Genomic DNA, 57,671 nt, shown 5'->3' with positions numbered 1-57,671 from the left:
CGCTGATCCTGGGTGGCACCGGCGCGCGCCTGGAAGACCTGGTTGGCGCCTTCGCCGCACTCAACCGCAACGGCATCGCCGGGCGCGTGCGCTACACCGATGACGAGCCGATGATCGAGCGGCGCCTGGCATCGCCGGGTGCCAGCTGGATCGTGCGCGAGATGCTGGAATCGAATCCACGCCCGGGGTACAGCATCGGCACCTTCGATGTCGGTGGCCGCCCGCGCGTGGCGTGGAAGACCGGCACCAGCTATGGCTACCGCGATGCGTGGGCGATCGGCAGTACCCGCCATTACACCGTGGGCGTGTGGGTGGGCCGGCCCGACGGTACGCCGCTGCCGGGGCAGTATGGTGCGGTCACCGCGTTGCCGTTGATGTTCGAGGTGGTGGACAGCCTGCCGCGCCAGCGCGGTGACTCGGCCGCTGCACCGATGCCGGCCAGTGTCAGCCAGGAAGACATCTGCTGGCCGACCGGTGAACGTGCCGAGGGCCTGCCGGCGGCACTGTGCCAGCGACGGATGCCGGCCTACCTGCTGGACGGTGCGGCACCGCCGACCTTCCCCGAGCGCGAGGCGCGGCGCTGGCAGCCGGGTCGGCAACGCTACCTTGCCGATGCGCGTACCGGGCTGCGCGTGTCAGCCGATTGCCGCGCGCCGCACGAGGAAGTCGCGCGCGAGATCGCGCGCTGGCCGGCGTTGCTGTCGCCGTGGCTGTCCAAGGCCACGCGCGAGGCCTCGCAGCTGCCGGCGCTGTCGCCGGACTGCCGTGATGATGGCCGTGAGGCCAGTGTCGCGCTCCACATCGATGGCCTCAATGACGGCGCTGCACTGGCGCGCGCGCCCAATGCGGAGCATGGCGTGCGCCTGCAGCTGCGCGCGCTGGGCAGCGAGCAGGCGGTGGACTGGCTGCTGGACGGTCGCTGGATCGCGCAGACCCACGGTGCGCAGCTGATGCAGCGTGAGTTCGCCGATCCCGGCACGCACACCCTGACGGCGTTGGCGGCCGACGGTGCCTGGACGCAGGTGCGGTTCAACGTGCTGCGGTAGGTGCCGACCTTGGTCGGCACTTCCCGTATGTTTGCCACGCTGTTGTAGAGCCGAGCCCATGCTCGGCTGCTCCTGCGACGTGCATTCAGCGGTAAGCCGAGCATGGGCTCGGCTCTACAACACCGTAGATGGCCGCGAGCCCGTGGCGCTACCGGTTTCACTATTCCCCGATCCACCCATCCAGCAGGTCGGCGAACTCGTCGGCGTGCTCTTCTTCCTGCGCCAGGATCTCTTCAAGGATGCGCTTGGTGGTGGTATCGCGGTCGCCGATGAAGTTGATCATCTCGCGATAGCTGTCGATGGCGATGCGTTCGGCCACCAGGTTTTCGCGGACCATGTCGCGCAGGTCGCTGCCTTCCTTGTACTCGGCGTGCGAGCGCGTGGTCAGCGTGTCCGGGTTGAAGTCGGGCTCTCCGCCGAGCTGGACGATGCGCTCGGCCAGCTTGCCGGCGTGCGCCTGTTCCTGCTGTGCATGCTCGAGGAACTCGGCTTTCACCGCATCGGCCAGCATGCCCTTGGCCATGAAGTAATGCCGGTAGTAGCGCAGCACGCAGACGTACTCGGTGGCCAGGGCGTCGTTGAGCAGCTTGATCACCACCTTGCGGTCGGCGCTGTAGCTGTCGGTGATCGCGCCGTCCTCGATGTTGCGCCGGGCGCGATCACGCAGGGTCTTGCGGTCGCTGATGCCGGGAATCTTCGTGGCGGGCTTGCTGGCTTTGGCTGGCTTGCTGGACATGGCTGGCCGTTTCCTCTTGCGGTTGGTAGTCAGGTGGGCAGGTGCTCCAGCACGTACTCGGCCGAAGACACTTCGAACTGGCCGGGCTGTTCGACCCACGCCGCGCGCACCACGCCATCGACCACGTACAGCGCGAAGCGGCGCGAACGGATGCCCATGCCCGAGGCGCTGGCATCGAGCTCCAGCCCGAGCGCGCGGGTCAGTTCGGCATTGCCGTCGGACAGCATCAGCAGGCCATCGGGCACATTCTGGTCGGCCGCCCACGCCTTCATCACGAACGGGTCGTTGACCGCCACGCAGTAGACGTCGATGCCGCGCTGGCGGAACGCCTGGAACTTCTCGACGTAGCCGGGCAGGTGACGGGCCGAACAGGTCGGGGTGAACGCCCCGGGCACGGCGAACAGGACCACCTTGCGCGCGTCGAACAGCGAATGCGTATCAAGCGTTTCGATGCCCTCGCGGATGCGCTTGAGGGTCACTTCCGGAATACGGTCGCCAACGTGGATGGTCATGGGGAACTCCTTGCAGGGGCAGGCTAGTGGGCCGGATGGGACAGGGGCGTCAAGACATTGGAAAACCCGTGTGCAGGCCCCATCTTCAGGCTTTGCGGCGGGGGCTTCCAGGCACAGCCTGGGGCATCGGGATGGCAGCCGCATTGCGCAGGATCAGTCGGCCTCACCGGGGCCGCACGAGGGGCGGCGTAGCATCGCCGGCGCGTAGAATGAACCTGGGGCGGCGCCACCGGCGCGGCCGAAGCGAATCGAGGTAGCTGGATGGAATTCAAGGATTACTACGCCACCCTGGGGGTGGAACCGAGCGCGGGCGAGGCGGAGATCAAGACCGCCTACCGCCGGCTGGCACGCAAGTACCACCCGGACGTCAGCAAGGAGGCCGGGGCCGAAGACAAGTTCAAGGCGGTCAACGAGGCCTACGAGGCGCTGCGCGACCCCGAAAAGCGCGCGGCCTACGACCAGCTGCGCGCGCAGGGCTATCGCCCGGGCGAGGAGTTCAACGTGCCGCCGAACTACGGCGGTGCCGGTGGTTTCAATTTCGAGGAAGTGTTCGGCGGCGGCGGCCCCAACGGCGGCTTCAGCGACTTCTTCGAAAGCCTGTTCGCGCGCCAGCGCGGTGGCGGAGCCGGTCCGGGACCGGGCTTCAGCAGCCAGGGCCATGCGCCCAACCGCGATACCCGCGCCAAGCTGTCGGTGCCTCTGGAAGCGGCCTACAGCGGCGACAGCCTGCGCATCACCGTCAACGGCAAGCAGCTGGACGTGCGCGTGCCCAAGGGCATCCGGCCGGGCCAGGTGATCCGCCTGGCCGGGCAGGGCAACCATGGCGGCAACCTGCTGCTGGAAGTGGAGTACGCCGCGCACCCGCAGTTCGAGGTCGATGGCCGCAACATTCTCTACACGCTGCCGGTCACGCCGTGGCAGGCGGCGCTGGGTACCAGCCTGAGTGTGCCGACGCTGGGAGGTACGGTGGAACTGAAGATCCCGGCCGATTCCGATGCCGGGCGCAAGCTGCGCCTGCGCGGGCGTGGCCTGCCGGGCAATCCGGACGGCGACCAGATCGTCGAAATCGAGATCGTGGCCCCGGCCGCGACCGACGAGGCGCAGAAGAAGGCSTACCGSAACCTGGCCAASGCSTTCGGCGAAASCATTTGAMGGTAGTGCCGGCCGCTGGCCGGCAACTTCATTACCCYGGACGGTGATGCGTGGTTGCCGGCCAGCGGCCGGCACTACCGGGCGCCGTTTCAGCCCTGGCCGGCGAACACCCGTTCCAGCACCTCGGACAGCTCGTCTTCCGAGAACGGCTTGGTGATGTAGGCCTTGGCGCCCTGGCGCATGCCCCACATGCGGTCGGTGTCCTGGTCCTTGGTGGTCACCAGGATCACCGGGATGTGCCGGGTGGCCTCGTCGCGGGCAAGGGTGCGGGTGGCCTGGAAACCGTTGAGGTTGGGCATCACCACGTCCATCAGGACCAGGTCGGGCAGCTCGGCCTTGGCGGTTTCGACCCCGGCGGCGCCATCGGTGGCGGTCAGGATCTGGTGCCCGAGCTTCTCGACGATGCGCTGTATCCCCAACAGCTGCGACGGTGAGTCGTCGACGATCAGAATGCGTGCCATGTTGTTCCCCATGTAATGCCCGCAGTGTAGTGCGGGCACATTACCGGCGGGAGGGCAGCGCCTGCCGTCCGTCGCCTGCCTGCGACGTTCAGTCGATCCGCACCACGGTGCGGCCCAGCGAGCCGCCGGCCAGCATCCGCTCGAACACGGCGGGCAGGCCATCCAGGCCGACTTCGGCAGTGCAGATGCGCTCCAGGTGCTGCGGCTTCCAGTCGCTTCCCAGTCGCGCCCATACTTCTTTCCGCAGCCCGCGCGGTGCATTGGCCGAAGACACGCCCAGCAGCGAGACGCCGCGCAGGATGAACGGCATCACCGTCATGTCCAGCGTCGGGCTGGCGGCCAGGCCGGCACTGACCACGCTGCCGTAGGGCACGGTCTGCGCCAGCAGGCTGGCCAGCATGTCGCCTCCGGCATTGTCGAGGCCACCGCCGAAGCGGGCTGACTGCAGTGGGCCGGTGTCGGAGAGCGCCTCGCGCGGCAGTACCTCGGTGGCGCCGATGCTGCGCAGGAAATCGGCCTGGTCCGGCTTGCCGCTGACCGCGTGCACGCTGTAGCCGGCACGGCTGAAGATCGACAGCGCCAACGCACCGACGCCGCCGCTCGCGCCTGTAACCGCCAGCGGGCCGAGTTCCGGGGTCTGCCGGTTGTCCTGCATGCGCAGCAGGGCCAGCGCCGCAGTGAAGCCGGCGGTGCCCAGCACCATTGCCTCGCGCGGGGTCAGCCCGGCCGGCTGGGCGATCACCGCGCGCGATTCCAGCCGCACGTACTGGCTGTAGCCGCCATCACGGGTCTCGCTGAGGCCGCAGCCGGTGGCCAGCACCGCGTCGCCTTCACGCCAGTCCGGGTCGGTGCTGGCGACCACGGTGCCGGCCACGTCGATGCCGCCCACCAGCGGGAAACGGCGCAGGATCTTCCCCTTGCCGGTACCGGCCAGCGCGTCCTTGTAGTTGACCGAGGACCAGTGGGCGCGGATCAGCACCTGGCCGGGGCTGAGGTCGTCCACGCCCAGCTGGGCCAGGCCGCTGCGGTAGCCGGCGTCGTCATTTTCGATGCGGAAGGCGGTGAACGGGGTGGTGGGGACCATCGGCGCTGCCTGACTTCGAGGAAAACGCCACCTTACCCCGTTGCCCCCCTTTCGATCCTGCCGATCCGCCCCATCTTGTATGATCGGTAATGGTTTCACGGCTGGCGCCGCGGGAAGGGCCCGCGCCGCAGCCCACATCTTGATGGAGCGTGCATGGCCTGGAATACACCCGGCGGCAACAAGGGCGGACAAGGCCCCGAGGACAATCGACGCGGGCCCTTCGGGTCGCGCGGCGGTGGCAATGGTGGTGGCTGGGGCGGATTGCCCGGGCCGCTGAAGGACCTGTTCGACGGCGGCATCGTGCGTTGGGTGGTGGCGGCCGTGGTGCTGCTGGTGCTGTTCTCCAGCTTCCAGCTGATCGGCGAACAGCAGCGCGGCGTGGTGCTGCGCTTCGGCCAGTTCTCGCGCATCCTGCAGCCCGGCCCGAACTTCAAGCTGCCGTGGCCGATTGAGTCTGTCACCAAGGTCAACGCCACCGAGATCAAGACCTTCTCGATCCAGGTGCCGGTGCTGACCCGTGACGAGAACATCGTCAACGTCTCGCTGAACGTCCAGTACCGCATCGACGACCCGCAGACCTACCTGTTCGGTACCTTCAACGCCGACCAGGTGCTGGAGCAGTCTGCGCAGAGCGCGGTGCGCGAGGAAGTCGGCCGCGCCGACCTCAATTCGGTCCTGAACAACCGTGGCCCGCTGGCCGTGGCGGCGGAAGAGCGCCTGCAGGCGCTGCTGAAGGCGTTCAAGACCGGCCTGACCGTGACCGGCCTGACCCTGCAGGACGCCCGTCCGCCGGAAGAAGTGAAGCCGGCCTTCGACGAGGTCAACGGCGCCCAGCAGGTCAAGGAGCGCCTGATCAACGAAGCCCAGGCCTACGCCGCCAAGGTCGTGCCGGAAGCCCGAGGCCAGGCCTCGCGCGCCCGTACCACCGCCGAAGGCTACAAGCAGGCCGTGGTGTCCAAGGCCGAGGGTGACGCGCAGCGCTTCAGCCTGTTGCAGGCCCAGTACAAGGACGCCCCGGAAGTGACCCGCAAGCGCCTGTGGCTGGAGACCGTGCAGCAGGTGCTGAGCGAGAACCGCAAGGTGATTGGTGGTGATGGCCGCCAGCTGATCTACGTGCCGATGACCGGCGATACCCGTCCCACCACCTCGGCCCCGGCCGCAGTGGCGAACCCGGACGTGGTGATGCCGTCGCTGCCGGGTGCAGCGGTGGAAGCTTCCCGTGATCCGGGCCGGCCGGTGGGCCGCCCGACCGGGCGACCGAGCGGCCGTGAGGAGGGCAGCCGATGAAGAGTCCTATCTGGATCGCCGTGATCGTGGCGGTGGTGCTGGGCCTGCTCGGCTCGGTGTACGTGGTCCGTGAGGACCAGACCGCCATGGTGCTGAACCTGGGCAAGGTGGTGCGTTCGGACATCAAGCCGGGCCTGCACTTCAAGGTGCCGGTGGTGGAAACGGTGAAGGTCTTCGACCGCCGCTTCCAGGTGCTCGACACCGCGCCGGCGCGCTACTTCACCGCCGAGCAGAAGGACGTCAGCGTCGACTTCTTCGCCATCGGCTACATCTCCAACGTGGGTGACTACTTCCGTGCCACCGGCGGCGATCCGCGCATCGCCAACGCCCGCCTGGCGCCGATCATCACCGACTCGCTGCGCAACCAGATCAACTCGCGCACCCTGCAGCAGCTGGTGTCCGGCGACCGCAGCGAGCTGATCGCCGAGCAGCTGAAGGGGATCAACGAAGCCGTGGCCGGCCTGGGCATGCAGATGATCGACCTGCGCATCAAGCAGGTGGACCTGCCCACCGACAGCCAGGTGATCAACGACGTGTACGAGCGCATGCGCGCCCAGCGCAAGCAGGAAGCCGCCAAGCTGCGCGCCGAAGGCGAGGAGCAGTCGCTGACCATCCGCGCCCAGGCCGACCGTGACAGCACCGTGCTGATCGCTGAGGCCGAGCGTGATGCACAGCGCCTGCGCGGTGAAGGCGATGCCGATGCCGCCCGCATCTACGGCAAGGCCGGCTCGGCCGATCCGTCGTTCTACGCGTTCTACCGCAGCCTGGAGGCCTACCGTGGCTCCATGACCGACGGCAACGGCGTGATCGTGCTGGACAAGAACGACCCGTTCCTGCAGTACCTGAAGAACGACCGCTGAGGTCGCAGGGCATTACCCCACGGGGCCCGGCTGAACGCCGGGCCCCGTGCTTTTTCCGGAGTCCCCCATGAAAGATCTGTTCGCCGCCGTCTGCCTGGTGGCGGTGCTGGAAGGCCTGTTCCTGTTCGTCGCGCCGTTTGCCTGGAAGCGCATGGCCGAGCGCCTGCTGGACCTGCCCAGCCCGGCCCTGCGCAGCTTCGGTGGGCTGGTGCTGCTGGCCGGCCTGAGCCTGCTGTGGTGGGCCCGGCATTGAAAGGGTAGTGCCGGCCGCTGGCCGGCAACCTGGGATTGCCCACCAGCGGCCGCCTGCGTTCACATGCGTGGCCCGGCTCTGGTAGATGCCAACCTTGGTTGGCATTGCCGGCCAGCGGCCGGCACGACAGAGCGGGGCGCCTGACCGGCCGGTGAAGCCGCCCGTCGGAAAGGTGGCACCGGACCCCGGAAACCCGGATAATGCACAAAAGCCGGACGGGCCTCCCCGTTCGGCTTTTTCCGTGTCTGGGCCTTCCATCGCCGGCGCTCCCCGTTTGGAGCCGCCATCCAGGTGCTGGCCAGCCCTGCCACGGTTTACCCGTCCGCGGCCCCGATGGCCGCAACATATGAGGAGCCCGTCATGGGTCAGTCTGTCGTAGTGCTTGGTGCCCAGTGGGGCGATGAAGGCAAGGGCAAGATCGTCGATCTGCTCACTGAGGAAATCGGCGCCGTCGTGCGCTTCCAGGGCGGCCACAATGCCGGCCACACCCTGGTCATCAACGGCAAGAAGACCGTCCTGCACCTGATCCCGTCGGGCATCCTGCGTGACGATGCGCTGTGCCTGATCGGCAACGGCGTGGTGATCTCGCCGGCTGCGCTGCAGAAGGAAATCGCCGAGCTGGAAGCCTCCGGCGTGGAAGTGCGTTCGCGCCTGAAGATCTCCCCGGCCGCGCCGCTGATCATGCCGTACCACATCGCCCTGGACCAGGCGCGCGAACGCGCTGCCGGCGGCAAGGCGATCGGCACCACCGGCCGTGGCATCGGTCCGGCCTACGAAGACAAGGTGGCGCGCCGCGGCATCCGCATCGCCGACCTGCATTACCCCAAGCAGCTGGAAGAGCTGCTGCGCACCGCGCTGGATTACCACAACTTCGTGCTGACCAAGTATCTGAACACCGATGCGGTCGATTTCCAGAAGACCTTCGACGAAGCGCTGGCCTTCGGCGAGTACGTGCAGCCGATGAAGTCCGACGTGGCCGGCATCCTGCACGACCTGCGCAAGCAGGGTAAGCGCGTGCTGTTCGAAGGCGCGCAGGGCGCGCTGCTGGACATCGACCACGGCACCTACCCGTACGTCACCAGCTCCAACACCACCGTCGGTGGTGCGCTGGCCGGTTCCGGCGTCGGCGCCGATTCGATCGACTACGTGCTGGGCATCGCCAAGGCCTACGCCACCCGCGTCGGCGGCGGCCCGTTCCCGACCGAGCTGGACGACGAAGTCGGCCAGGGCATCCGTGACCGTGGCGCCGAGTACGGTGCCTCGACCGGTCGCCCGCGTCGCTGCGGCTGGATGGACATCGTCGCGCTGAAGCGCGCCGTGGCCATCAACGGCATCAGCGGCCTGTGCATCACCAAGCTGGACGTGCTGGATGGCATGGAAAAGCTGAAGGTCTGCATCGCCTACGAATACAACGGCAAGCGCACCGAGTACGCGCCGCTGGACGCGCAGGGCTGGGAAGACTGCACCCCGGTGTACCTGGAGTTCCCGGGCTGGAGCGAGAACACCCACGGCATCACCAACTGGGACGAGCTGCCGCCGGCCGCCCGTGCCTACCTGCGTTCGCTGGAAGAGCTGGCCGGTTGCCCGATCAGCATCGTCTCCACCGGCCCGGACCGCGACCACACCATGGTCCTGCAGGATCCGTTCGCCTGAGGTAGCGCCGGGCGCTGCCCGGCGTAGGTGACAGGAAAAGCCCCGCGCAAGCGGGGCTTTTTCGTTACTGTGTCGCCAGGGCCAGCGGGGAAGCGACGCGATGACCAGGATGTCAGCGTGAAGGGCACGAAGGTGATACGGATCACCCTGTGGGTGTTGTGGAGCCTGTGGGGCATCGCCTGCGCGGTTCTGGCGCTCGGCGCCATCGCCAACCATCTGGCCTCGCGTACCCAGTCCCTGCCGTTGCTGCTGAGCCCAGGCGCGACAGCCGAGATGACGGTCTACCGCTTCATCGATGACCAGCTGCGGCTGCGACTGCGGTATGCCGCAGACGGTACTGAGGCTGACCCTGAAGTGCTGCTGCGCATCGACACTCCCACCGATCATGGAGACTTCCGCGCAGGAGAGCGTTCGGGAGTGGACGGGCAGGGCATCAACCGCAGGCTGGCATCGGTTGAATCCGGCGGCCTCATGGCGTCCTACTTTGGATATGGCCGCGGCGATGCATTGCCACGCGGACGCTCATGGCTGCGGGTCACCGTACTGGAGGTGGACCCGGCGCTGGTGGGGCACGCGGCAGACATCGAGCTGCAGCCACCGCTGGATCTGCTGAAGCTGACCGACCTGGACTACGTGTGGTTGTGGCCGTTCTTCTTCTGGAAGGTGGCGGCGATGTTCCTGCTGATTCCGGGGGGCGCGTTGGCTGTCTTTACTCTGGCGTTACGGCGCTGGCAGCGCCGGGCACCAGTACCTTCGACTTCAGCAGAGGGTAGGGATTGATCGATTCCCCCTTCCACCACTGCTTCTCCGGCCCCAGCACGTGCACTTCGAAATGCAGGTGCGGGGCCTCCGCACTGGCATTGCCGGTGCTGCCTACATAACCGATCACATCGCCGCGCCTTATCACCTGTTTCTCGGCCAGGCCATCGGCATAGCGCTGCAGGTGCGCGTAGTAGTAGCACCAGCGTCCGCTGGGCTCGAACTGGTAGATCGTCAGCCCACCGCGCTTGCTGTCGAACAGCTTTTCCACCGTGCCATCGGCGACGGCCAGCACCGGCGTCCCGGCATTGGCCATGATGTCGATCGCATCGTGCACGCGTCCTTCGCTGCGGGCATCGGTGAAGGTGTCGCGCAGCTGCGAGGGCAGTACGCCCTGCACCGGCAGCAGCAGACCGCCTGGTGCCAGGTCGACGCTGGCTGGCAGCGGCGCGCGCGCTGTGGCCGCTTCGGCCGCCGGCGTTGCCATCACGGCGAGCGGCATTGCAGGCGAAGACGCCGCCGTGGGTTCAGCGGCATCGCGGCGCAGCCACCAGCCTGCACCCAGTCCCAGCAGAACGCCCAGCACGATCAGCTGCGAAAGACGCATCGGCTTACTCCTGCATCACCACGGGGACGGAGGTATCCACGGCATCGGCCACGCGCAGCGCGTCCCAGTTGGTCATGCGCACGCAGCCATGCGATTCGGTCTTGCCGACATGGCCGGGTACAGGCGTGCCGTGCAGGCCGTAATGCGGCTTGGAGAGGTCGATCCAGACCCGGCCGACCGGATTGTTCGGGCCCGGCGGCAGCGTGGCCTTCTTCTCGCCCTTGCGCGCATCCCAGAACAGCTTGGGGTTGTAGTGGAACGGCGGGTCGCGATACACGCCGAAGATCTTCCATTCACCGATCGGCAGCGGATCATGCTGGCTGCCCGAGGACACCGGCACCTGCGCGATCACCTTGCCCTGCGCATCCAGCAACTGCAGGGTGGAGTCGGATTTGTCGACCACGATCTTTGCCGCCTTCGGCAATGCCGCCGGTGCGATGTTGGGTACCTGGATGCGATTGCCGGCCTTGGCCAGATCGACGCCTGGGTTGAGCGCCTTCAGCAATGCCGGCGAAGCATGGAAACGCTCGCCCAGTGATTCCTCGACGCTGCTGTAGCCCAGCGCTTTCAGCTTTGCCTGCGCGGCAGGCGCCTTCGGGACGGCGATGAACGGCCCGGCCACATCCTCGGCGGTCAGCGTGTAGCTGGCCAGTGGCACGACCGTATCGGCCTGCAGGGCCTTCCAGGTGCTGTCATCCAGCTCTCCGCCCACTGTCAGGCCGTGGGCCGCCTGGAAGCCTGCCACGGCCCGGCGCTGATTGCTGCCGATTTCACCGTCGATCTCGCCCGGGGAGAAATTGGCGCGATCCAGAAGCACCTGGGCGTGCAGCGGCGAGCGCGCCGCGGTATCGGGTCCGGCCTTCTCGGCAATGGGCTCCGGCAGCTGGGCCGGCGGCGGCACCTGCGCGAAGGCGGGGCACACCAGCAGGGACAGGACGAGCAGGGCGGGGCGGCGTATGGGCATGGAGGACTCCGGCAGATGGCAGCTCCACCCTGCCCGCAGGGGCTGCGCAGCTCCCGTGAAAGCAACCTGATGCCGGCATGAGCAGGGCGGCCCTGGCGTGGCCCGGGCCCTTGTCGCAGAAGAGCCGTACGTGACATCACCAAGGTGAACGGCCGCCGACGCCCGTGCGTGTTGCCGATCAAGAATGCAGGTGGCGCGGCCGATAGGGGCGCATCCCCCCCGTTTTGGATGTACCGATGAACTACTTGAGGAACGTCAGGGTTGCCTGGCGTCTTGGGCTGGGCTTTGGCCTGCTGTTGTTGCTGGTTGCCGCCGTGGTGGCCACCGGCGCCACCGCCAGTGTCGTGCAGAAGCGTGCGATGCAGCAGGTGGTCGATGTCAGCGTGGCCAAGGTGCGCCTGCTGTCGCAGATGCTCGATGCCAACAACCAGATGATGGTGGTGCGCCGCGAAATGCTGATCCGCCAGGGCGATGACCGCGGCCACGATGAGCAGCGCATCGCCGATCTGGTCAAGCGCTACGAGGCCAGCTGGAGCGCCTACCAGGCGCTGCCCAGCGACGCCGACGGCAAGGCCATCGCGGAAACCATCGCCGCCAAGCGTGCCGTCGCGCGCCCGCTCAACAAGCAGACCAGCGAACTGATGGAGCAGGGCGACTACCCGGGCGCCGTGGCGCTGACCCTGGGCCCGGTGCAGGAAGCGGCCAATGGCTGGAACAAGGCACTGTCCGATGGCGTGGACTTTGAAGAGAAGGAAAGCCGCACCGCTGCTGCCGAAGCGATCCGCCTCGGCGAGCGCAGCCTGCTGCAGCTGCTGGTGCTGGGCGGCGTGGCACTGCTGGTCGGCATCGGTGCCTCGGTGATGATCGGCCGCAGCCTGACCGGCCCGTTGGCCCGCGCGGTGAACCTGGCCGAGCGCCTGTCCAAGGGACAGCTGGACCAGGAGTTCCGCCTGGGTGGCCGCGATGAACTGACCCAGCTGGGTGAAGCCATGGCCAGCGTTCGCCAGAGCGTGCAAGCGGCGATCGGCGCGCAGCTGCAGATGGCAGAGCAGCATGAGGCGGGCGCGATCCGCTATCGCATGGACGTCACCGCGTTCCCCGGTGACTTCGGCCGCATGGTGCAGGCCACCAACAGCCTGGTCGAATCGCACGTGCAGGTGGAGCTGCTGATGGCCGAGGTGATGCAGCGCTACGCCATCGGTGACCTCAGCCGTGACCTGCCGGACTACCCGGGCGAGAAGGGCACGCTGACCCGCACCCTGGCGGCGGTGAAGCAGAGCTTGATGGCGATCAACGCGCAGATTGACGAACTGGCCCGCGCCGCTCGCGCCGGTGATTTCAGCATGCGTGGCGATGCCGCTGCGTTCCAGTACCAGTTCAAGGCGATGGTCGAGCACCTCAACGGCATGATGGCCAGTTCGCAGGCCAGCATCGCCGATGTCTCCGATGTGCTGCGTGCAATCTCGCACGGTGATCTGACCGCGCGCATGGACGGCGAGTACGACGGCGTGTTCGCGCGCATGCGTGACGACGCCAACACCACCACCGCGCAGCTGACCGGTATCGTTCGGGGCATCCAGGTGGCCGCCGACAGCATCAACAACGCGGCGCAGGAACTGGCCGCCGGCAACAACGACCTGTCGCGCCGCACCGAGCAGCAGGCCGCCAATCTGGAAGAAGCGGCCGCATCGATGGAGGAACTGACCTCCACCGTGCGCCAGAATGCCGAGCTGGCCCGCCAGGCCGACAGCGAAGCGCATGCGGCCGGTGCCGCCGTGCGCGAGACCGAGCAGGCGATGGCACAGATGGCATCGGTGATGGGCGAGATCGATCAGTCCTCGGCACGCATTTCGGAGATCTCCACGGTGATCGACGGCATCGCGTTCCAGACCAACATCCTGGCGCTGAACGCTGCGGTTGAAGCGGCGCGTGCCGGTGAGCAGGGGCGTGGCTTTGCCGTGGTCGCCAGCGAAGTGCGCACGCTCGCGCAGCGCGCCGGCGTGGCCGCCAAGGAGATCAAGGAGCTGATCGAAGACGCCGCGGCCAAGGTGAAGAGTGGCCTGGCGGTGACCGTTGAATCGGAAGCCGCGATCGCGCGCGTGGCCCAGGCAAGTTCGCGCACCACCCAGCTGATGAGCGACATCGCAGCGGCCAGCAAGGAACAGGCCGCCGGCATCGAGCAGGTCAACCAGGTGGTGGTGCAGATGGACCAGGTGACCCAGCAGAACGCCGCACTGGTGGAGGAGGCCACCGCTGCCAGCCGCGCGCTGGAAGAACAGGCGCATGCACTGACCACGTCGGTGGCGGTGTTCAAGGTGGAGCAGGGCGTGCATGCTCCGTACGCTGGAGCGCGAGCTGCTTGAGTAGATACACGCCAGCCCTGTCCGGGGCTGGCGTGTCCTTGCTTCGCTGTCTCAGCGAGGTGCGGCGCTGGCCTGCGGCGGGCAACGGCGCGGATTGCAGCGCTGTCTGCCATCCTCGTTGTTGCCCATTGCGCCGGTTCCCGAGGCGCCGCCTGCCGCACCGTAGCCGAGTCGCAGCCCGATGCTGGTGGCACGGCTGGAACCCCGGGTCTGTTCGTGGCCCAGCAGCAGTGACATGAACCAGCCTTGCTGCAGACGCACGTCCATGCCGGCCGCGATCGACAACGCGTGATCGTTGTAGCTCTGCATGCGCAGCTGGTAGTCCTGTGCGCGTGGGCCCACCACGTAGTTCAGATAGGCGTCGCCCTTGTCGTCGAGTGCCTGCCGATACTCGATGCTCCAGAACGGGCGCACGCGGGCCTCAGGGTCGGAAGACAAATACGCGCCTTCCAGGCCCAGCGCTACTGCGCTGTTGCGGACTGTCTGCTCGCGATAGACCAGGTCGTACAGGCCTGCGCCGTTCTCGCGATAGCTGTCCAGCGTGCTGCGGCTGGCCTCGATGCGGCCGTAGCCGGTCAGCGTCATGCCCGCATTGCGGTGCTCGTAGCCCATGGCCAGCGAACCGAACCACTGGTCGCCATCACGCTTGCCCTGCGCAAAGGCGCTGGCATCGCTGCTCCAGCGGCGGGTGTCGAAATCCAGCGAGCCGGTGGCGAGGACGCCATCAACGAACAGATGCTCACCCCCGCGCCACAGGCCGTAGGCGGCCAGCGAGCGTTGGTCGGACTTCACCCGCGCGTCGCTGCCGTCCATGTCGCTGTTGTTGCGGCCCAGGCTGCCGGCCACGCCAAACAGGAACTGCCTGCCGAACGCACGGTCCACACCGATGGTCAGGCCGTCGGTGCGGAAGTCGTAACTGCTGTGGCCGGCGCCGGTGCCGTAGCTGGCACTGCCCGAGGCCCACATGCCCCAACCGGCGGGCAGCGAGGGCAGTGCGGCGTCACCCAGTCTCGACATCGGCACGGACAGCGAGGGCAGGTCCTTGCTGCCGGCATAGCTCAGCGACAGCTGGTTGCTGGAGGCATTGCCGCCACCGCGGACCTGGCGCAGACGATCACGGATGTTGGCCTGCTGCGCACTGGCGAAGCGCACGCTGGCATCCACCTGTGCCTGCAGAGTGGCGACCACCCCCGGGTCGCGGGTGGGGTCCGGGCGCTGGCTGACCACCAGCCGCAGTTGCGCGCTGCCGGCAGCGAAGCCGCCGCTGGCCGCCTGGGTGACTGTGATGATCGCCACGCCTTCGCCGACCAGGGTGACGGTGCGTCCCTGCACGCTGGCGACGCTGGTATCGCTGCTGCTGAAGCTGAAGGCGCCACGGCTCGGGCTCTGCGGGTCTGCCAGTTCAAAGGCTGCTTCGCCGAACACCTTGCGCAGCTCCTGCGGCCACTGCAGGACAGGAACTGCGGCGCTGATCTCCACGTCCAGTGTCGCCTGCGCTGCTGCCAGGTACTGCGTATTGCCGGCCTGGTTGGCGGTCAGGCTGCAGCGTCCCGCACTGAGCATGACCACGCTGCTGCCTTCGACGCGGCATGCCGTCGGCGTGGTGGTGGCGAACACCAACGGGTTGCCCGAGGCGCCGCCGTTGGCGGAAACGCTGAAGCGTCCGTCAATGCTGTAGACCGGAGCGCTGGGATTGGCGAGGAACGCACTGATCTGCTGCGTCGCCTCCAGCACCTGCAGGGTATAGGCCTGATCGGCGCTGAAGTTGTTGGCGTCGGTGACCGTCACGGTGAAGGCGTAGCTTCCCGCGCCCTGTGGAGTGCCAGAGAACGTGCCATCGCTGCCCAGTGCCAGTCCGCTCGGCAATGCACCTGCACTGACGGCGAAGCGGTACGGTGCGGCACCGCCGGAGACCTGCAGGCGCTGGCTGTAGCCCGTTGCCGTGGAGGACTGCGGCAGGCTGGACAAGGCAAACGCCAACTGCGGCGCGTTGACCACCAGTGAGTAGGGCGTGTCCTTGCTCATCGGGCCATCGCCGCTGCTGCTGTCGGTCACGCGGATGCTGAAAGTGTAGGTGCCGGCCGTGGTGGGGGCGCCGCCGAACACGCCGGCCTGGCTCAGCGACAGGCCGGGCGGCAGGCTGCCGATCACCTGGTAGCCGTAAGGCGCGGCACCACCGCTGGTGGACAGCGTCGGCGTGTATGCGGTACCTGCGGTTGCCGCAGCCAGGCTGGTGGGGGTGGTCTGCAGTGCTGGCGGGGACACGGTGATGCTGACAGTCACTGTTGCCGACGTCGTGTTGCCATCACTGGCCTGGTAGCTGAAAGCATCCGCACCGTAGTAGCCGGTCGTCGGGGTGTAGCTGACCGAGGTTCCGCTGGCAACGGCCTGTCCATGCTGCGGCGTGCCGATGATGGAAACGGTGGTGGGGATGCCGCTGATCGTCAGCGGCACGACGCTCGCGGTGTTGTATGGGACCGTCGCATTGGACGGGGAGGCGACGATCGCATCGGCGACAACTGCCGCGTTCGATGCAGCCGATGCCGCGCCGGTACCGGCGCTGTTGGTGGCCGTCACCGTAAACGTGTACGACTGGCCGACGGTCAGGCCGCTGACCGTTATCGGCGAGTTTGCGCCGGTGCCGGTCAGGCCGCCAGGAATCGAGGTGGCGGTGTAGCCGGTGATCGCCGAACCTCCCGAGCCGGCGGGGGGAGTGAAGATGATCCTGATCTGACCGGTGCCGGACGGGGTCGCGGTGACGCTGGTCGGCGCGCCAGGTACCAGCGCGTTGACGATGAACGTCTGGCTGACCTGTGGTGCGGGCAGGAATGCACCGTTGCCGGCCTGGTTGGCATTGATCGCGCAGCTGCCCGCTGCAACGAAGGTCAGTTGCCCGCCGCTGGTGATGGTGCAGACCTGGGTTGTCGATGATGTGAACGTGACGGGCAGGCCCGAGCTGGATGTTGCGGTCAGCGTCGGGCTGGTGCCGTAGTTCTGCGCGCCCGGGTTGTTGAAGGTGATGGTCTGTACAGACGCCGGAGTGATGGCATTGGAGGCAGCCGACGCGGAGCCGGTTCCGGCGCTGTTGGTCGCGGTGGCGGTGAAGGTGTACGCGATGCCATTGGTCAGGCCGGTGACGATGATCGGCGAGCCGCTGCCCGAGCCGGTCAGTCCTCCGGGATTGGAGGTCACGGTGTAGCCGGTGATGCTGCCGCCGCCATTGCTGGCCGGCGCAGTGAAGGTCACCGACGCCTGACTGTTTCCAGCGGTCGCGCTGCCGATCGTCGGTGCGCCGGGCACGACCGCGACGACGGTGAACGTCTGGGAAACCGTCGTTGCGGACTCATGCATGCCGTCGCCGGCCTGGTCGGCAAGGACAGTGCAGCTGCCGCTGGAGAGAAAGGTCAACGTGCCGCCTGACGTAATCGTGCACACGCCGGTGGTGGACGACGAGAAGGTGACCGGCAACCCGGAGCTGCTGGTGGCGGTCAGCGTCGGGACGGTGCCGAAGTTCTGCGTGCCCGGGTTGGCAAAGGTGATGGTCTGTGCGGCCTTGGGTGTTACCGCGTTCGAAGCGGCCGACGCTGCGCTGGTGCCGATGGCGTTGGTTGCGGTGACGGTGAAGGTATAGGCCGTGCCGTTGCTCAGGCCGGTGACGAGGATTGGCGAGGAGGCGCCCGATGCGACCAGGTTGCCTGGCGAGGAGGTGACGGTGTAGCCGGTAATGGTAGAACCGCCGTTACTTGCGGGAGCACTGAACTGCACGCTGGCCGAGGCTTGTCCCGCCGTCACGCTGCCGATCGACGGGGCAGCAGGTGCAACAGCGTTGACTGCGAATGAGTGGCCTATGACAGGTGCTGCGTTCCAGCCGCTGTTTCCGGGTTGGCTTGCATCGATGGCGCAGGTGCCGGCGCTGATGAAGGTGAGGGTGCCGTTGCTGGTGATGGTGCAGACATTGGTTGTCGTGGAGGCAAAGACCACCGCAAGTCCCGAACTGGCCGAGGCGGTGAGTGTCGGCGATGTACCGAACATCTGTGGGCCTGGATCGGCGAACGTCAGGGTCTGGTCGCCCTTGGGGGTGACTGCGACGGACGCGGCCGAAGAAGGGCTCGTGCCTGCCGAATTTGTTGCCGTGATCGTGAAGGTGTATGCGGTACCGTTGGTCAACCCGGTGACCACCAGCGGCGACACGGTGCCACTGGCGGAGTGGCCCCCCGGAGCCGATGTGGCGGTGTAGCTGGTGACAGGCGCGCCGCCATTGTCTGCCGGTGGCGTGAAGTTGATCGACACCTGTGCATTTCCTGCGCTGGCGCTGTCTATCGTCGGTGCAGCAGGCCTGTCCGGCAGCGGGACAGGGTCCACGACGATATCGTTGATCGTATGCCAGCTGATCGCGCCGCTGGTGGTATAGAACCGCACCTCATCGACGTTGGTGAAGCTGGGTAGATTGACCGTCTGCGAAAGATATCCTGCCCGGTAGGCATCAAACGAGCTGGATGCCACCGGCTGGCCATTGCGCAGGCCTTGCACGGTGATGGACGTGCTCGATGTCTCGCCCCAGTTGTAATAGCGGAACGAGGTCAACTGGAATTCCTTGCCGTCCGCTGAGCGCATCGACATCCCACGATAGCCATCGGAGAGCGCCGCGTCGGTCAGCCCATTGAAACTGTCGTTGACGGAGAGTTCAAGCGACGACCTCCATCCGATCAACCCGGCAGGCGTGCCGTTGCTGTCGGAGATGTTGCCGATCTGGAGGGTGAGGCCGGGAACTGGACTGGACCCGCCCTGGCCGCTGAGGGCGACAGGTCCGCCCAACCCTGCGTTGCTGGTGAACTGCAGCGTGACTGGCGCAGCCAGGGCCGGCAGGCTCAAGACAAACAGCAGCAGGAACGCCGCCCGCAACAGCGGACGGACAAGATTTCGTGCGGACATGCGATCCCCCTGATCAATCCACGAATGTCAGCCACCGCACTGCGCCTGCGCGCCTCCGCGGGTGGACCGTTCCATCTCTTTCAGATTCCCGATGTCGGCCGGGTAGCCGGTCGACAGTCCATTGCCGTGATGCAATTACCGTGCCGCAGCACGTCCTTCCTCAAGCCCCTGGACCACCGTTGGCGGCCCGTATGGCGGCGATTCTATCCGTTTCCCGGCGGTTGCCAATGGGGAGGCGAAGCAGTCGGTTGGCATGGATGCATACCTCCACGTATGGCGTGCCGGTTCCGGTTCGGCCATGCTGGTTGCCGTACGCTTCTTCATCAAGGACGTCCCCGGTGAGGGATCCGATGCCGCTACAAGTGGTCATGCTGCCAGGCCTGGACGGCACCGGCCTGCTGTCGGCTCACTTCGTGGACGCCATGCATTCACGAGGCCTGTCGATAGATGTGTTGCCGCTACCAGCGCAGGGGCCGCAGGACTACGCCACGATGGCATCTGCATTGCGCCTGAAGTTGCCGGACTCCGGATTTGTCCTGCTGGCCGAATCGTTTGCCGGTCCGCTGGCCATTGAACTGGCGGCGACTTCGCCAACCGGCCTGCGCGGACTGATATTGAGTACGACCTTCGCACGGCGGCCGGTACCATTGCCCGCGGCGAGCGCACGGATGCTGGCCCCCGCTTGGCCGCTGCCGCCCATCGGATTGATGGCCCGGCTGCTGCTGGGCCGTTGGCGGACCCGCGCTAACCTGCGCGAGCTTCGCCAGGCAATCGCGACCGTACCTGCTTCGACCCTGCGCAAACGTGCTGCGGCGACACTGCAGGTGGATGTCCGCGCGCGTTTGCCACAGCTCGTACTGCCAACGCTATGCCTGCACGCACGACAGGACCGCCTGCTGTGGCCGCCCAGCGTGGCCGAGCTGCAGGCGCTGCTGCCGGACGCCCGTCATGTTTCGCTGCAGGGACCACATCTGTTGCTGCAGGTACGCGCCGATGCAGCTGCAGTTGAAATTTCCGCATGGATGAGGACGCTGCGGCTCTGATCGATCAGCTCAGCCGCGTGCGCGGGGGTGTGCCGCCTTCTTCTTCGCCACCTTGCGACCACTGCCACTGCGCTTGCCACCGCCATCCTGCTTGTTCACGGTGGCCCAGGCGATGCGTTCGGCGGTGCTTTCGCTGGCGCCGCGCTCGCGCTCGCTCTCTTCGATGTGCTCGGCCTGGCGCTTCTGCTTTTCGGTATAGGCGGACTTGTCACCGCGGGGCATGGCCGTGTCTCCGGTGGGGGCTGGCCCCCACGGTGGTCCTGGCGGCGTTAAGCGCAAGTCCCGCAAGGGTGATCGCACCGGCAAGGGCGCCTCGGCTATGCTTGCCCCATGCGAGTCGAGCCCGCCGACATCGAAGCCCTGTTCGACGCGATCCCGGATGTGCTGTTCTTCATCAAGGATCTTCAGGGGCGCTACACCCACGTCAACCAGACCATGCTGCGGCGGCTGGGCCTGCGCGCGCGCAAGGACGTGATCGGGCGCACGGCGGCCGAAATCTACCCGACCGGCCTCAGTGCGGACTACGTCGACCAGGACGCCCGCGTGCTGTCCGGTGAGGTGATCGAGAACCTGATGGAGCTGCACCTGTTCGCCAACCGCGAACCGGGCTGGTGCCTGACCTGCAAGCGCCCGCTGGTGGTCGATGGGGCCATCGAGGGGCTGATCGGCATTTCCCGCGACCTGGGCCAGAAGGACAGCCTGGGTACCCAGTACGAACAGCTGCGGCTGGCACTGGCCCACCTCAACGCGCACTACGCCGAGAACGTGCGCATGCAGACCCTGCTGGACATCACCGGCTTTTCGCTGTCCAAGCTGGAGCGCAGCTTCCGCAAGGTGTTCCAGATGACCCCGCAGCAGGTGCTGACCCGGCTGCGGATCCAGATGGCCATGCACCTGCTGCACGGTGACGAGAGCATCGCCAGCATCGGCCAGGCCTGCGGTTTCAGCGACCAGAGCGCCTTCACCCGCAAGTTCAAGGCTGAAACCGGTTTCTCGCCGCGCGCCTACCGCGCCCGTATCGGCGGCAACGTCGGCGAGCCCGCACTGGCCTGAGCCGCCTGCTGCGCTGTGCCTATCCCCGCGGGCATGGGACAGGGTAAGGTGTCGCCCCTGTAGCCCGCCGCCAGCCCCGCCGATGCCCAACTCGATTCCGACCGCTTCGCCGTCCCGCCTCGGACATTCGCTCAAGCCCCGCCAGCTGATCATGATGGGCCTGGGCAGCGCCATCGGCGCCGGCCTGTTCCTCGGCTCGGGCGTGGGCGTGCAGGCAGCCGGTCCGGCAGTGCTGGTGTCGTATCTGGTGGCCGGTGCGCTGGTGATCATCGTGATGAACGCACTGGGCGAGATGGCGGCGGCCAAACCGACCAGTGGCGCGTTCTCTGTCTACGCCGCCGATGCCATGGGGGCGACCGCCGGTGCCACCGTGGGCTGGCTGTGGTGGGTGCAGCTGGTGATCGTGATCGCCGCCGAAGCAGTGGGTGCAGCCGGGCTGCTGGCCACGGTCTGGCCGGCGATACCGGTACCGATGGCGGCGCTGGCCTTCATGCTGTTCTTCACCGCGATCAACCTGCTGGGGGTGAAGAACTTCGGCGAGTTCGAATTCTGGTTCGCCATCCTCAAGGTCGCGGCGATCCTGGCCTTCATCGCCATCGGCGTGGCGCTGCTGATGGGCTGGCTGCCGCAGGTGACCTCGCCGGGCCTGAGCAACTTCACCGAACACGGCGGCTTCGCACCGAAGGGCCTGGCCGGTATCGGTGCCGCGCTGCTGGTGGTGGTGTTCGCCTTCGGTGGTACCGAGATCGTGGCCGTCGCTGCCGCCGAGACCGAAGATCCGGAACGCAGCATTGCCCGTGCCATCCGCACGGTGGCCTGGCGCATCCTGGTGTTCTACATCGGCTCGCTGAGCGTGATCATCGCCGTAGTGCCGTGGACCAGCGAGGCGCTGAAGTCGCCGTTCGCTGCGGTGCTGGATATCGCCCGTATCCCGGGTGCGGGCACCGCCATCACCCTGATCGCGGTGATCGCGCTGCTGTCGGCGCTCAATGCCAACCTCTACGGTGCCTCGCGCATGATGTATTCGCTGGCGCAGCGTCGTGAAGCGCCAGCGGTGCTGGGCTGGACCGATCCGCGCCAGGTGCCGGTCATCGCCGTGCTGGCCAGCGTGCTGTTCGGTTTCGCCGCCACCGTGATGGAACTGCTGTTCCCGGACCGGGTGCTGCCGGTGCTGCTGAACATCGTCGGTTCCACCTGCTTGCTGGTGTGGACGCTGTCGCTGGTCTCGCAGCTGGTGCTGCGCCGCCGCGCGGATCGCCTGGGTACCCGGCTGCCATTCCGCATGGCCGGGTTCCCGTGGCTGACGGTGTGCGCGCTGGCCATCCTGGCGCTGATCTTCGGCCTGCTGCTGAGCGAGTCGCACACCCGCCTGCAGTTCCTGTCGATGGTGGCGCTGACCGCCACCATCGCCGCCGGCAGCGCCATCGCCCGGCGCATGCGCGAGGCGTGATTGGGTAGAGCCGACCCCATGGTCGGCTGCTGTCGCCGGGTTTTCTGTAGAGCCGACCCCACGGTCGGCTGCTGTCTGCGTGGTCGCCAGCCGAGCATGGGCTCGGCTCTACAACAGGCACACATTCCGCGTGGCACTGTGTGCAGGTAGGCCGTCATCGGCCCGTCGACCGGGAGTACCGCATGCTGCGCAGCCGTCCCTTCCTGATGTTCACCGGCCAGGCCGAGGCCGCCCTGGCCCTGTACGCCGAAGCCTTCGCCGATTTCCGCCTGCTGGCAATGCAGCGCCATCCGGACGGCGCCGGTGCCGGCGTGCCCGGGCAGGTCCGCCAGGCCATTTTCCTGCTGGGGGGCACCCACTACCTGTGCTTCGACAGCCTGGACGTGCACGACTTCACCTTCTCGCCGTCGATCTCGCTGTTCGTCGAGTGTTCCGGTGCCGAGCAGTTCGAGCGCGCGGCGCGCGTGCTGGGCGAGGGCGGGCATTGGTTGATGCCGGTGGGCGATTATGACTTCAGCAACCGCTACGGCTGGGTGCAGGACCGCTTCGGGGTGTCGTGGCAGTTGAGCCTGGGGCAGATGCCGGACCCGTGAGAACAGAGCATCCACGCATGGCGTGGATCTACTGGAGAATGCGCTCGCCGGGCATGGCCCGGTGCTACCGCAAAACGAAAACGGCCCGCTTGCGCGGGCCGTTTTCTTTACCGATGCAGCGAGGAATCAAGCCTCGACTTCATCGTCCTTGTAGGCATCGACCGGAATGCAGGCGCACATCACGTTCTTGTCGCCGTACACGTTGTCCACGCGTGCCACCGGCGGCCAGTACTTGCTCTGCTTCAGGCTGGCCAGCGGGAACGCAGCCAGCTCACGCGGGTAGGCGTGGGTCCACTCGCTGGCGGTCACCGCGGTTGCAGTGTGCGGCGCGTTCTTCAGCGGGTTGTCCTCGCGGTCCAGGCGGCCGTCTTCGATCGCGGTGATTTCCTCGCGGATCTGGATCATCGCGCTGATGAAGCGATCCAGCTCGTGCAGCGATTCGCTCTCGGTCGGCTCGACCATCAGCGTGCCGGCCACCGGGAAGCTCAGGGTCGGGGCATGGAAGCCGAAGTCGATCAGGCGCTTGGCCACGTCCTCGGCGCCAATGCCGCTGGTCTTCTCCAGCGGACGCACGTCGAGGATGCACTCATGCGCCACCAGGCCGTTGCGGCCGGTGTACAGGGTCTTGAAGTGCGGCGCCAGGCGCCTGGCGATGTAGTTGGCGTTGAGCTGCGCGACCTGGGTGGCCTTGCGCAGGCCTTCGCGGCCCATCATCGCGATGTACATCCAGCTGATCGGCAGGATCGAGGCGCTGCCGAAGCTGGCTGCGCTGACCATGCCGACCGGGCCGTTGTCACCCAGCTTGCCCGGCAGGAACGGTGCCAGGTGCTCCTTCACCGCGCACGGGCCGACGCCCGGGCCGCCGCCGCCGTGCGGGATGCAGAAGGTCTTGTGCAGGTTCAGGTGCGAAACGTCCGAACCCCACTTGCCCGGCTTGGCCACGCCCACCAGGGCGTTCATGTTGGCACCGTCGGTGTACACCTGGCCGCCGTGCTGGTGGATGATCTCGCAGATCTCCACCACCTCTTCCTCGAACACGCCGTGCGTGGACGGGTAGGTCATCATGATCGCGGCCAGGCGGTCGCTGTACTTCTCGGCGTTGAGGCGGATGTCCTCGACGTCGACGTTGCCGTTGGCATCGGTCTTGGTCACCACCACCTTCATGCCGCACATCTGTGCCGAAGCCGGGTTGGTGCCGTGTGCCGAATCCGGGATGAGGCAGATGTCGCGGTGGCCTTCGCCGCGCGAGCGGTGGTAGGCGCGGATCGCCAGCAAGCCGGCGTACTCGCCCTGTGCGCCGGAATTCGGCTGCAGGCTGACCGCGTCGTAGCCGGTGCATTCGACCAGCATCGCTTCCAGCGTGTCGATCAGTTCCTTGTAGCCCAGCGCCTGGTCGGCCGGCACCAGCGGGTGGATCTGCGAGAACTCCGGCCAGGTCACCGGGATCATTTCGGCGGTGGCGTTGAGCTTCATGGTGCACGAGCCCAGCGGGATCATCGTGCGGTCCATCGCCAGGTCCTTGTCGGCCAGCGAACGCAGGTAGCGCAGCAGCTCGTGCTCGCTGTGGTGGGTGTTGAACACCGGGTGGGTCAGGAATTCAGACTGGCGCAGCAGGCCGGCCGGCAGTGCGTCGGCGGTGCTGGCATCCAGCGCGTCGACGTCCAGCGTGGCACCGAACACGGCAGCCACGGCCACGATGTCGGCGCGGGTGGTGGTTTCGTCCAGGCTGATGCCGACCGAGTCGCTGTCGATCGCGCGCAGGTTGTAGCCGGCGGCGCGGGCCCCGGCGTGGATCTCATCGGCGTGCACGCCGGTGACATGCAGGGTGTCGAAGAAGTCACCACCGACCTGCACGCCGGCCTTGCGCAGCGCCGCAGCCAGGATCGAGGCCAGGCGATGGGTGCGGCGGGCAATGCGGGTCAGGCCTTCCGGGCCGTGGTAGACGGCGTACATCGACGCCATCACCGCCAGCAGCACCTGTGCAGTACAGATGTTGGAGGTGGCCTTCTCGCGGCGGATGTGCTGCTCGCGGGTCTGCAGGGTCAGGCGGTAGGCCGGGTTGCCCTGCGCGTCGATCGAGACGCCGATCAGGCGGCCCGGCATCGAGCGCTTGTAGGCGTCACGGCAGGCCATGAAGGCGGCGTGCGGGCCACCGAAGCCGAACGGCACGCCGAAACGCTGGCTGTTGCCGACCACGATGTCCGCGCCCCATTCGCCCGGGGCGGCCAGCAGGGTCAGGGCCAGCAGGTCGGTGGCCACGGCCACCAGGCCGCCGCGTGCGTGCACGGCATCGACCAGCGCCTTGTAGTCGCCGACCTGGCCGAAGGTATCCGGATACTGCAGCAGCAGGCCGAAGGCTTCCGCTTCCAGCGCTTCGGCCGGAGTGCCGACGCGCAGCACGATGCCCATGGGCTCGGCGCGGGTGCGCAGCAGTTCCAGCGTCTGCGGGTGCACGGCGTCGTGCACGAAGAAGGTGTCCGACTTCGACTTGGCCGAACGCTTGGCCAGGGTCATCGCTTCAGCGGCGGCAGTGGCTTCGTCCAGCAGCGAGGCGTTGGCGATTTCCATGCCGGTGAGGTCGGCGCACAGGGTCTGGAAGTTGATCAGCGCTTCCATGCGGCCCTGCGAGATTTCCGCCTGGTACGGGGTGTAGGCGGTGTACCAGGCCGGGTTTTCCAGGATGTTGCGCAGGATCACGTTCGGCGTGTGGGTGCCGTAGTAGCCCTGGCCGATGAAGCTGCGCAGCACGGTGTTCTTGTCGGCGATCGCACGGATCTTCGCCAGTGCCTGCACTTCGGTCATCGACTCCGGCAGCGCCAGTGGCGCCGGCGACTTGATCTTGGCCGGCACGATGGCATCGGTCATCGCATCCAGCGACGCGTGGCCGACGACATCGAGCATCTGCGCGATCTCGGCGTCGTTGGGGCCGATGTGGCGCTCGACGAACGCATTGTGGTGCTCGAGCTCACGCAGGGAAGGGGTGTTCTGGGACATGGCGAAGGATCCGTCAGGAAAGGGCACACGCACGGGCACAAGCCGCCGGTCGGCGGTCTGCGGGGCGCCCCTCTGTCCTTTTGCCTGAGAGTTTAAAAGCGCGGTTGGCCGCAGCTTCGTGCCCCTTCGGCGCCGGATCGAACCGGTCTCTCCAGAGTTGTGTTACGGGTGGTATCGGGCCTGAGCGATTACGGGCGTTGCGCCTTCGGCAGCGGTGTTCCGCTTCTCCCACCGTGTTGCCCGCCGATTATAGCCCGTTGCGGGCACGGCGGCCGCCTCCGCGCCAGGTCGTCGCGCCTGAATGGCCGATGGCCCGGGCGTGCGTTTTGTGCAGTTCTGCATGGCGCCGGGTGCAATCCCCGCCTATGATGGGCGGATACCCGAATTCATCTGGCGCCGTCCCTGCTGCAGGGGGACCGGCGCCCGCCGTGCGTGCCGCGCATGGCCCTGCCGGACGCTTCCTCCATGACCGCCGCCGTTGCTCCCTCCACCCGCCGCATGGCCCTGCTGCTTGCCGGCCTGGCCATGTTCGGCCCGTTCTCGATCGACACCATTTTCCCGGCGTTCCCGCAGCTGGCCCAGCGCCTGGCGGTGGACGAGGTGGCGGTGCAGCAGACCATCAGCGTGTACCTGCTGTTCTACGGCCTGATGAGCCTGGCGCACGGCCCGCTGTCCGATGCCTGGGGCCGCAAGCGGGTGATCCTGGGGGGGCTGGTGGTGTTCGTCGGCGCCTCGGTCGGCTGTGCGCTGTCCACGGATCTGTCCACGCTGCTGGCGTTCCGCGCGCTGCAGGGCCTGTCAGCGGGTGTCGGCATGATTGTCGGCCGCGCGGTGATCCGCGACCTGTATCACGGCCACGATGCGCAGCGCCTGATGAGCCAGGTGTCGATGCTGTTCGGCATCGCTCCGGCCATCGCCCCGATCATCGGTGGCTGGATCCTGCTCAGTGGCGCGGGCTGGCCGCTGATCTTCTGGTTCCTGGTGGTGTTCGCGCTGGTGCTGCTGGCGGCCACTGCGCGCTACCTGCCGGAGACCCATCCGGTCGAGGCACGGGTGCCGCTGTCGCCGCGCGTGCTGCTGCGCGACTACGTACGCATCGGCTTCAATCCGCGCTTCCTGCGCCTGGCGCTGGCCGGCAGCATCGGTTTCGGCGGCATCTTCCTGTACATCTCCTCGGCACCGGTGTTCGTGATGCAGCACCTGCACCTGGGCGAAGGCGGCTTCGCCTGGCTGTTCATTCCCACCATCGGCGGCATGACCACCGGCTCGTTCCTGTCCGGGCGCATGGCCGGGCACACCACGCCCACCCGCCAGGTCGCCATCGGTTTCAGCCTGTGCGCGCTGTCGGCGCTGCTGAATGTCGGCTACGTGGCGCTGTCGCCGCAGTTCGTGCTGCCGTGGGCGGTGCTGCCGATCTTCCTGGGCGGCATGGGCATGTCGCTGATCTTCCCGATCCTGGCCCTGGCGGTGCTGGACATGTACCCGCACCAGCGTGGCCTGGCATCGTCCCTGCAGGCCTTCGTGCAGCTGATGATCAGCACGGTGGTGGCTGGCGTGGTGTCGCCGCTGCTCAGTGCCAGCCCGCTGCACCTGGCACTGGGCCAGGCCGCGTTCTTCGGCGCCGGATTCGTGTTCTGGTACTGGGAACACCAGCGCGAGCGCGCGGCGCAGGCAGCCTGCACGGGCCATTGAGCAGCGCGCAGGGGTAGGGCGGGCCGCGATGCCCGCAACGCTTGCGGCGAGGAACGACCGGACTAGGCTGGGGACTCCAGCCAGCCGGTGCGTGGATGCACGACAGCCAGCCGATCCGATGTCGTTGCATGAGGTTCCCCCATGGCTGCGCAGCAGACCTATCGCCTGTTCGAGGTGGCGCTGAAGGAGCGCCGCGTTCTTTCCCCTTCCCTGGACCGCATGGTGTTCACCGGTGCCGACGTGGCACGGATGAAGACCGAAGGCCCGGACCAGCGCATCAAGGTGTTCTTCCCCTTGCCCGGCCAGGACGTGCCGCAGGTGCCCAGCGGCGAGGACTGGTATCCGCGCTACCGGGCGCTGCCGGACGACCAGCGCCCGCCCATGCGCACCTACACCATCCGCCAGCTGCGTGCCGAGCAGGGCGAGGTCGACGTTGATTTCGTGCTCCATGGCGAAACCGGGCCGGCCTCGCGCTGGGCCATCCACGCGCGGCCGGGCGACCGCGTAGTGCTGCTGGCCCCCGATGCCGACTGTGCCGACAGCAGCGAAGGCTGGGAATGGAAGCCGCCGGCGGGTGTCGGCCAGGTGCTGCTGGTGGCGGATGAAACCGCGCTGCCGGCGGTGGCCGGCATTCTCGAGGAACTGGCCGCGCTGGCCGATCCGCCACGCACGCTGGCGCTGCTGGAGGTCGCCCAGGCCGGGGATGCTGTGCCATTGAAGGCCCCGGACACGGCCGAGCTGGTCTGGCTGCCACGCGGGCAGGCGGCTTACGGGCAGCCGCTGTTGCAGGCGGTGCAGGCACGCCTGGCAGCGGCCTCGAGCGTGGCCGCCGGCGACGAACTGGAAGAGATCGACGTTGACGCGCAGATCCTCTGGGAACAGGCCGATGCCAGCGTGGCCGGGCCGCTGTATGCCTGGGTGGCAGGCGAGGCGGGGGCGGTGATGGCGATCCGTCGCCACCTGGTCCGCGACTGCGGGCTGGACCGCCGCGCGATTACCTTCATGGGCTACTGGCGGCACGGCAAAGTGCTGGACTGAGGGGTGTGAAGCGGTGCTGCGGGCGGGGTGCGCTATCCTTGCGCCCCCCTTTCGCAGCGGTACCGCACCATGTCCACCAGCTCCAAGACCCGCCGCGACCAGCGCCGTCGCCAGGAAAAGCAGGCTGCCAACAAGGCCGCTGCCCAGGCCTCGCCGGTGGAGCCGCATGCGGAACTGCGCGATGCACAGCGCACCCTGCTGGCCGGTGTCGTGCGCCGTGACGGCGAATGGGTGCTGGGCATGGATGGCCGCATTGCCGGCCACAGCGAGAGCGCCGCACAGGTGCTGGCGCTGATCATGCAGGCCGGTGAACTGCACGAGCGCAACGGCACGCCGGTGCGCCTGATGTACTCCGACGCGCTGCGTGATGCCGCACAGGCCGAAGCCAGGGAGAAGGGCCAGACCTTCGAGGAATTCAAGGCCGAGCTGGCTGCGGCGATGGCCGCGAAGAAGAACAGCTGACAGGCATTTCGGTAGAGCCGGCCGCTGGCCGGCTGCCAGATGGATTTCCACCGTGCAGTTGCCGGCCAGCGGCCGGCACTACCAGAAAGGGGCGGATCCTCGCGGACCCGCCCCTTTTCTCATTTCGCCGCCGGGGCCGCGTTGGCCTGCCAGCCGCACATCTGGCCTTCGTTCTGCTGCTTCAGCCACTCGTTGACCGGCGTGAAGTACTCGATCATCGGGCCGGCATCGAGTTTGTCGGTACCGGTCAGTTCCTTCAGCGTGGCCTGCCACGGCTGGCTGGCACCCTTGCTCAGCATCGCCCAGTACTTCTGGCCGGCTTCCTTGTTGCCGTAGAAGGTGCACTCATGCAGCGGGCCCTTGTAGCCCGACGCGTCGCACAGGCCCTTGTAGAACTGGAACTGCAGGATGCGCGCCAGGAAGTAGCGGGTGTAGGGGGTGTTGCCCGGCACGTGGTACTTCGCGCCCGGGTCGAAGAACTCTTCGCCACGGGTGCTGGCCGGGGCCACGCCCTGGTACTTGGCCTTCAGGTCCCACCACGCCTTGTTGTAGTTGTCGGCGGTGATCGAACCGTCGAACACGCCCCAGCGCCAGCGGTCGATCATCAGCCCGAACGGCAGGAACGACACACCGGACAGCGCCATGCGCATCTGGTTGTTGATGACCGCCTCGCGGCTCTCGGTCGGTGCGTCGACCAGGCCGATCGAGCTGAGGTACTTGGGCGTCATCGCCAGCACGATGGTGTCGCCGATCGCTTCATGGAAGCCATCGTTGGCACCGCCCTGGAACAGCGGCGGCAGCGGGTTGTAGGCCAGGTCGTAATAGATGTGGCCCAGCTCGTGGTAGATGGTGGTGAAGTTCTCTTCATTCGGCTTGATGCACATCTTGGTGCGCACGTCGCCTTCCATGTTCATGTCCCAGGCGCTGGCGTGGCAGACCACGTCGCGGTCATCGGGCTTGATGAACTGGGTCTTTTCCCAATACGACTGCGGCAGCGACGGCATGCCCAGCGACACGTAGAAGTCCTGGGCGCGCTCGGTCATCTGCTTGGCGGTACGCAGCTCGGCCTCGCGCTGCGCCTTGTACTGCGCGGCGACGTTGGCGTCCTTGCCGGCCTTGGCGAGCGCCGCGCTCAGGTTGGTCTGGTACTGCTTTTCCAGCGCCGCGGTGATGTCCAGGCTGCCGGCGCCCGGATAGGGTTCCAGCTGGTCCCACAGGTTGGACCAGTCCTGCTGCCACATGTTGCCCAGCAGGTGCGCAGCGATCAGGCCATTGCCCACTTCGGCCTTGTCCTTGCCATAGGTCTTGTCCAGCTTGCCGCGCGCGTAGCAGTGCAGCTGCTCGTACATCGGCTTGACCTGTTCCCACAGGCGATCGGTTTCAGGGCCGATCTGCTCCGGCGGCATGTCGTAGCCGCTGCGCCACATTTGCCCGGCATCGGTGAAGCCCATGCCCTTGGCACCTTCGTTCACCAGGCCGACGAACTTCTGGTAGTCGCCACGCATGCTCTTGGTGGTGCTGTGCCAGCCCTGCCACGCATCGAGCTGCTTGTCGTAGTCGCGGCTGCGTGCCAGCACCTGCTCCAGGTCGCCGAGCTGGCGGCAGGAGTTCGGATCATTGGCATCGGTGCAGTACTTGCCGGCACCGTAGCTGCCTTCCATGCGGGTGGCGATCTGGGTCAGCTCGGCCAGCTTGGCCGGATCGCGCGGCGCGGGCATCGAGGACATCAGCTTCAGCAGATGGATCGCGCGCTTGCTGTCCTCGCTCATCGGCTTGCCGTCGAACTTGGCGGCCTGTTCGATCCAGCTGTTGAGCTGGGTCAGCGAGCGCTCGTTGGCCTTGGCCGCGATGCGTTCGGAATCACTGTTGATGTAGGTGGAGGACAGCCACTGGGCCGAGGTCATCTCCGGGTAGGCGGCCTTGAATTCGGCATTGATGCGGGCCACGAACTGGTCGGCGGTTTCGCCGGCCGGGGCACTGCTGCTGGCGGTATCGGTGCCTTGGGTGGGTTCCTTCTTGCAGGCGACCAGGGCCAGCGTGGCGGCGGCGACAGCCGAGGCCAGCAGGAGATGACGGTGTTTCACGGGCGGTCCTTGGGTGGTGAACGACGGCCGAAGGCTAGTGGGCAGTGGCTGCCACCGCAAGTGGCGGAAGTCGGTTGGGTTCGGCAGGGCTGCGCCCTGCACCCGCCGAAGCAACGGCAAAGGCCGAAGCAACAGCAGAAGCGGGTGATCCGTGGTTTGGCGGGGCGGTGTGGGCTTGCAGGACACGCCGTAAACCCGTCCATGGGGGCTCGATGGCGCCATCCATGGCGCCAACGGTCCTGCAAGCCCACACCGCCCCACCTCTGACAGTTCCCCGCGATCTGGTAGATCCACGCCATGCGTGGATGGAATCTGTCAGATATTCGAAATTGATCGATTGAGATTCAACAGGTCGCAGGAAACTGTCAAAGGCGGGGTGGGTCCGGTGGCGGGGGTGTCAGCCGCATGGATGCGGCTGCCAAGCCTCCAGGGACGGATTCACGGCGTCCCCCGCCACCGGACCCACCCCGCCATCCCACGGAATGCGCGCTGTTGCTGTTGCTTCGGCGGTTGCGGTTGCCTCTGCAGGTGCAGGGCTGCAAGCCCTGCCGAACAACCCTCAACCCTCGCAGTTGGCGAACACGTCGCGGTCGCGCTCGTACAGCGAGGTCTTCACCTGCATCAGGCCCAACACCGACGGGAACAGGTTGTCGTGGTCGGTATACGCAGCCGAACGCTTGCGCACGCACTGCAGGTCCAACCCGCGGCTGCTGGCGAAGCCCGGCGAGAACCACATCGTCATCGGCACCCGGGTCTGCTCGGCCGGGGCGATGGCGTAGGGCACGCCGTGCAGGAACAGGCCCTTCTCGCCCAGCGATTCGCCATGGTCGGACAGGTAGATCATCGCCGTATCGTAATCCTGCATGCCCTGCAGGGTGCCGATGGTCTTGCTCAGGAAATGATCGGTATACAGCACGGCGTTGTCGTAGCTGTTGGTGATCTCTTCGCGCGAGCAACGGCCGATGTCACGGGTGTCGCAGGTTGGGTTGAAACGAGCAAAGGCGGCCGGGTAACGCTCGAAGTACGCCGGGCCGTGGTTGCCCAGCTGGTGCAGCACTACCACGCGGTCGCCTGGCTTGGCACGCACCTGGGTGGCCAGGTCCTGCAGCAGGATCTCGTCCATGCAGCGGCCATCTGCACACAGCCCCGGGGTGGTCGCATCGGACAGCGACTGGAACTCCAGGCCTTCGCACACGCCCTTGCAGCCGGACTGGTTGTCACGCCACAACGGTGCGATGCCGGCACGGTTCAGCACGTGCAGCAGCGACTGGTGCGCGCGGATCTTCTTTTCGTCGTAGTCGTGGCGACCCCACGGCGAGAACAGGCACGGCAGCGATACTTCGGTGCTGGTGCCGCAGGAGTGCATGTCGGGGAAGTTGATCACCGGTGCCTGGGCCAGTTCCGGCGTGGTGTTGCGGCCGCCGTTGAGGCCCCAGTTCTGCGCGCGCACGGTTTCGCCCATGACGATCACCAGCAGGCGCGGCTTGCTGGCAGGTGCACGCGGGGTGGCCTTGGTATCGGTACCGATCGGCAGCTTCGGCGCGCGCTGCACCGGGTTGTCGCCACGCAGCGCACGCGGCATGCCCAGCAGCACGTTGGCCGGGGTGGCGAGGTAGCGCACTTCACGCTGGTTGCGCATCAGTGCCGAGACATCCTGGAACGAGATCAGCGCACCGCCAACGGCAGTCACCGCTGCCACGACCAGGAAGCCGAGGCGCCACAGCAGGCTGCGGCCCCAGCTGCGGCGGCGCAGCTGCACGCGCCACAGCACGACCATCGGCAGGACGGCCAGCAGCAGCACCGGCCACAGCAGCGACACGGTCATCAGCTCGCGGCTTTCCTTGGGGTCGGTCGCCAGCACGTTGCGCAGCATGTCCGCATCCAGGTAAATGTGGTAGCGGCTCATGTAGTGCGCAGCGAATGCGGTCACCAGCAGCAACAGGCTGATCACCACCTTGGCATTCCAGCGCCAGACCAGGATGCCCAGCAGTACGCCGTGTGCACCCAGCAGCAACAGCAGCAGCGAAAGCCCGTAGCGCAGGCTGCCCGGATGGCTGGCCATCGCGCTGTGCCAGAACAGGCCATTGCCGGCCACCGCGAAGAACAGGCTGGTCAGCGCGATCAGTGCTTCGGTGGAAAGCTGCGGCCGCCAGTTGCGAAGACCCGCAAGGGCGGGAAGGCGGGCGGGGCGTTGGACCGATGCATTCATGCGTTTGCCTCCTGGCGGTGGGGACGGTCCAGCTGACGGCGTGTCAGTACGCCTTTGACGATCAGATACAGGCCCAGCGAAAGCAGCCAACATATCAACGCAGTGGCAACGTCATGCGAAAGGAAATGGGCGCCCCGCAGCTGCTGGCTGATGCCAAATACCAGGCCGGTGCCGAGGCCGATCCACAGCCCGGCCCAGCGCCATGAAGGGCGCCACAGCAAGGCAAAAAAGTACAAGGACAACCATGCGTAACCCGCGCTGGCATGCCCCGCAGGGAAGCAGGCCTGCGCGGCCATGCCGGCCGGGCGCGCGGTGAACAGCCCGATGAAAGGCTGGTTGCCACCGTAGCGGAGCAGGTCCCAGGGGCACTCCATCGGCACCAGCGACTTCAGCAGGGAGATCACGCCGGTGCCCAGTGCCATGGCAATCACGACATAAAGCAGCGCCCATTGCAGGGTGCGATCGCGACCCTTGCGCCAGTGGTGGAAACACAGCAGGATCGCGACCAGCGCCGCTGCCGTGCTCAGCCATTTGCCGGCCTTGTGCACCAGGGTGCGGGTGACCCAGGCGTCCTGCAACGCCCAATGCCCGCCCTCAAGACGGAACAGGTGGTCGGCCACCCATTGATCACCGCCGAATCCCATCAGCAGCGTAAACACGGGTAGACCGATTGCGACAGGCAGCCAGAGGTGAGTTACGGCGAATTTTGACGCCAGTGGCGATGTTGCAAGCGGCGCTACCGAATCAAGGGGACGGACAGGCATGCGGGGAAAGGGCGGGTCGGGAATCCGCGGCCATGCTCGTCACCTGGATGTCGGAGAAGGGTCGGACGCTCGTTCGTGCCGGGTTAATGCTTGCCCGGCACGTGTCAACGTTCAGTCTTCTTCGGCGGTCGCGCCGGCCCGTTCGGCGTGGCATTCCGCGTCCCACGCGGTACCGGGAAGCAGTTGCCAGCGGTTCCTGTTGGCAATACCGATATCGATCACCTTGCTTGGGTCCACGCACGGGCTCATTGCGTCGTCCAGCACCAGCAGCCAGCGCTTGCCAGGTGCCTCGGCCAGCCACGGGCCGGCGTCGTGCCATTGCTCGGCCCAGGGGCGCTTGAAGCCAAATTCGCGCACCGGCCGGTCGGCCTGCAGCAGGTTCTGTTCGCGCCAGGCCACCAGTGCCAGTTCGGCGTCCGGTCCGATCCGCGCGCCGACCCGGCGCATCAGCGCCGACGCCGAAGCGTAGGGATCCAGCGCCGGGATCAGCACCAGGCCGTAGAGCATCCACAGCATGCCGTGGGTCAGCAGCACCAGCGTTGCGGCGCGGCGCACCCGCAACCAGACAATCAACGTCGCCAGAGCGATGGCGAAGGTCAGCAGGCCGTCGCCCAGTACCGGAAGCAGGGTGTCGGGCATGGCCCGGCGCTCCAGCTGGGCCACGGCCCACGGGTGCTCGGTCATCAGCATCACGCCCAGCACGCCGGTGGCCAGCATCAGCACCACGCTGTAGCCGAACAGATAGCGGCGAACGCACAGGCGGCGCAGCAGGCCGGGCAGCAATGGCGCCGCGGCCAGGGCCATCGCCGGCAGCATCGGCAGCAGGTACACCTCGCGCTTGCCCGGGCTGGCGCTGAAGAACACCAGCACCAGCACGGCCCAGCCCAGCAGCAGCCACTGCCGGCGGTCGCCACGGCGGATACGGCGCCACCAGGGCTTGAACAGCATCGGCAGCAGCAGGCTGCCCGGCAGCCACAGGGTCAGGATCACCTGCAGGTAGTACCAGGCGGGCTGCCGGTGGTGCCAGGCATTGGCATAACGGGTACCGGTCTGCTTGAACAACAGCTCATGCGCGTAGGCCTGCAGTTCGGCAGTGGGCGTGTGCAGCAGGGCCCAGCCCAGTGGCGCCAGCCACACCCCGACACCCAGCAGGAAGGCCGGGATCAGCCACAGCAGGGTTGCCGGATGCGGGCCCTCCACCGTGTACCCCCGGCGACGCTGGTACAGCCACCAGCCGAACCAGGGCAGCACCATCAGCAGCGGCAGGAAGCCCACGCCCTTGGTCACGGTACCCACGCCGGCGGCGAAGCCGGCCAGCCACAGGGCGGGCAGATTGCGGCGTTCGCACAGGTGGCGCATCAGGCCCCACAGGGCCACGGTGGTCATGCCCACCAGCACCATGTCGATCTGCGCGCGCTTGGCCATCAGCCCGAACTGCAGAGTGCAGAACAGCGCCGCCAGGGCGTAGATGGAATGCCGTGGTGACCACAACCGCCGTGCCAGATCCGACACCAGCCACAGACTGAGCAGGGCGCCCAGCAACGACGGCAGCAGGAACGACCACTGCCAGCTGCCGACGATCTCGTAGGCGGCGGCCTGCAGCCACATGAAGACCGGCGGCTTCTCCGCATACAGCTCCACGCCGCGGTGCGGCAGCAGCCATTGCCCGCTCTCGACCATGGTCCTGGCCGCCAGCACGAAGCGCGGCTCGTCCGGCGGCTGCGGCTGCCGAAGGCCGATCCCTGCTGCCAGCGCAGCAATGATCAGCAGCCACAACAGGGGCAGGCGCCAACGGCGGGGCAGGGCTACGGGCACGGCAGGCTCCGGGAGCAAAACGGCCATTCTGAGGTGGCAGGGGTGGGAAAAGCGTCAGAGCGGCGCCGGGGCGACCGCATTCCGACATGTGCGGCGCTACCATGGTACGAACTTCCGTGGATGTTTCGTGCATGCGTCTGTTGGTGATCGAGGACAACCGCCAGCTGGTGGCCAACCTGTTCGACTATTTCGAGTCGCGCGGGCATGTGCTCGACGTGGCGCCGGATGGCATCACCGGACTGCACCTGGCCGGAAGCCATCCGTATGACGCGGTCATCCTGGACTGGATGCTGCCGCGCATGGAGGGTCCGGAGGTGCTGCGCCGGCTGCGCGCCGAGCATGCATCGGAAGTGCCGGTGATCATGCTGACCGCGCGTGACGAGCTGCCGGACAAGATTGCCGGCTTCCGCGCCGGCGCCGACGACTACCTGACCAAGCCGTTCGCGCTGCCTGAGCTGGAGGTGCGGCTGGAAGCGCTGTTGCTGCGTGCGCAGGGCCGCAACCCGCGCAAGCGCCTGCAGGTGGGCGACCTGGTGCTGGATCTGGCCACCCTGGAAGCCCAGCGCGGCAACCAGGTGCTGCATCTGTACCCGGCCTGCCGCAAGCTGCTGGAGGTACTGATGCGCGCCAGTCCGGGTGCGGTCACCCGCCAGCAGCTGGAATTCGCCCTGTGGGGCGACGAACCGCCGGATGGCGATCTGCTGCGTTCGCATGTCTACGAACTGCGCCGCAGCGTCGATGGTCCGTTCGCCGGGAAACTGATCCATACCCTGCCGCGGGTGGGCTACCGGCTGGCGGTGAGCACCGCCAGCGATGCCAGCAAGGATGGCGATGAAGGCGCGTAAGCCGGGGCCGCTGTACCGGCGGGTGGTGTGGTGGTTGCTGGGCTATCTGGCGCTGCTGTCGATCGCGGTGTTCAGCGTCGGCAACTACGTGCATGAACATGCCGAGCATGCCGCCTGGCGCGCGCTGCTCAATTCCGAACTGGACAGCATCGTCGAGCACGTCGAGCACGAGCCGCACTACCGCTGGCAGGATTCGGACACGCTCAGCCTGTACCGGTTCGATGCGGTCAACCTGCCCGAGGGACTGCGCTCATTGCATCCAGGGCTGCATGACGGCGTGATGGTCAAGGGGCGCGAGACGGCGGTGATGGTGCGCGAAACCGAGCCGATGGGCCGGGTCGCGCTGGTGCTGGACATCTCCGATTTCCATGACCTGGAACAGTTCGCCACGCGCTGGGTGATGCTGGCCGGGGTGATCATGATCTTCGTCACCGTGCTGATGGCGTCATTCGGCATGGAGCGCATGGTGCGCCCGTTGAGCCTGCTGGCGCAGCATATCGCCGCGTTGCGGCCGGGCGTTCAGGGCCAGCGCATCGAGGTCGACCCGCGCGGCAGTTCCGAGCTGCATACCATTGCCGATGCGCTGAACGACTACCTGGACCGCAACGAGCAGTTCGTCGAACGCGAACGGGTCTTCATCAGCACCGCCAGCCACGAACTGCGTACACCGATTGCGGTGATGACCGGTGCTGCAGAGCTGGCACTGGAACAGCCGGGCCTGCCCGAGCGCGCGCGCCAGCAGATGCAGCGCGTACTGCGCACCGCGCAGAGCGTGGAGCAGCTGATCGAACTGTTGCTGGTGCTGGCCCGTGATCCGGCGCGTCTGGCCGCGCGTGCCGAGCGCATCGCGCTGGACCAGCTGTTGCCGGAAATCGTCGACGACCATCGTCACCTGCTCGGCGACAAGGACCTGAGCATCGGCATCCAGGCTGCCCCGGTGGATATCGTTGCGCCGCTGGCCGTTGTGCAGGCCGCGATCGGCAACCTGCTGCGCAATGCCATCGAGAACAGTGGGCGTGGTCACATTGAGCTGCGCCTGAGCTCGTCGGCGGTGCTGACCCTGCAGGACCCAGGGCATGGCATGAGCCCGGAGGAGATTGCGGCGATCCACGCGCGGATGGCCCGTGGCGAGCGTGCCGACCGTGGCGGCGGCATCGGTCTGGATCTGATCGCGCGGCTGTGCGAACACCTGGGCTGGACCCTGCAGCTGCAACCCTGTGACCCGCGCGGAACGCGCGCCACGCTCGATTTCAGCGCCTCACGTCCGGCCTGAACCGGCCGTCCTGGTAGATGCCAACCCTGGTTGGCATGCCGTCCGTCGACCAGGGGGGACGCCTACCCACGCAATGGCTGTCCGCATCAACGCCCGTTCGGCCGCGCCACGTGCTGGTCGATCAGGATCACGTTGCCATCCGGATCGGCCAGCTGCAGATAGCCGGTGCCCTGCCCATCAGGGTCGGTGCGCACCGCCAGTTCGATGCCCTTCGCATCCAGCTCCGCCTGCAGCTCGCGCACGTCCTGGAAGTGGGGCAGTTCCTGCTTGTGCTGGTCCCAGCCCGGGTTGAAGGTCAGCAGGTTGCCCTCGAACATGCCCTGGAACAGGCCGATGACAATGCCGTTGTTGCGCATCACCAGCCAGTTCTGCGCCGGCTCGCCGCCGGTCACCGAGAAGCCCAGTGCTTCGTAGAAGCTGCGGGAGGCCCCAAGGTCCTTGACCGAGAGGCTGACGGAGAAGGCGCCGAGCTGCATGGGAGTGGCTCCGGGAAAGGGCAGCCGGCACTGCAGCATGACCCGGCGTGAAGACAGTGTTAATCTGCGGATGCGCCGCTTCATGCGGCGCTTTTTTTTCCCGCTCTTTCGATCGACAGAGGATCCCATGCCGACCGAACCCGCTACTGCCCTGATCAGCAACGACATCGTTGGACTGGGCCTGATTGCCGCCACCCTGGCCCTGATCTTCTGGGCTGCCAGTGGCCCGACCCCACTGCTGAAGAAGATCTTCGCCTGGGTGCCGGCGCTGCTGCTGTGCTACTTCATCCCCGCCATCTACAACACCGCCGGTGTCATCGACGGCCACAACACCTCGCTGTACAACCCGGTTGCACGCGACGTGCTGCTGCCGGCCGCGCTGGTGCTGCTGACCCTGTCGATCGACCTGAAAGGCATTGCCAAGCTCGGTCCCAAACTGCTGATCGTGTTCTGCGCCGGTACCGCCGGCATCATGCTCGGCGCCATCGTCTCGTTCCAGCTGATGAAGCTGATCCACCCTGAAACCGTGGCCGGTGATACCTGGGCCGGCATGGCGGCGCTGGCCGGCAGCTGGATCGGTGGCGGTGCCAACATGGTCGCCATGCGCGAAGTGTTCGGCACCGATGCCACCACCTTCGGCCAGTTCGCGGTGGTCGACGTGGCCTGCGCCAGCCTGTGGATGGCCATCCTGTTGTTCCTGGCCAACCGCGCACAGCAGATCGACACCCGCAACGGTGCCGATACCCGTGCCATCGACGAGATGAAGGCGCGCATCAGTGCCTACGAGGCACAGAACGCGCGCATTCCGAGCATGACCGACCTGATGGTGATCGTCGGCGTGGCACTGGGCGGCGTCGGCCTGGCCCACGCCATCGCCGCGCCGCTGTCGGGCTGGTTCAAGGCCAACGTCAGCTGGGCCAGTCAGTTCAGCCTGGACAGCCAGTTCGTGTGGGTGATCCTGCTGTCCACCGCGATGGGCCTGGGCCTGAGCTTCACCCGCGCGCGGCGGCTGGAAGCGGCCGGTGCGTCGCGGCTGGGCACGGTGTTCCTGTACTTCCTGATCGCCTGCATCGGCATGCAGATGAACCTGCTGTCGCTGCTGGACCGGCCGTGGCTGTTCCTGCTCGGTGCGATCTGGATGGCCACCCACGTGCTGGTGCTGTGGATCGTTGCCAAGCTGCTGCGCGCGCCGCTGTTCTTCTTCGCGATCGGTTCGCAGGGCAACATCGGTGCGGCGGCTTCGGCGCCGGTGGTGGCCGCGGCATTCCACCCCACGCTGGCACCGGTGGGCGTGCTGCTGGGCACGGTGGGCTATGCCACCGGCACCGGCCTGGCCTACGTCACTGGCCTGATCCTGAAGTGGATGGCCAACGGCTGAGGGCCGTTTTTCGCGGGATCCGCCGTAGATCCACGCCATGCGTGGATGGAGTACATCGGCATCCCGCAACAGAATGGGGTCAGATMCGTTTMCCWCCGGAAAACGGATCTGACCCCGGACTCGACTCGGTCGCTGTCAGTTTTCATCCACGCATGGCGTGGATCTACTGAACGTATCGAAGCCAATCCTCAACAGCAGCGGCCACCGTTGCGTCCGCCGTAGCGCGCTTCCTGGCGCTCTCGGAAGAACGTCTTGTAGTCCATCGGCTCCTGGTCCGGATGCTTTTCCAGCATGTGCCGGACGTAGTTGTCGTAATCAGGAATGCCACAGCACAGCCGTGCGGTCTGCACCAGGCGCCGCCAGATGCGGCGGTGCGCCTGGTACTGGCCGGCGGGAACCAGTTGCGTGCTCATCACAGGTCCACCATTTCATGCGGCTTCAGCGCCACGTACGGGGTCTCGCGGTCGCTGCGCTGCGGGTTGCGGCGGGCCGCCAGGATGGTCTTGATCGAATACACCAGCACTGCGCCCACCACCAGCAGGAACAGCGCGGTCAGGCCGGTGTTGACGTAGGCGTTGACCACGATCTGCTTCATCTGCGCCACCGACTTGGCCGGTGCGGTGATGGTGTCGCTGGCGAGCGCGGCCTGGAACTTGTGTGCCTGTGCCAGGAAGCCTTGTGCCGGGTTGCTGTCGAAGATCTTGATGAAGCCGGCGTAGGTGGTGCAGATCAGCAGCCAGATGGCTGGCACCGCCGTAACCCACGCATAGCGGTCACGCTTCATCTTGAACAGCACCACCGTGCCCAGCATCAGCGCGATGCCGGCCAGCATCTGGTTGGAGATGCCGAACAGCGGCCACAGCGTCTGGATTCCACCGAACGGATCGACCACGCCGGTGTAGAGCAGGTAGCCCCACAGCGCCACGCAGCCGGCGGTACCGATGATGTTGGCGGTCCACGACTCGGTTTTCTTCAAAGCCGGCACGAAGTTGCCCAGCAGGTCCTGCAGCATGAAGCGACCGGCGCGGGTGCCGGCGTCGACTGCAGTGAGGATGAACAGTGCTTCGAACAGGATCGCGAAGTGGTACCAGAACGCCATCATCGCGTCGCTGCCACTGGGAATCGCTTCGTGCAGGATCTGTGCGATGCCCACCGCCAGTGTCGGTGCGCCACCTGCGCGATGCAGGATGGTCGGTTCACCGATCGCCGCCGCGGTCGCGGTCAGCTGCTCGGGGGTGATGGTGAAGCCCCAGGTGTTGGTGATGTAGTGCGCCGCCGATGCGGCATCGGCACCGATCACCGCCGCCGGGCTGTTCATCGCGAAGTAGATGCCCGGATCGATGATCGAGGCCGCGACCAGCGCCATCACCGCCACGAACGATTCCATCAGCATGCCGCCGTAGCCGATGTAGCGCATGTGCGCTTCATTGGCCAGCAGCTTCGGCGTGGTGCCGGAGGAAATCAGCGCGTGGAAGCCGGACACCGCACCGCAGGCGATGGTGATGAACAGGAACGGGAACATGCCGCCCTTCCACACCGGGCCGTCGCCGCTGGCGGCGAACTGGGTCAGCGCCGGCATCTTCAGTTCCGGCATCACCACCAGGATGCCGATGGCCAGCGCGATGATGGTGCCGATCTTGAGGAAGGTCGACAGGTAGTCACGCGGGGCCAGCAGCAGCCACACCGGCAGCACCGAGGCGACGAAGCCGTAGCCGATCAGCATCCAGGTGATCTGGGTGCCGGTGAAGGTGAACGCTGGGCCCCACACGGGGTCGGCGGCGACCTTGCCGCCGTACCAGATCGCGGCCAGCAGCAGGATCAGGCCGACCACCGAGATCTCCCCGATCTTGCCGGGGCGGATGTAACGCATGTACACGCCCATCAGGATCGCGATAGGCATCGTCGCGATCACCGTGAACATGCCCCACGGGCTTTCCGCCAGCGCCTTGACCACCACCATCGCCAGCACTGCCAGGATGATGATCATGATCAGGAACGCGCCGAACAACGCGATCGTTCCGGGCACCTGGCCCATTTCCTCGCGCACCAGATCACCCAGCGAACGACCGTTGCGACGGCTGGACAGGAACAGGACCATGAAGTCCTGCACCGCGCCGGCCAGCACCACGCCCACCACCAGCCACAGCAGGCCGGGCAGGTAGCCCATCTGCGCGGCCAGCACCGGGCCGACCAGCGGGCCGGCACCGGCAATGGCGGCGAAATGGTGGCCGAACAGCACGTGCTTGTTGGTCGGCACGTAGTCCAGGCCATCGTTGTTGATCACCGCCGGGGTGGCCCGGGTCGGATCCAGCTGCATCACCTTGTTTGCGATGAACAGGCTGTAGAAGCGGTAGGCCACCAGGTACAGCGAAACGGCGGCGACGACGATCCACAGGGCATTGATGTGTTCGCCGCGGCGCAAGGCCACGGTGCCCAGACAGAAGGCGCCGAGCAGGGCGAGTGCTGCCCAGCCTATTTTGGAAAACCCTTTCATGAGGTGCTCTCTCCCGGAAAGACAGTCAAAGAGTCCCGCGTGCCCTCGGCAGGGTCAATTGGCACAGGACGAATCGGCGGTAGTACTTTGGTCGTACGCTTGTTGTGCTGACGTGCAGCGAACATCAGGGATGGAACAATCGGTTGCGGTGCCGTCCATTGGCGCGCAGCCGTGTGGCGTCCATCTTCAGTGGCATCCATCCAACAGGAGTCGCCATGAGCTTTCCCGAACCGGTCCGCGTGCTGCGGACCATCCGTGGCATGCCCACCTCCGACGGTGCCGGCGTGCGCCTGACCCGTGTCATCGGCGGCCCCACGCTGCCGGACCTGGACCCATTCCTGCTGCTCGATGAATTCGGCACGGACCGCGCCGAGGACTACATCGCCGGCTTCCCGGAGCATCCGCATCGTGGTTTCGAGACCGTCACCTACATGCTCGACGGGCGCATGCGGCATCGCGACAACCATGGCAACGAGGGCCTGCTGACCCCGGGCAGCGTCCAGTGGATGACCGCAGGCCGTGGCCTGGTGCATTCGGAAATGCCCGAGCAGGAAAGCGGGCAGATGCGCGGCTTCCAGCTGTGGGTGAACCTGCCGGCGAAGGAGAAGATGACCGATCCGAAGTACCAGGAATTCGCCCCTGAGCGGATTCCGGTGGTGCACCCGGAAGCGGGCGTGGGCGTGAAGGTGATTGCCGGCAACGTGGATGGCACGCAGGGCCCGATCGTGCAGCCGGCCACCGATCCGCTGTACCTGGACATCACGCTGGCCCCGGATCGCGCCTGGACCTATGCGTTGCCGGAAGGGCACAACGCCTTTGCGTATGTGTTCGAAGGTGCAGTGACGGTGGGTGAGCAGGACGCGGCGCGCGACGTCGCCCGCCAGGAACTGGCGGTGCTGGGCGGTGGCGAGCAGCTGCATCTGTCGGCCGGCAGCGAAGGTGCGCGGTTGATCCTGGTGGCCGGTCGTCCGTTGCGCGAACCCGTGATGCGCCATGGCCCGTTCGTGATGAACACGCGGCAGGAACTGATGCAGGCCTTCGTCGATTTCCAGGAAGGCAAGTTCTGAAGGATTGCGCCGGGCCAAGCCTGGCGAAAGATACCGGTAACGCCGCCGGGCGATGCCCGGCGGACGTCGCACGCGTCGGGTGCTGCGGGGATGCTGCCAGGCAGTCATCCCCGCCATCGTCAGTTCCCGGCAGCCACGGCCGACGGGGTCAGGCTCATGCCCTGCGCCAGCTGCTGCAGCGAGCCCAGTTCCTGCGCGCTGTCCGGATACAGCGAAATCTGCGCGTAACGCCCTTTGTCGAGCTTGACCACACTGATGCGGCGCTCGGCATAGCCGGGCGGCTGCTGGCCCCCCAGATCGGGCTGGTACCAGTACAGCGATTCACCGCCGAAGCTGCCCTTTTCCTGGCGCAACGAGCGGTTCAATGGAAGGTTGGGATCGCGCGCACTGAGCATCAGGCTCAGTACCTCGCGGCCATCGCCGGTGCTGGCGCGGCAGACCAGGAAATCGGCCTGTGCCTGCTGTTGCCACTGCAGGCCGCTGCTGGCCGGCAATGAAGGACATTCGGTGGGAGCCTGCGCGGCGGCCTGGGCCGCAGCGAACAGCAGGCTCGACAACACTACAGGCGCGAACTTCATGCATCCCCCAAGGTGGTGTGTCGTTGGCTCCGCCGGATGGACCGGCAGCCTTGGCATCCCATCCCCGGATGCCACCCCGGCCGGCATGTGCACGGACGGTCAACTCAACCTTAACGGAACGTGAGCGATCGCACAAATTGCGGTTACAAGCGTAACCATTGCGGCCGAAGGTCGGCCGCAATGGTCCGCACAGGCCTCAGCGGTCGTTGCCGATCCACTTGTAGATGATGCCGCCGATCGCGCCACCCAGCAGCGGGGCGACCCAGAACAGCCACAGCTGGCTGACCGCACCGCTGCCGGCGAAGAAAGCCACGGCGGTGGAGCGGGCCGGGTTCACCGAGGTGTTGGTGACCGGGATGCTGATCAGGTGGATGAGGGTCAGCGACAGGCCGATCGCCAGCGGCGCGAAGCCAGCCGGTGCCTTGCCATGGGTGGAGCCCATGATCACGATCAGGAACACTGCGGTCAGCACCACTTCGCACAGGAAGGCCGCTGCCACGCTGTAACCGCCGGGTGACAGCGCGCCATAACCATTGCTGGCGAACGCACCGGCCTGGCTGCCGTCGATGGCGAAGCCGCTGGCCCCGGAGGCGATCTGCAGCAGGATGAAGCCGGCCAACAGGCCGCCAGCTACCTGGGCGATGATGTATGGCACCAGATCCTTGGTCGGGAAGCGTCCGCCGGCCCACAGGCCGACGCTGACCGCCGGATTGAAGTGCGCGCCGGAGATATGGCCGAACGCGTAGGCGCCGGTCACCACGGTCAGGCCAAAGGCCAGGGCAACGCCGAGGAAGCCGATACCCAGCGGATTGCCGTCACCGCCGAACTTGGCGGCCAGCACCGCACTGCCGCAGCCACCCAGAACCAGCCAGAACGTGCCGAGGAATTCGGCGGACAAGCGTTTACCCATGCTCATGTGTTGCACTCCTTTGACGGTGAAAGTGTGATTTATGTCACATTTCAGTGATCAGCGGGTGACTGTAGCGTCAACGCCGGGTGCAGGGATACACCTTCGGATGTGTGCAACACGCGATGTTCAGTACTGCGGCAGCGGGATGAATTCCTTGTCGTCGCCCGGAATGGTGCCGAAGCGGCCGGCTTCCCAATCGTGCTTGGCCTGCTCGATGCGCTCCTTCGAACTGGAGACGAAGTTCCACCACAGATGACGCGGGCCATCCAGCGGCTCGCCGCCGAACAGCATCGCCTTCACCGGCGTCTTCGCGCGCAGGCGGCCACGTGCACCGGCTTCCGGAATCACCAGGTGCTGCGCGGGGATGTCCACGCCATCCAGCTGCGCCTCGCCCTCGAGGATGTACAACGCGCGTTCGTGATGGCCGTCGTCGATGTCGATTTCCGCATCCGGGTCGAGATCGATCGCCACGTTGAGGGTGTCGGCGAATACCTTCACCGGCGATTCCTCGCCATAGGCGCGGCCGGCGATCACCCGCAGCCAGGCGCCATTGCGGCGCTGCTCGGGCAGGGTGGCCGCGGCATGGTGGTAGAACGCCGGTTCGATTTCCTCGTGCGACTTCGGCAGTGCCACCCAGGTCTGCATGCCGTGGATCGGGTTGTCATGGTCGCGGTCCGGTTGCGGCGTGCGCTCGGAATGGGCGATGCCACGGCCGGCGGTCATCCAGTTGACGTCACCGGGACGGATCACCTGGTCCGAGCCGAGCGTATCGCGGTGGCCGATGGCACCCGACCACAGGTAGGTCACGGTGGCCAGGCCGATATGCGGATGCGGGCGCACGTCGATGGCCGTGCCGGGGTGCATGAGTGCAGGGCCCATCTGGTCGACGAACACGAACGAGCCGATGCTGCGCGCCTGCAGGGTCGGGACGGCGCGACGGACTTCGAGGCCGCCGATGTCGTGCACGCGCGGGGCGATGATGGTGGTCATGCGGGCGTTCTCGCTGGCAGGGATCAGAGCGCCAGCATCGCATGCGGCTGTGACGGGGACATTCCCCGTATGGGTAACAGGTTGTTCCAGCCAACGGCGCAGCCCCTCGTGGCTGAACGATCGGTAGAGTCGACTGTTAGTCGACTTGCGCTTGGCCGGGSGGGGTGGGTTCGCGGGGGACGCCGTAAACCCGTCCTTGGAGGCTTGGCCGCGGCATCCATGCCGCGGACACCCCCGCGAACCCACCCCGCCCGGCCTCTGACAGTTTCCGTGTGCTGTCCAGCCACGGAGAAGAAAAAAGAAAATCAAAATCAAAATCAAACGCCGGTCGCTTCGCTCCAGATGGCGACCAAGGTAGCCACCCACCCGTCCGTAGCGATCCCGACCGGAATCGCAGTTCACCGACCGTCACCGGGAAACTGTCAGGGGTGGGGCGGTGTGGGCAGGCAGGACCGTTGGCGCCATGGATGGCGCCATCGAGCCCCCATGGATGGGTTYACGGCGTGTCCTGCCTGCCCACACCGCCCCGCCCAACAAACAGAAAAGCCAGAGCCGGCTGTTGCTCCGGCTCTGGCTTTGGCTTTTGATCCAGCGGGTGCCGGGCCGCAGGCCCGGCCGATAAACTCAAACCACCGGTTCGCGCAGGGCGGGGTTGTCCCAGCCCGGGCGCGGGGCGAAACGGTCACCGTGGCGCTGCTGCAGCGCCTTCAGCCGCTCGACGATCGCATCGGCACCGACCGCACGGATGTGCTGGATCGGACCACCGCGGAACGGTGCGAAACCGGTGCCGAAGATCACGCCGGCATCCAGCAGGTCCGCATCGGCCACCACGCCTTCGTGCAGGCACGCCACCGCCTCGTTCAACAGCGGCAGGATCAGGCGGTCCTCCAGGTCGGCCGGGGCCTGGTAATCGCTGGCCACGTCCGGCTTCTTCGGCTTGCCGTTTTCCCAGGTGTAGATGCCCTGGCCATCCTTCTTGCCGCGCTTGTCCGGTTCCACCGTCTGCAGCGCGGCCGGAATCTGCAGGCCGAGGAACGGCGCCAGCTCGCGACCGACACCGGCGGCCACGTCCAGGCCCACGGTGTCGATCAGTTCGATCGGGCCCATCGGCATGCCGAACTTCACCGCCGCCTTGTCGATCACCGGGCCCGGAATGCCTTCGGCGTACGCGGTGGCCGCTTCCAGCATGTACGGGAACAGCACGCGGTTGACCAGGAAGCCCGGGCTGCCGGCCACCGGCACCGGGAACTTGCCCAGCGCCTTGCAGAACGCGGCCAGGCGGCGTTCGGTCTCCGGCGCCATGCCGTCGTGGTGGATGATCTCCACCAGCGGCATCTGCGCCACCGGGTTGAAGTAGTGCAGGCCGGCGAACTGCGCCGGGCGCTGGATGTGGTCGCGCAGTTCCACCAGCGGAATCGACGAGGTGTTGGTGGTCAGCAGCGCGTCGTGCTTCATCTTCGGTTCCAGCGTCTGGTACAGCGCACGCTTGGCCTCCGGGTTCTCGATGATCGCCTCGATCACCAGGTCGGCCTCGGCCACGCCGTTGCCTTCCAGGTCGGCACGCAGGCGTGCGGCCACGGCGGGGCGCTTGCTCTCGTCACGCACCTTCTTGGCGAACAGCGCCTGCGCGCGTTCCATGGCCGGGTCGATGAAGCGCTGCTCGCGGTCCTGCAGGGTTACGTCGAAGCCCTTGTAGGCGGCCCACGCGGCGATGTCGCCGCCCATCACGCCGGCGCCGACCACATGCACGTGGCGGATGCCAGAGTCGCCGCCACCCAGGCCCTTCAGGCGCTCGGTCAGGAAGAAGATGCGGATCAGGTTGCGCGCGGTCGGGGTGCTGGCGAGCTTCACCACGGCGCGGCGTTCGGCATCCAGGCGTGCCTGGATCGGCTTGCCGCCGCTGCGCTGCCAGGTGCTGATCAGTGCGTACGGCGCCGGGTACTGGTCCTTCTTCGCCTTGCGCGCGACCTGCTTGACCATCTGCGGGGCCAGCAGGGAGCGGGCCAGCCAGGTGTTGGTCGCCCACGCCGTCGCGCGCTGCTTGAACGGGCGGGTGGTTCCGGACAGGGCCAGCGCCACGGCGGTATCGAGCACCACCGCCGGTGCCACCACCTTGTCGACCAGGCCGATGCCACGCGCTGCCGACGCCGACAGGGTGCGGCCGGTCAGCATCATGTCCATCGCCGCCGGAGCGCCCACCAGCTGCGGCAGGCGCGCGCTGCCGCCCCAGCCGGGGAAAATGCCCAGCTGGGTTTCCGGCAGGCCTATGCGGGTGCTGCTGTCATTGGAGGCCACGCGGTAGCGGCAGGCCAGTGCCAGCTCGGTGCCGCCGCCCAGGCAGTGGCCGTGGATGGCCGCCACGGTGGGGCAGGGCAGCTCGGCCAGCTTCTGGTAGGTGGCCTGGCCGCGGCGGATGGCATCGTTGACGGTGCCGCGACGGTCGAACTCCTGGAACTCCTTCAGGTCCGCGCCGGCAATGAACCCTGCCTTCTTCAACGACTGGATCACCACGCCCTTGGGCGGGTCCAGCGCGATGCGTTCCAGCAGATCCCCCAGTTCCAGCAGCACGTCCTGCGACATCGCGTTGACGCTGCTGTCCTGACGATCCAGGGAGAGGACCACCACGCCGTCGTCGCGGATCTCGGGGTGCCAGTGGCTGAAGCGGAGACCATCGAAGCCTGAGAGCATGGACGTTCCATCCGGTTGTGTATGGAGAAGCGGCTATGATCCAGAGGTTGTTTCCCCCGCGTCAAATCCCAATAGCAGGGGAGTAGCGACCCCGGATCCATGGCCGTGGACCGGGACGCTAACGGAACGGTGGTTAAAAGCTGGTGCGGCGCCGGGTGATCGGCGACTGAACTTTTCCCGGGATTGGCAGTCTCATTGCCCGACGTCGGTTGGGCTGACAGGAGTGCGGCCCCTCATGGCCGAGGTTGATACACCACAGGAGCTGGATCTGGAACTGGTCCGGCGCGTGCAGCACGGCGAGAGCGCCGCGTTCGATGTCCTGGTGCGCAAGTACCAGCATCGCGTGGTGGCCCTTGTCGGTCGCTACATCGCCGACTGGAGCGAATGTCAGGACGTCGCCCAGGACACTTTCATCCGTGCCTACCGCGCGATCGGAAGTTTCCGTGGCGATGCCCAGTTCTCAACCTGGTTGCATCGAATCGCCGTGAATACCGCCAAAAACTACCTGGCTTCACACAATCGACGGCCACCGACCGATGACATCGACATCGGCGATGCCGAACAGTTCGACAGTGGTACGCGCCTGCGCGACACCGACACGCCCGAACGCGAGTTGATGCGCCAGGAGCTGGAACAGACGGTGATGAAGGCCGTCAACGCGCTGCCGGAAGAGCTCCGGTCGGCGATCACCCTGCGCGAGGTGGAAGGCCTGAGCTACGAGGAAATCGCGCAGAAAATGGGGTGCCCGATCGGCACCGTGCGTTCACGGATCTTCCGGGCGCGCGAGGCGATCGACACCGAACTCCGGCCGCTGTTGGACATCGGCAGCGCCACCCGTGAGAAGAGCCGCGTATGACCAGTAATCCGTTCAACGAATCGCAGAACCATCAATCGCCCGCCGGGCAGCGCCTGGACCAGCGCCATCGCGAGCAGCTGTCGGCCCTGGTCGATGGCGAGCTGGGCGCCGATGAAGCGCGCTTCCTGCTGCGCCGGATGGAGCATGACCCCGAACTGGCCGGCTGCCAGGAGCGCTGGCAGCTGCTGGGCGATGTGATGCGCGGGCAGGCGTCGGCACTGGCGCCGGCCGGGTTCAGTGCCGCCGTGGCTGCCGCCATTGCCGCCGAGCCTGCGCCGCAGGCCGAGCCGCGCCGTCAGGTGCGCCGCAGTGGCTGGCGGGCCTGGGGTGGTGGTGCCGCCCTGGCCGCTTCGGTGGCGGCGGTGGCACTGTTCATGGGCGGTGAGAAGCTGCAGGAGGCCGCCCCGGGCGAGCCGTTGGCACCGCAGGTGATCGCCAGCCAGGCAGAGCTGCCGAGCGCGCCGACCGATCCTGCCCCGGTTACCGAGGCCTCAGCGGACACTGCCGCGATGGCCGTGGCGGCGGCTCCCGCCCTGGCGATGGCCGCTGCCAGTCGCCGCCAGGACACCCGCCGCGCCAGTGCCACCCGCAGCCAGCAGGCCGCGCGTGCCGCCCAGCGCGAGGACGTGCCGCAACGCGCGGTGGCAACAGCACAGGCGCCGCTGACTCCGACCGTGCCGGCCAATGCCGGCCGCAACATGCCGTTTGGCGAGGTCGGTGGGCTGCAGGCCCGGCCGTGGCCGCGTTCCAGCCTGGCGCCTGCCGCCGGCGGCGCGCTCAATGCCAGCTTCCCGGCCCATGCCGGTGGCGCCGCGTTCTACCCGTTCGAGCCGCGCCTGCAGGACGACCTGCCGGTGCCGCCGCGCCCGCGCGACTGAGCCGGGCGCTTTCACGCCCCGCCGTCGGCGGGGCCCGTATTCCTTTTCCCATCCGATCCGGAGGTTGCCGTCCGATGACTCCCCGACTCCGCACGCAGGCCATTGGCCTGCTGGCCCTGACCCTGCCGCTGATGGCCTGCGCGCAGGCACCGGCTCCGGCCGCCCCGAGCCAGGCTGCCCCGGCCGCCGCGCCGCGGGCACCGGCACCGCCGCTGGTTACCGGCCTGCCCGATTTCACCAACCTTGTCGAACAGGTCGGGCCGGGTGTGGTCAACGTCGACACCACCATCGTCCGCAACAACCGCCAGGCTTCGCGGGGCCCGATGGGCGGTGACGACGACATGCCGGAGTTCTTCCGCCGCTTCTTCGGCCCGGACTTCCCGATGCCGGGGCAGGGACCGGGTGGGCAGGACGGTGGTCCCAGCATCAAGGGCCGTGGCATGGGGTCGGGCTTCATCATCTCGCCCGACGGCTATGTGCTGACCAACTACCACGTGGTGGCCGATGCCAGCGACGTGAAGGTCAAGCTGGGCGACAGCCGTGAGTTCAACGCCAAGGTGGTGGGCAGCGACCAGCAGTACGACGTGGCGCTGCTGAAGATCGATGGCAAGAACCTGCCGACCGTGCGCGTGGGCGATTCCAACACGCTGAAGCCCGGCCAGTGGGTTGTCGCGATCGGCTCGCCGTTCGGTCTCGACCACTCGGTCACCGCCGGTATCGTCAGCGCACTGGGCCGCAGCACCGGTGGCGCCGACCAGCGCTACGTACCGTTCATCCAGACCGACGTGGCGATCAACCAGGGCAATTCCGGTGGTCCGCTGCTGAACACCCGTGGCGAAGTGGTCGGCATCAACTCGCAGATCTTCTCCGCCTCCGGCGGCTACATGGGCATCAGCTTCGCGATCCCGATCGACCTGGCGATGAGCGCGGTCGAGCAGATCAAGAAGAGCGGCAAGGTCACCCGTGGCCAGCTGGGTGCGGTGGTCGAGCCGATCGATGCGCTGAAGGCGCAGGGCCTGGGCCTGCCCGACAGCCGTGGCGCGCTGGTCAACCAGATCGTCGCCGGCAGTGCCGCGGAGAAGGCCGGTGTGCAGATCGGCGACGTGGTGCGTTCGGTCAACGGCAGCCCGGTCAACACCTGGTCCGACCTGCCGCCGCTGATCGGTGCGATGGCACCGGGCAGCCGGGTCACCCTGGGTGTGATCCGCGATGGCAAGCCGCGTGATCTCAGCGCCACGCTCACGGCGCTGAGCGAAGACGGCCAGGGCAATGCCCGTGCGGCGGCTGCCGCCAAGGCCGATGCGGCACCGCAGGCCGGCGCCAATGCCCTGCTGGGACTGGACGTGAGCGACCTGACCGCGCCGCAGCGCAAGCAGTTCGGCCTGGATGGCAACGAAGGCGTTCGCATCACCGGGGTCAAGGGCCAGGCGGCGCGCGATGCCGGCCTGTCTCCGGGCATGGTGATCCTGCAGGTCGGCCGCACCCCGGTCGGCAGCGTGGAGGGCCTGAACCGGGCGCTGTCCAGCTACAAGAAGGACGACGTGGTGATGCTGCTGGTGCGCACCGGCAACGGCAACAGCGCCTTCGTGGCGGTGAAGGCCGGCCAGTAAGGCTCGCCCGGGGCCGCCGCCGCGGCCCTTGTCCGCCCCCGAAGCCCCGCCCTGGCGGGGCTTCGGCCTTTCCGGGCCAGGCCCGATGAGACCGCTTTCGCGGCGGGGCGCCGGGCGTGCGATAATCGACCGTTACCCTGACGACGCCGCGCGCCGCCGCCACCTATGTCTTCTGATTCGATGCGGAACATCCGCAACTTCTCCATCATCGCCCATGTCGACCACGGCAAGTCCACGCTGGCCGACCGCATCATCCAGCTTTGTGGTGGCCTGCAGGCCCGCGAGATGGAAGCGCAGGTGCTCGACTCCAACCCGATCGAGCGCGAGCGTGGCATCACGATCAAGGCACAGTCGGTGTCGCTGCCGTACCTGGCCAAGGACGGGCAGACCTACCACCTGAACTTCATCGACACGCCCGGCCACGTCGACTTCTCCTATGAAGTCAGCCGCTCGCTGGCTGCCTGCGAAGGCGCGCTGCTGGTGGTCGATGCGGCCCAGGGCGTGGAAGCGCAGTCGGTGGCCAACTGCTACACCGCGGTGGAGCAGGGCCTGGAAGTGGTGCCGGTGATCAACAAGATCGACCTGCCGACCGCCGACATCGAGCGTGCCAAGGCCGAGATCGAGGCCGTGATCGGCATCGACGCCTCCGACGCCGTGCCGGTCAGCGCCAAGACCGGCCTGAACGTGCAGGACGTGCTGGAAGCGATCGTGCATCGCATCCCGCCGCCGACGCCGCGCGACACCGAGAAGCTGCAGGCGCTGATCATCGACTCCTGGTTCGACAACTACCTGGGCGTGGTCTCGCTGGTGCGCGTGATGCAGGGCGAGATCAAGGCCGGTGACAAGCTGCAGGTGATGTCCACCGGCCGCAACCACCAGGTCGACAACGTCGGCGTGTTCACGCCGAAGCGGAAAGTGCTGCCTGCGCTGCGTGCCGGTGAAGTGGGCTGGGTCACTGCCAGCATCAAGGACGTGCACGGTGCGCCGGTCGGCGACACCCTGACCCTGGCCGGCGATCCGGCACCGAAGCCGCTGCCGGGTTTCCAGGAAATGCAGCCGCGCGTGTTCGCCGGCCTGTTCCCGGTCGATGCCGAGGATTACCCGGACCTGCGCGAAGCGCTGGACAAGCTGCGCCTGAACGATGCCGCGCTGCGTTTCGAGCCGGAAAGCTCCGAGGCGATGGGCTTCGGCTTCCGCTGCGGCTTCCTGGGCATGCTGCACATGGAGATCGTGCAGGAGCGCCTGGAGCGCGAATACAACCTGGACCTGATCAGCACCGCGCCGACGGTGGTGTATGAAGTCCTGAAGACCGATGGCTCGATCATCAACATGGACAACCCGGCCAAGCTGCCGCCGGTGAACCAGGTCGAGGAGATCCGCGAGCCGATCATCCGTGCCAACGTGCTCACCCCCGAGGAGTACATCGGCAACATCATCAAGCTGTGCGAAGAAAAGCGCGGCAGCCAGATCGGCATCAACTACCTGGGCAGCCAGGTGCAGATCAGCTACGAGCTGCCGATGGCCGAGGTGGTGCTGGACTTCTTCGACAAGCTGAAGTCGGTCAGCCGTGGCTATGCCTCGCTGGACTACCACTTCGTGCGCTTCGACGCCGGCCCGTTCGTGCGCGTGGACGTGCTGATCAACGGCGACAAGGTCGACGCGCTGTCGCTGATCGTGCACCGCAGCCATGCCGACCGCCGTGGCCGCGAGCTGTGCGAGAAGATGAAGGACCTGATTCCGCGCCAGATGTTCGACGTGGCCATCCAGGCGGCGGTCGGCTCGCAGATCATCGCCCGTACCACGGTCAAGGCCATGCGCAAGAACGTGCTGGCCAAGTGCTATGGTGGCGACGTTTCGCGCAAGAAGAAGCTTCTGGAAAAGCAGAAGGAAGGCAAGAAGCGCATGAAGCAGGTCGGCCGTGTGGAGATTCCGCAGGAAGCGTTCCTGGCCGTGCTGCAGATGGACAACAAGTAATCCCGCACCGGCCCTGCGGGGCCGGTCGTCCGGTGACGTTGCAAAGGACCCTGAATGAAACTGTTTGAGATCCTCCTGGTCGTGCTGACCCTGGCCTCGGGCCTGATCCTGCTTGCGGACAAGCTTTACCTCGCCAAGCGTCGCGCCCAGCGCGCCGGCCTGCTCGATTCCGAGCCGGTGCTGGTGGATTACTCGCGTGCGTTCTTCCCGGTGCTGGCGATCGTGCTGATCGTGCGCAGCTTCATTGCCGAGCCGTACAAGATCCCGTCCAGTTCGATGATGCCGAACCTGCTGATCGGCGATTTCATCCTGGTCAACAAGTTCTCCTACGGCCTGCGCCTGCCGATCAGCAACACCAAGATCGTGCCGTTCGGCGAGCCCTCGCGTGGCGACGTGGTGGTGTTCCACTTCCCCGGCCACAGCGACAACGACCCGGCCAAGGGCGAGAACTTCATCAAGCGCGTGATCGGCGTGCCGGGTGACACCGTGGTCTTCGAAGGCGACGGCGTGACCCTCAACGGCGAGCCGCTGAAGTACGACAACAAGGGCATCTACGCCGGCCACAAGGGCCAGGGCGAGGGCGCCAACCTGCTGGTCGAGCACCTGCCGGGCCGCACCCACACCGTGCTGGAGACCGACTACCCGCGCGGCCAGGGCCAGTGGACCGTGCCGGCCGGCAAGTACCTGGTGATGGGCGACAACCGCGACAACAGCGACGACGGCCGTTTCTGGGGCCTGCTGCCGGAAGAGAACCTGCGCGGCAAGGCTTTCCTGATCTGGCTGAACTGCCAGGGCTGGTTCTGCAAGGATGGCTTCGAGCCGTCGCGGATCGGCTCGAGCATCAACTGATCGGGCATCAACCGGGTATTTCCACATCCAACGCGTATCTGGGGAGAACGCAATGAAGACGATGAACACGCAGCGCGGCATGACCCTGACCTCGTTCCTGACGGTCCTGATCGTGGTCGGTTTCTTCCTCTACATCGGCATGAAGCTGTTCCCGATGTACCAGGAGTACTACGCCGTGCGCTCGGCGATGAAGAGCCTGGCCAACGAGCCGGGCGTGGGCAGCATGGAGCCGTCGCGGATCCAGGACCTGTTCTTCAAGCGCCTGTACATCAACTACTCGGACAATGTGAAGCCGGCCAACGTGAAGTTCGATCGCCGCGACAATGGCTGGACCCTCAAGGTCAACTACGAAGTGCGCCGTCAGCTGATCGGCAACCTCGATGTGGTTGGCAAATTCGATTCTTCCCAGGACCTGACACGAAGCGGTGCCCAGTAAATTCATCCAACGTGGCGACCTGATTGGTCATGCCTTCAGCGATCCGGCCCTGCTCAAGCAGGCGCTGACGCATCGCAGTGCCGGTGCGCCGCACAACGAGCGCCTGGAATTCCTCGGCGACAGCATCGTCAACATGATGGCGGCCGAGGCGTTGTACCGACGCTGGCCCAAGGCTGACGAAGGGGCGATGACCCGTGCCCGTGCCGAGCTGGTGCGTGAAGGCGCGCTGGCGGTGATCGGGCGCACCCTGGAACTGGGCGAGCGGCTGACCCTGGGTCCAGGCGAAATGAAGTCCGGCGGTCATCGCCGTGACTCGATCCTGGCCGACGCGGTGGAAGCCGTGGTGGCTGCGATCTACCTGGATGCCGGCTTCGAGGCCTGCCGGGCGGTGGTGCTGCCCTGGTTCAGCGCTTCGATCGAGGCACTGCCGGCCTCCGGCCGGCCCGAGAAGGACCCCAAGACCCGCCTGCAGGAATGGCTGCAGGCCCGACAGAAGGCGTTGCCGCAGTATGAACTGGTGTCAGAATCCGGTGACGACCACGCCAAGCACTTCCGGGTACGCTGCAACGTAGCCGACCCGGCCGCCAGCACCGAGGGCGAAGGCGCCTCGCGGCGGCTTGCCGAACAACAGGCGGCTGCGGCCGTCCTAGAACAACTGGATTCCAAGTGAGCGAACAAACCCCTCATCATTGCGGCAGCGTGGCCGTCATCGGCCGCCCGAACGTGGGCAAGTCGACCCTGACCAATGCCCTGGTCGGTGCGAAGGTCAGCATCGTTTCCAACCGCCCGCAGACCACGCGTCATCGCCTGCTGGGCATCGCCACCTACCCGGAAGGCCAGCTGGTGCTGGTTGATACCCCTGGCCTGCACAAGGTGCAGAAACGGGCGATGAACCGGGTGATGAACCGTGCCGCGCGCGGTTCGCTGGAAGGTGTCGACGCCGGCCTGCTGGTGATTGAAGCCGGGCGCTGGGACGAAGAAGACAGCCTGGCCTTCAATGTGCTGCGCGACGCCGGCATTCCGGTGGTGCTGGTGGTCAACAAGATCGACCGCCTGAAGGAAAAGGGCGCGCTGCTGCCGTTCCTGCAGCAGGTGACCGAGGGCCGCGATTTTGCCGCCGTGCATCCGATCTCGGCGCAGAAGCGCAACGGCCTGGAAGCGCTGGTGCGCGACGTGCTGAAGCTGCTGCCGGAAGCGCCGCCGATGTTCGGCGAGGACGAGATCACCGACCGCAGCCAGCGTTTCCTGGCCGGCGAACTGGTACGTGAGCAGCTGATGCGCCAGCTTGGCGAAGAGCTGCCGTACGCCACCACCGTTGAGATCGAACGCTTTACCGAGGACGGCAACCTGCTGCGCATCGGTGCGGTGATCTGGGTCGAGCGCGAAGGCCAGAAGGCCATCGTGATCGGCAAGGGCGGCGCCCGCCTCAAGGAGATCGGCGCCAAGTCCCGCCTGCAGATGGAGCGTCTGTTCGGGGCCAAGGTGTTCCTTGAGACCTGGGTGCGCGTGCGTGAAGGCTGGTCCGATGACGAGGCCGCGCTGAAGGCCTTCGGTTACGAGTAAGCCGTTGCGGTCGCTTCGATGATGATCGAGGACGACACCGGCTTCGTGCTGCATGCACGGGCCTACCGCGAGACCAGCCTGCTGGTCGAAGTGTTGAGCGCGCAGCATGGCCGGATCGGCCTGCTCGCGCGTGGTGTGTCAACGGCGAAGGGGCAGGTGCTGCGCGCCGCCCTGCAGCCGCTGCAGTGGATCCGTTTCAGTGCCCAGCAGCGTGGTGAACTGGCCCAGCTGCGCGGCGCCGAAGCGCTGGATGCGGCACCCAGGCTGGTGGGTCAGGCGATGCTGGCCGGGTTCTACCTGAGTGAACTGACCCTGCGCCTGGCACCCCGCCAGGATCCGTTGCCCGAGTTGTATCTGGCCTACGGCGAAGCGCGCGCGCGGCTGGCGGTTGGTGCCGGCCTGGCCTGGACGCTGCGTCGTTTCGAGCGCGAGCTGCTATCTGCACTGGGCTTGGGTTTTGAGCTGGACAGTGCCAGCGACGGCCAGCCGATCGACCCGGCGGCGCGCTACGAACTGGATCCCCAGGAAGGGGCGCAACGCCTGCTCAGCGAGCGCGGCGGTGAGCGCCGCGCGGCCGCGACCGGCTCGGCGCTGCTGGCGTTGGCCGCCGACGAAGAACCCAACGCGGCCGACCTGGCCAGCCTGCGCCTGCCAATGCGGCGGGTGCTGGCCCATCATCTGGGGGCCAAGGGCCTGAAGTCCTGGGAACTGCTGGAGCAGCTGGCCCCCCGACGGTAGGGGGTGTTCGGCAGGGCTTGCAGCCCTGCACCTGCCGAATCAACGTCAACGTCAAAAGCAAAAGCTCGTTATCCGTGGGTAGGCGGGGTGGGTCCGGTTGCGGGAGACGCCGTGAACCCCCTCCGGGGTCCGGCCCAGCCGCTGGCGGCTGTGCGTTCGGGCGCTTGCGAAGCAGTGCTTCGCAAGCAAAGCGCCCTCACCC

General features: G+C 66.9%; 47 protein-coding genes, 1 pseudogene and 1 riboswitch (1 of these 49 running past the window's edge). Of the genes and pseudogenes, 28 read left to right on the top strand and 20 right to left on the bottom strand.

What is annotated here, in order from left to right; genetic code table 11:
- On the top strand, positions 1-1,046 hold the end of the coding sequence (gene pbpC, locus D7T59_RS15415; protein ID WP_180852686.1) for a penicillin-binding protein 1C. 1,336 nt of this gene lie to the left of the window's left edge; only the last 1,046 of its 2,382 coding nucleotides appear in the window; its start codon lies beyond the left edge, outside the window; the stop codon is at positions 1,044-1,046.
- 160 nt (positions 1,047-1,206) lie between these two features.
- Here the strand turns inward: pbpC and D7T59_RS15410 are convergent, their stop codons facing one another.
- Complete coding sequence (locus tag D7T59_RS15410) at positions 1,207-1,782, bottom strand: ferritin-like domain-containing protein (RefSeq protein WP_164137687.1); 576 nt, start codon at positions 1,780-1,782, stop codon at positions 1,207-1,209.
- A 29-nt stretch (positions 1,783-1,811) separates the two neighbouring features.
- The gene (locus D7T59_RS15405) at positions 1,812-2,294 is read right to left on the bottom strand and encodes a peroxiredoxin (protein ID WP_099555338.1); all 483 of its coding nucleotides are present in this window, start codon (positions 2,292-2,294) and stop codon (positions 1,812-1,814) included.
- Positions 2,295-2,555: 261 nt separating this feature from the next.
- Here D7T59_RS15405 and D7T59_RS15400 point away from each other — a divergent pair, with 261 nt between their 5' ends.
- On the top strand, positions 2,556-3,446 hold the full coding sequence (locus D7T59_RS15400; protein WP_180852687.1) for a DnaJ C-terminal domain-containing protein: 891 nt from the start codon (positions 2,556-2,558) through the stop codon (positions 3,444-3,446).
- Positions 3,447-3,535: 89 nt separating this feature from the next.
- Here D7T59_RS15400 and pilH read toward each other — a convergent pair whose 3' ends face one another.
- Together pilH and D7T59_RS15390 are read right to left on the bottom strand one after the other, a co-directional pair.
- The gene (pilH, locus tag D7T59_RS15395; protein ID WP_005410644.1) at positions 3,536-3,907 is read right to left on the bottom strand and encodes a twitching motility response regulator PilH; all 372 of its coding nucleotides are present in this window, start codon (positions 3,905-3,907) and stop codon (positions 3,536-3,538) included.
- Between the two features lie 88 nt (positions 3,908-3,995).
- Positions 3,996-4,991, bottom strand: a complete 996-nt coding sequence (locus D7T59_RS15390; RefSeq protein WP_180852688.1) for a YhdH/YhfP family quinone oxidoreductase — start codon at positions 4,989-4,991, stop codon at positions 3,996-3,998.
- Positions 4,992-5,144: 153 nt separating this feature from the next.
- On the opposite strand from D7T59_RS15390, the gene hflK reads away from it, so the two are divergent.
- The 5 genes from hflK (at position 5,145) to D7T59_RS15365 (ending at position 9,824) form a co-directional block, all read left to right on the top strand.
- The gene (gene hflK, locus D7T59_RS15385; RefSeq protein WP_164137689.1) at positions 5,145-6,278 is read left to right on the top strand and encodes an FtsH protease activity modulator HflK; all 1,134 of its coding nucleotides are present in this window, start codon (positions 5,145-5,147) and stop codon (positions 6,276-6,278) included.
- Positions 6,275-7,138 (top strand): protease modulator HflC, encoded by an 864-nt coding sequence (gene hflC, locus D7T59_RS15380; protein ID WP_010482785.1) that lies wholly within the window; start codon positions 6,275-6,277, stop codon positions 7,136-7,138. Before hflK ends, hflC begins: the two co-directional genes overlap by 4 nt.
- A 67-nt stretch (positions 7,139-7,205) precedes the next feature.
- Positions 7,206-7,391 carry a DUF2065 domain-containing protein gene (locus D7T59_RS15375; RefSeq protein WP_005410640.1) on the top strand — a complete coding sequence of 62 codons (186 nt, stop codon included), beginning with the start codon at positions 7,206-7,208 and terminating at the stop codon, positions 7,389-7,391.
- 360 nt (positions 7,392-7,751) lie between these two features.
- Positions 7,752-9,044 (top strand): adenylosuccinate synthase, encoded by a 1,293-nt coding sequence (locus tag D7T59_RS15370; protein WP_006463282.1) that lies wholly within the window; start codon positions 7,752-7,754, stop codon positions 9,042-9,044.
- Between the two features lie 117 nt (positions 9,045-9,161).
- Positions 9,162-9,824, top strand: coding sequence for a hypothetical protein (locus tag D7T59_RS15365; protein ID WP_180852689.1), 663 nt, complete (start codon positions 9,162-9,164; stop codon positions 9,822-9,824).
- Here the strand turns inward: D7T59_RS15365 and D7T59_RS15360 are convergent.
- Positions 9,754-10,410, bottom strand: a complete 657-nt coding sequence (locus D7T59_RS15360; RefSeq protein WP_180852690.1) for a M23 family metallopeptidase — start codon at positions 10,408-10,410, stop codon at positions 9,754-9,756. The two genes, D7T59_RS15365 and D7T59_RS15360, sit on opposite strands and share 71 nt — an antisense overlap.
- 4 nt (positions 10,411-10,414) lie before the next feature.
- Positions 10,415-11,374 carry a L,D-transpeptidase family protein gene (locus tag D7T59_RS15355; RefSeq protein ID WP_180852691.1) on the bottom strand — a complete coding sequence of 320 codons (960 nt, stop codon included), beginning with the start codon at positions 11,372-11,374 and terminating at the stop codon, positions 10,415-10,417.
- Between the two features lie 236 nt (positions 11,375-11,610).
- Between D7T59_RS15355 and D7T59_RS15350 the strand changes: the two genes are divergently transcribed.
- Positions 11,611-13,737: a methyl-accepting chemotaxis protein gene (locus tag D7T59_RS15350; RefSeq protein ID WP_164137693.1), complete on the top strand. Its 2,127-nt coding sequence runs from the start codon at positions 11,611-11,613 to the stop codon at positions 13,735-13,737.
- 51 nt (positions 13,738-13,788) lie between these two features.
- On the opposite strand, the gene D7T59_RS15345 is transcribed toward D7T59_RS15350, so the two are convergent.
- Entirely contained in the window at positions 13,789-18,669 is a 4,881-nt protein-coding gene (locus D7T59_RS15345) for an autotransporter domain-containing protein (protein WP_180852692.1), read from the bottom strand.
- Between the two features lie 350 nt (positions 18,670-19,019).
- Between D7T59_RS15345 and D7T59_RS15340 the strand changes: the two genes are divergently transcribed.
- Positions 19,020-19,712, top strand: a complete 693-nt coding sequence (locus D7T59_RS15340; protein ID WP_180852701.1) for an alpha/beta fold hydrolase — start codon at positions 19,020-19,022, stop codon at positions 19,710-19,712.
- Between the two features lie 18 nt (positions 19,713-19,730).
- Here D7T59_RS15340 and D7T59_RS15335 read toward each other — a convergent pair.
- Positions 19,731-19,934 (bottom strand): annotated as a pseudogene (locus tag D7T59_RS15335) (hypothetical protein); the annotation flags it as partial.
- Between the two features lie 108 nt (positions 19,935-20,042).
- On the opposite strand from D7T59_RS15335, the gene D7T59_RS15330 reads away from it, so the two are divergent.
- The 3 genes from D7T59_RS15330 (at position 20,043) to D7T59_RS15320 (ending at position 22,808) form a co-directional block, all read left to right on the top strand.
- Complete coding sequence (locus D7T59_RS15330; RefSeq protein ID WP_049429965.1) at positions 20,043-20,765, top strand: helix-turn-helix transcriptional regulator; 723 nt, start codon at positions 20,043-20,045, stop codon at positions 20,763-20,765.
- Positions 20,766-20,847: 82 nt separating this feature from the next.
- Positions 20,848-22,215: an amino acid permease gene (locus tag D7T59_RS15325; protein WP_164137696.1), complete on the top strand. Its 1,368-nt coding sequence runs from the start codon at positions 20,848-20,850 to the stop codon at positions 22,213-22,215.
- A gap of 182 nt (positions 22,216-22,397) precedes the next feature.
- Positions 22,398-22,808, top strand: a complete 411-nt coding sequence (locus tag D7T59_RS15320; protein WP_005410627.1) for a VOC family protein — start codon at positions 22,398-22,400, stop codon at positions 22,806-22,808.
- 126 nt (positions 22,809-22,934) lie between these two features.
- On the opposite strand, the gene gcvP is transcribed toward D7T59_RS15320, so the two are convergent.
- The gene (gcvP, locus tag D7T59_RS15315; RefSeq protein WP_180852693.1) at positions 22,935-25,802 is read right to left on the bottom strand and encodes an aminomethyl-transferring glycine dehydrogenase; all 2,868 of its coding nucleotides are present in this window, start codon (positions 25,800-25,802) and stop codon (positions 22,935-22,937) included.
- A 62-nt stretch (positions 25,803-25,864) separates the two neighbouring features.
- Positions 25,865-25,967: riboswitch (glycine riboswitch) on the bottom strand.
- A 300-nt stretch (positions 25,968-26,267) separates the two neighbouring features.
- Between gcvP and D7T59_RS15310 the strand changes: the two genes are divergently transcribed.
- From D7T59_RS15310 to D7T59_RS15300, 3 genes are all read left to right on the top strand, one after another.
- Entirely contained in the window at positions 26,268-27,494 is a 1,227-nt protein-coding gene (locus D7T59_RS15310) for a multidrug effflux MFS transporter (protein WP_180852694.1), read from the top strand.
- Positions 27,495-27,635: 141 nt separating this feature from the next.
- A complete protein-coding gene (locus D7T59_RS15305) occupies positions 27,636-28,532 on the top strand; it encodes a siderophore-interacting protein (protein WP_180852695.1) in 897 nt (298 codons plus the stop codon).
- Between the two features lie 69 nt (positions 28,533-28,601).
- Positions 28,602-28,994 carry a hypothetical protein gene (locus D7T59_RS15300; RefSeq protein ID WP_005410623.1) on the top strand — a complete coding sequence of 131 codons (393 nt, stop codon included), beginning with the start codon at positions 28,602-28,604 and terminating at the stop codon, positions 28,992-28,994.
- Between the two features lie 119 nt (positions 28,995-29,113).
- Here the strand turns inward: D7T59_RS15300 and D7T59_RS15295 are convergent, their stop codons facing one another.
- The 4 genes from D7T59_RS15295 to D7T59_RS15280 form a co-directional block, all read right to left on the bottom strand.
- Positions 29,114-31,078, bottom strand: a complete 1,965-nt coding sequence (locus D7T59_RS15295) for a M2 family metallopeptidase (protein WP_180852696.1) — start codon at positions 31,076-31,078, stop codon at positions 29,114-29,116.
- 559 nt (positions 31,079-31,637) lie between these two features.
- A complete protein-coding gene (locus D7T59_RS15290) occupies positions 31,638-33,287 on the bottom strand; it encodes a phosphoethanolamine transferase (RefSeq protein ID WP_180852697.1) in 1,650 nt (549 codons plus the stop codon).
- Positions 33,284-34,051 carry a phosphatase PAP2 family protein gene (locus tag D7T59_RS15285; protein ID WP_180852698.1) on the bottom strand — a complete coding sequence of 256 codons (768 nt, stop codon included), beginning with the start codon at positions 34,049-34,051 and terminating at the stop codon, positions 33,284-33,286. Before D7T59_RS15285 ends, D7T59_RS15290 begins: the two co-directional genes overlap by 4 nt.
- Positions 34,052-34,162: 111 nt before the next feature.
- The gene (locus D7T59_RS15280) at positions 34,163-35,893 is read right to left on the bottom strand and encodes an ArnT family glycosyltransferase (RefSeq protein WP_219629839.1); all 1,731 of its coding nucleotides are present in this window, start codon (positions 35,891-35,893) and stop codon (positions 34,163-34,165) included.
- 104 nt (positions 35,894-35,997) lie between these two features.
- Here D7T59_RS15280 and D7T59_RS15275 point away from each other — a divergent pair, with 104 nt between their 5' ends.
- A complete protein-coding gene (locus D7T59_RS15275) occupies positions 35,998-36,711 on the top strand; it encodes a response regulator transcription factor (protein ID WP_164138675.1) in 714 nt (237 codons plus the stop codon).
- Positions 36,698-37,984 carry a sensor histidine kinase gene (locus D7T59_RS15270; protein ID WP_164138674.1) on the top strand — a complete coding sequence of 429 codons (1,287 nt, stop codon included), beginning with the start codon at positions 36,698-36,700 and terminating at the stop codon, positions 37,982-37,984. Before D7T59_RS15275 ends, D7T59_RS15270 begins: the two co-directional genes overlap by 14 nt.
- Positions 37,985-38,070: 86 nt before the next feature.
- Here the strand turns inward: D7T59_RS15270 and D7T59_RS15265 are convergent, their stop codons facing one another.
- Positions 38,071-38,460, bottom strand: coding sequence for a VOC family protein (locus D7T59_RS15265; RefSeq protein WP_180852699.1), 390 nt, complete (start codon positions 38,458-38,460; stop codon positions 38,071-38,073).
- A 127-nt stretch (positions 38,461-38,587) separates the two neighbouring features.
- On the opposite strand from D7T59_RS15265, the gene D7T59_RS15260 reads away from it, so the two are divergent.
- A complete protein-coding gene (locus D7T59_RS15260; RefSeq protein ID WP_164138670.1) occupies positions 38,588-39,838 on the top strand; it encodes a DUF819 family protein in 1,251 nt (416 codons plus the stop codon).
- Positions 39,839-40,026: 188 nt separating this feature from the next.
- Here the strand turns inward: D7T59_RS15260 and D7T59_RS15255 are convergent, their stop codons facing one another.
- Positions 40,027-40,251, bottom strand: coding sequence for a YbdD/YjiX family protein (locus D7T59_RS15255; protein WP_005410613.1), 225 nt, complete (start codon positions 40,249-40,251; stop codon positions 40,027-40,029).
- Positions 40,251-42,332, bottom strand: coding sequence for a carbon starvation CstA family protein (locus tag D7T59_RS15250; RefSeq protein ID WP_049427667.1), 2,082 nt, complete (start codon positions 42,330-42,332; stop codon positions 40,251-40,253). Before D7T59_RS15250 ends, D7T59_RS15255 begins: the two co-directional genes overlap by 1 nt.
- 215 nt (positions 42,333-42,547) lie before the next feature.
- Between D7T59_RS15250 and D7T59_RS15245 the strand changes: the two genes are divergently transcribed.
- Positions 42,548-43,399: a pirin family protein gene (locus D7T59_RS15245; RefSeq protein WP_180852700.1), complete on the top strand. Its 852-nt coding sequence runs from the start codon at positions 42,548-42,550 to the stop codon at positions 43,397-43,399.
- A 119-nt stretch (positions 43,400-43,518) separates the two neighbouring features.
- Here D7T59_RS15245 and D7T59_RS15240 read toward each other — a convergent pair whose 3' ends face one another.
- The 4 genes from D7T59_RS15240 to D7T59_RS15225 form a co-directional block, all read right to left on the bottom strand.
- The gene (locus D7T59_RS15240) at positions 43,519-43,977 is read right to left on the bottom strand and encodes a hypothetical protein (RefSeq protein WP_106551168.1); all 459 of its coding nucleotides are present in this window, start codon (positions 43,975-43,977) and stop codon (positions 43,519-43,521) included.
- Between the two features lie 196 nt (positions 43,978-44,173).
- Complete coding sequence (gene aqpZ / locus D7T59_RS15235; RefSeq protein ID WP_006462519.1) at positions 44,174-44,893, bottom strand: aquaporin Z; 720 nt, start codon at positions 44,891-44,893, stop codon at positions 44,174-44,176.
- Between the two features lie 120 nt (positions 44,894-45,013).
- On the bottom strand, positions 45,014-45,877 hold the full coding sequence (locus D7T59_RS15230; RefSeq protein WP_164138663.1) for a pirin family protein: 864 nt from the start codon (positions 45,875-45,877) through the stop codon (positions 45,014-45,016).
- A gap of 624 nt (positions 45,878-46,501) precedes the next feature.
- Entirely contained in the window at positions 46,502-48,565 is a 2,064-nt protein-coding gene (locus tag D7T59_RS15225; RefSeq protein ID WP_180850891.1) for a 3-hydroxyacyl-CoA dehydrogenase NAD-binding domain-containing protein, read from the bottom strand.
- A 235-nt stretch (positions 48,566-48,800) separates the two neighbouring features.
- Between D7T59_RS15225 and rpoE the strand changes: the two genes are divergently transcribed.
- The 9 genes from rpoE to recO all read left to right on the top strand — a co-directional run bounded on the left by rpoE (position 48,801) and on the right by recO (position 57,469).
- Positions 48,801-49,421 (top strand): RNA polymerase sigma factor RpoE, encoded by a 621-nt coding sequence (rpoE, locus tag D7T59_RS15220; protein WP_005414197.1) that lies wholly within the window; start codon positions 48,801-48,803, stop codon positions 49,419-49,421.
- Positions 49,418-50,299 (top strand): sigma-E factor negative regulatory protein, encoded by an 882-nt coding sequence (locus D7T59_RS15215; RefSeq protein ID WP_164139337.1) that lies wholly within the window; start codon positions 49,418-49,420, stop codon positions 50,297-50,299. Before rpoE ends, D7T59_RS15215 begins: the two co-directional genes overlap by 4 nt.
- Positions 50,300-50,373: 74 nt before the next feature.
- Positions 50,374-51,909, top strand: coding sequence for a DegQ family serine endoprotease (locus D7T59_RS15210; protein WP_180850892.1), 1,536 nt, complete (start codon positions 50,374-50,376; stop codon positions 51,907-51,909).
- A gap of 180 nt (positions 51,910-52,089) precedes the next feature.
- The gene (lepA, locus tag D7T59_RS15205) at positions 52,090-53,883 is read left to right on the top strand and encodes a translation elongation factor 4 (RefSeq protein ID WP_005410603.1); all 1,794 of its coding nucleotides are present in this window, start codon (positions 52,090-52,092) and stop codon (positions 53,881-53,883) included.
- A gap of 54 nt (positions 53,884-53,937) precedes the next feature.
- Positions 53,938-54,732, top strand: coding sequence for a signal peptidase I (gene lepB / locus D7T59_RS15200; RefSeq protein WP_049429924.1), 795 nt, complete (start codon positions 53,938-53,940; stop codon positions 54,730-54,732).
- Between the two features lie 52 nt (positions 54,733-54,784).
- Entirely contained in the window at positions 54,785-55,168 is a 384-nt protein-coding gene (locus tag D7T59_RS15195) for a DUF4845 domain-containing protein (RefSeq protein WP_005410601.1), read from the top strand.
- Positions 55,158-55,838 (top strand): ribonuclease III, encoded by a 681-nt coding sequence (gene rnc, locus D7T59_RS15190; protein ID WP_032129847.1) that lies wholly within the window; start codon positions 55,158-55,160, stop codon positions 55,836-55,838. The genes D7T59_RS15195 and rnc overlap by 11 nt, the downstream gene beginning before the upstream one ends.
- Positions 55,835-56,731 carry a GTPase Era gene (era, locus tag D7T59_RS15185; protein WP_005410599.1) on the top strand — a complete coding sequence of 299 codons (897 nt, stop codon included), beginning with the start codon at positions 55,835-55,837 and terminating at the stop codon, positions 56,729-56,731. The genes rnc and era overlap by 4 nt, the downstream gene beginning before the upstream one ends.
- Positions 56,732-56,749: 18 nt before the next feature.
- On the top strand, positions 56,750-57,469 hold the full coding sequence (recO, locus tag D7T59_RS15180; RefSeq protein WP_180850893.1) for a DNA repair protein RecO: 720 nt from the start codon (positions 56,750-56,752) through the stop codon (positions 57,467-57,469).
- Positions 57,470-57,671 lie beyond the last annotated feature (202 nt).

The sequence above is a fragment of the Stenotrophomonas maltophilia genome (genome assembly GCF_013464915.1).
Taxonomy (GTDB): domain Bacteria; phylum Pseudomonadota; class Gammaproteobacteria; order Xanthomonadales; family Xanthomonadaceae; genus Stenotrophomonas; species Stenotrophomonas maltophilia_AT.
This window is presented reverse-complemented; position numbering and strand designations above follow the sequence as displayed.

Bases quoted from the DNA above. Each gene is read 5' to 3' on its own strand.
- D7T59_RS15410 (WP_164137687.1), bottom strand. From the start codon at position 1,782: ATGTCCAGCAAGCCAGCCAAAGCCAGCAAGCCCGCCACGAAGATTCCC.
- D7T59_RS15405 (WP_099555338.1), bottom strand. From the start codon at position 2,294: ATGACCATCCACGTTGGCGACCGTATTCCGGAAGTGACCCTCAAGCGC.
- pilH (WP_005410644.1), bottom strand. From the start codon at position 3,907: ATGGCACGCATTCTGATCGTCGACGACTCACCGTCGCAGCTGTTGGGG.
- D7T59_RS15390 (WP_180852688.1), bottom strand. From the start codon at position 4,991: ATGGTCCCCACCACCCCGTTCACCGCCTTCCGCATCGAAAATGACGAC.
- hflK (WP_164137689.1), top strand. From the start codon at position 5,145: ATGGCCTGGAATACACCCGGCGGCAACAAGGGCGGACAAGGCCCCGAG.
- hflC (WP_010482785.1), top strand. From the start codon at position 6,275: ATGAAGAGTCCTATCTGGATCGCCGTGATCGTGGCGGTGGTGCTGGGC.
- D7T59_RS15375 (WP_005410640.1), top strand. From the start codon at position 7,206: ATGAAAGATCTGTTCGCCGCCGTCTGCCTGGTGGCGGTGCTGGAAGGC.
- D7T59_RS15370 (WP_006463282.1), top strand. From the start codon at position 7,752: ATGGGTCAGTCTGTCGTAGTGCTTGGTGCCCAGTGGGGCGATGAAGGC.
- D7T59_RS15360 (WP_180852690.1), bottom strand. From the start codon at position 10,410: ATGCGTCTTTCGCAGCTGATCGTGCTGGGCGTTCTGCTGGGACTGGGT.
- D7T59_RS15355 (WP_180852691.1), bottom strand. From the start codon at position 11,374: ATGCCCATACGCCGCCCCGCCCTGCTCGTCCTGTCCCTGCTGGTGTGC.
- D7T59_RS15350 (WP_164137693.1), top strand. From the start codon at position 11,611: ATGAACTACTTGAGGAACGTCAGGGTTGCCTGGCGTCTTGGGCTGGGC.
- D7T59_RS15345 (WP_180852692.1), bottom strand. From the start codon at position 18,669: ATGTCCGCACGAAATCTTGTCCGTCCGCTGTTGCGGGCGGCGTTCCTG.
- D7T59_RS15340 (WP_180852701.1), top strand. From the start codon at position 19,020: ATGCCGCTACAAGTGGTCATGCTGCCAGGCCTGGACGGCACCGGCCTG.
- D7T59_RS15330 (WP_049429965.1), top strand. From the start codon at position 20,043: ATGCGAGTCGAGCCCGCCGACATCGAAGCCCTGTTCGACGCGATCCCG.
- D7T59_RS15325 (WP_164137696.1), top strand. From the start codon at position 20,848: ATGCCCAACTCGATTCCGACCGCTTCGCCGTCCCGCCTCGGACATTCG.
- D7T59_RS15320 (WP_005410627.1), top strand. From the start codon at position 22,398: ATGCTGCGCAGCCGTCCCTTCCTGATGTTCACCGGCCAGGCCGAGGCC.
- gcvP (WP_180852693.1), bottom strand. From the start codon at position 25,802: ATGTCCCAGAACACCCCTTCCCTGCGTGAGCTCGAGCACCACAATGCG.
- D7T59_RS15310 (WP_180852694.1), top strand. From the start codon at position 26,268: ATGACCGCCGCCGTTGCTCCCTCCACCCGCCGCATGGCCCTGCTGCTT.
- D7T59_RS15305 (WP_180852695.1), top strand. From the start codon at position 27,636: ATGGCTGCGCAGCAGACCTATCGCCTGTTCGAGGTGGCGCTGAAGGAG.
- D7T59_RS15300 (WP_005410623.1), top strand. From the start codon at position 28,602: ATGTCCACCAGCTCCAAGACCCGCCGCGACCAGCGCCGTCGCCAGGAA.
- D7T59_RS15290 (WP_180852697.1), bottom strand. From the start codon at position 33,287: ATGAATGCATCGGTCCAACGCCCCGCCCGCCTTCCCGCCCTTGCGGGT.
- D7T59_RS15285 (WP_180852698.1), bottom strand. From the start codon at position 34,051: ATGCCTGTCCGTCCCCTTGATTCGGTAGCGCCGCTTGCAACATCGCCA.
- D7T59_RS15280 (WP_219629839.1), bottom strand. From the start codon at position 35,893: ATGGCCGTTTTGCTCCCGGAGCCTGCCGTGCCCGTAGCCCTGCCCCGC.
- D7T59_RS15275 (WP_164138675.1), top strand. From the start codon at position 35,998: ATGCGTCTGTTGGTGATCGAGGACAACCGCCAGCTGGTGGCCAACCTG.
- D7T59_RS15270 (WP_164138674.1), top strand. From the start codon at position 36,698: ATGAAGGCGCGTAAGCCGGGGCCGCTGTACCGGCGGGTGGTGTGGTGG.
- D7T59_RS15265 (WP_180852699.1), bottom strand. From the start codon at position 38,460: ATGCAGCTCGGCGCCTTCTCCGTCAGCCTCTCGGTCAAGGACCTTGGG.
- D7T59_RS15260 (WP_164138670.1), top strand. From the start codon at position 38,588: ATGCCGACCGAACCCGCTACTGCCCTGATCAGCAACGACATCGTTGGA.
- D7T59_RS15255 (WP_005410613.1), bottom strand. From the start codon at position 40,251: ATGAGCACGCAACTGGTTCCCGCCGGCCAGTACCAGGCGCACCGCCGC.
- D7T59_RS15250 (WP_049427667.1), bottom strand. From the start codon at position 42,332: ATGAAAGGGTTTTCCAAAATAGGCTGGGCAGCACTCGCCCTGCTCGGC.
- D7T59_RS15245 (WP_180852700.1), top strand. From the start codon at position 42,548: ATGAGCTTTCCCGAACCGGTCCGCGTGCTGCGGACCATCCGTGGCATG.
- D7T59_RS15240 (WP_106551168.1), bottom strand. From the start codon at position 43,977: ATGAAGTTCGCGCCTGTAGTGTTGTCGAGCCTGCTGTTCGCTGCGGCC.
- aqpZ (WP_006462519.1), bottom strand. From the start codon at position 44,893: ATGAGCATGGGTAAACGCTTGTCCGCCGAATTCCTCGGCACGTTCTGG.
- D7T59_RS15230 (WP_164138663.1), bottom strand. From the start codon at position 45,877: ATGACCACCATCATCGCCCCGCGCGTGCACGACATCGGCGGCCTCGAA.
- D7T59_RS15225 (WP_180850891.1), bottom strand. From the start codon at position 48,565: ATGCTCTCAGGCTTCGATGGTCTCCGCTTCAGCCACTGGCACCCCGAG.
- rpoE (WP_005414197.1), top strand. From the start codon at position 48,801: ATGGCCGAGGTTGATACACCACAGGAGCTGGATCTGGAACTGGTCCGG.
- D7T59_RS15215 (WP_164139337.1), top strand. From the start codon at position 49,418: ATGACCAGTAATCCGTTCAACGAATCGCAGAACCATCAATCGCCCGCC.
- D7T59_RS15210 (WP_180850892.1), top strand. From the start codon at position 50,374: ATGACTCCCCGACTCCGCACGCAGGCCATTGGCCTGCTGGCCCTGACC.
- lepA (WP_005410603.1), top strand. From the start codon at position 52,090: ATGCGGAACATCCGCAACTTCTCCATCATCGCCCATGTCGACCACGGC.
- lepB (WP_049429924.1), top strand. From the start codon at position 53,938: ATGAAACTGTTTGAGATCCTCCTGGTCGTGCTGACCCTGGCCTCGGGC.
- D7T59_RS15195 (WP_005410601.1), top strand. From the start codon at position 54,785: ATGAAGACGATGAACACGCAGCGCGGCATGACCCTGACCTCGTTCCTG.
- recO (WP_180850893.1), top strand. From the start codon at position 56,750: ATGATGATCGAGGACGACACCGGCTTCGTGCTGCATGCACGGGCCTAC.